59 protein-coding genes and 2 tRNA genes (1 of these 61 only partly in view) are annotated in these 54202 nt (G+C 69.8%); 31 read left to right on the forward strand and 30 right to left on the reverse strand.

The window, feature by feature from the left end:
- Positions 1-8: 8 nt before the first annotated feature.
- Together DVK07_RS09590 and DVK07_RS09595 are read right to left on the reverse strand one after the other, a co-directional pair.
- Positions 9-641: a hypothetical protein gene (locus DVK07_RS09590; RefSeq protein WP_121596845.1), complete on the reverse strand. Its 633-nt coding sequence runs from the start codon at positions 639-641 to the stop codon at positions 9-11.
- Positions 638-1309: a bifunctional 2-polyprenyl-6-hydroxyphenol methylase/3-demethylubiquinol 3-O-methyltransferase UbiG gene (locus DVK07_RS09595; RefSeq protein WP_121596846.1), complete on the reverse strand. Its 672-nt coding sequence runs from the start codon at positions 1307-1309 to the stop codon at positions 638-640. Before DVK07_RS09595 ends, DVK07_RS09590 begins: the two co-directional genes overlap by 4 nt.
- A gap of 60 nt (positions 1310-1369) precedes the next feature.
- Here DVK07_RS09595 and DVK07_RS09600 point away from each other — a divergent pair, with 60 nt between their 5' ends.
- Together DVK07_RS09600 and DVK07_RS09605 are read left to right on the forward strand one after the other, a co-directional pair.
- Positions 1370-1882 carry a CinA family protein gene (locus DVK07_RS09600; RefSeq protein WP_121596847.1) on the forward strand — a complete coding sequence of 171 codons (513 nt, stop codon included), beginning with the start codon at positions 1370-1372 and terminating at the stop codon, positions 1880-1882.
- 73 nt (positions 1883-1955) lie between these two features.
- Positions 1956-2375, forward strand: a complete 420-nt coding sequence (locus tag DVK07_RS09605; RefSeq protein ID WP_121596848.1) for a universal stress protein — start codon at positions 1956-1958, stop codon at positions 2373-2375.
- A 39-nt stretch (positions 2376-2414) separates the two neighbouring features.
- Here the strand turns inward: DVK07_RS09605 and DVK07_RS09610 are convergent, their stop codons facing one another.
- The 4 genes from DVK07_RS09610 to DVK07_RS09625 all read right to left on the reverse strand — a co-directional run bounded on the left by DVK07_RS09610 (position 2415) and on the right by DVK07_RS09625 (position 4168).
- Positions 2415-2618, reverse strand: a complete 204-nt coding sequence (locus DVK07_RS09610) for a hypothetical protein (RefSeq protein WP_121596849.1) — start codon at positions 2616-2618, stop codon at positions 2415-2417.
- A 62-nt stretch (positions 2619-2680) separates the two neighbouring features.
- Positions 2681-2754: transfer RNA gene (locus DVK07_RS09615), tRNA-Thr, on the reverse strand.
- Positions 2755-2815: 61 nt separating this feature from the next.
- Positions 2816-3376, reverse strand: a complete 561-nt coding sequence (locus DVK07_RS09620) for a GNAT family N-acetyltransferase (RefSeq protein WP_121596850.1) — start codon at positions 3374-3376, stop codon at positions 2816-2818.
- A gap of 66 nt (positions 3377-3442) precedes the next feature.
- The gene (locus DVK07_RS09625) at positions 3443-4168 is read right to left on the reverse strand and encodes a cyclic nucleotide-binding/CBS domain-containing protein (RefSeq protein ID WP_121596851.1); all 726 of its coding nucleotides are present in this window, start codon (positions 4166-4168) and stop codon (positions 3443-3445) included.
- Between the two features lie 181 nt (positions 4169-4349).
- Between DVK07_RS09625 and udk the strand changes: the two genes are divergently transcribed.
- Positions 4350-5048: a uridine kinase gene (gene udk, locus DVK07_RS09630; protein WP_121596852.1), complete on the forward strand. Its 699-nt coding sequence runs from the start codon at positions 4350-4352 to the stop codon at positions 5046-5048.
- 441 nt (positions 5049-5489) lie between these two features.
- Here udk and DVK07_RS09635 read toward each other — a convergent pair whose 3' ends face one another.
- A complete protein-coding gene (locus DVK07_RS09635) occupies positions 5490-6872 on the reverse strand; it encodes a DEAD/DEAH box helicase family protein (protein WP_121596853.1) in 1383 nt (460 codons plus the stop codon).
- A 49-nt stretch (positions 6873-6921) separates the two neighbouring features.
- On the opposite strand from DVK07_RS09635, the gene DVK07_RS09640 reads away from it, so the two are divergent.
- Positions 6922-7869 carry an alpha/beta hydrolase gene (locus DVK07_RS09640; protein ID WP_121596854.1) on the forward strand — a complete coding sequence of 316 codons (948 nt, stop codon included), beginning with the start codon at positions 6922-6924 and terminating at the stop codon, positions 7867-7869.
- A gap of 62 nt (positions 7870-7931) precedes the next feature.
- Here DVK07_RS09640 and DVK07_RS09645 read toward each other — a convergent pair whose 3' ends face one another.
- Positions 7932-8381, reverse strand: a complete 450-nt coding sequence (locus DVK07_RS09645; protein WP_121596855.1) for a universal stress protein — start codon at positions 8379-8381, stop codon at positions 7932-7934.
- Between the two features lie 81 nt (positions 8382-8462).
- On the opposite strand from DVK07_RS09645, the gene DVK07_RS09650 reads away from it, so the two are divergent.
- Both DVK07_RS09650 and DVK07_RS09655 read left to right on the forward strand, forming a co-directional pair.
- On the forward strand, positions 8463-10091 hold the full coding sequence (locus tag DVK07_RS09650; protein WP_121596856.1) for an amidohydrolase: 1629 nt from the start codon (positions 8463-8465) through the stop codon (positions 10089-10091).
- Positions 10092-10167: 76 nt separating this feature from the next.
- On the forward strand, positions 10168-10419 hold the full coding sequence (locus DVK07_RS09655; RefSeq protein ID WP_121596857.1) for a hypothetical protein: 252 nt from the start codon (positions 10168-10170) through the stop codon (positions 10417-10419).
- 12 nt (positions 10420-10431) lie between these two features.
- On the opposite strand, the gene speB is transcribed toward DVK07_RS09655, so the two are convergent.
- Complete coding sequence (speB, locus tag DVK07_RS09660) at positions 10432-11298, reverse strand: agmatinase (protein ID WP_121596858.1); 867 nt, start codon at positions 11296-11298, stop codon at positions 10432-10434.
- 5 nt (positions 11299-11303) lie between these two features.
- On the reverse strand, positions 11304-11681 hold the full coding sequence (locus tag DVK07_RS09665; RefSeq protein ID WP_017344606.1) for a translation initiation factor IF-5A: 378 nt from the start codon (positions 11679-11681) through the stop codon (positions 11304-11306).
- A gap of 155 nt (positions 11682-11836) precedes the next feature.
- On the opposite strand from DVK07_RS09665, the gene DVK07_RS09670 reads away from it, so the two are divergent.
- Complete coding sequence (locus DVK07_RS09670) at positions 11837-12559, forward strand: hypothetical protein (protein WP_233565399.1); 723 nt, start codon at positions 11837-11839, stop codon at positions 12557-12559.
- A gap of 16 nt (positions 12560-12575) precedes the next feature.
- Here the strand turns inward: DVK07_RS09670 and DVK07_RS09675 are convergent, their stop codons facing one another.
- Both DVK07_RS09675 and DVK07_RS09680 read right to left on the reverse strand, forming a co-directional pair.
- Entirely contained in the window at positions 12576-12860 is a 285-nt protein-coding gene (locus DVK07_RS09675; RefSeq protein ID WP_121596859.1) for a hypothetical protein, read from the reverse strand.
- Positions 12860-14014, reverse strand: coding sequence for an aminotransferase class I/II-fold pyridoxal phosphate-dependent enzyme (locus DVK07_RS09680; RefSeq protein WP_121596860.1), 1155 nt, complete (start codon positions 14012-14014; stop codon positions 12860-12862). Before DVK07_RS09680 ends, DVK07_RS09675 begins: the two co-directional genes overlap by 1 nt.
- 586 nt (positions 14015-14600) lie before the next feature.
- On the opposite strand from DVK07_RS09680, the gene DVK07_RS09690 reads away from it, so the two are divergent.
- Together DVK07_RS09690 and DVK07_RS09695 are read left to right on the forward strand one after the other, a co-directional pair.
- Positions 14601-15620 (forward strand): AI-2E family transporter, encoded by a 1020-nt coding sequence (locus DVK07_RS09690; RefSeq protein WP_121596862.1) that lies wholly within the window; start codon positions 14601-14603, stop codon positions 15618-15620.
- A gap of 63 nt (positions 15621-15683) precedes the next feature.
- Positions 15684-17330, forward strand: coding sequence for a succinic semialdehyde dehydrogenase (locus DVK07_RS09695; RefSeq protein ID WP_121596863.1), 1647 nt, complete (start codon positions 15684-15686; stop codon positions 17328-17330).
- 50 nt (positions 17331-17380) lie between these two features.
- On the opposite strand, the gene DVK07_RS09700 is transcribed toward DVK07_RS09695, so the two are convergent.
- Together DVK07_RS09700 and DVK07_RS09705 are read right to left on the reverse strand one after the other, a co-directional pair.
- Positions 17381-17968 (reverse strand): NAD(P)/FAD-dependent oxidoreductase, encoded by a 588-nt coding sequence (locus DVK07_RS09700; protein WP_121596864.1) that lies wholly within the window; start codon positions 17966-17968, stop codon positions 17381-17383.
- A gap of 91 nt (positions 17969-18059) precedes the next feature.
- Positions 18060-18962 carry a hypothetical protein gene (locus tag DVK07_RS09705; protein WP_121596865.1) on the reverse strand — a complete coding sequence of 301 codons (903 nt, stop codon included), beginning with the start codon at positions 18960-18962 and terminating at the stop codon, positions 18060-18062.
- A 162-nt stretch (positions 18963-19124) separates the two neighbouring features.
- On the opposite strand from DVK07_RS09705, the gene DVK07_RS09710 reads away from it, so the two are divergent.
- The 8 genes from DVK07_RS09710 to DVK07_RS09750 all read left to right on the forward strand — a co-directional run bounded on the left by DVK07_RS09710 (position 19125) and on the right by DVK07_RS09750 (position 24225).
- Positions 19125-19198: transfer RNA gene (locus DVK07_RS09710), tRNA-Tyr, on the forward strand.
- 223 nt (positions 19199-19421) lie between these two features.
- A complete protein-coding gene (locus tag DVK07_RS09715) occupies positions 19422-19640 on the forward strand; it encodes a hypothetical protein (protein ID WP_233565400.1) in 219 nt (72 codons plus the stop codon).
- 109 nt (positions 19641-19749) lie between these two features.
- Complete coding sequence (locus DVK07_RS09720; protein WP_158603134.1) at positions 19750-20313, forward strand: type II toxin-antitoxin system antitoxin SocA domain-containing protein; 564 nt, start codon at positions 19750-19752, stop codon at positions 20311-20313.
- On the forward strand, positions 20314-20898 hold the full coding sequence (locus DVK07_RS09725) for a hypothetical protein (RefSeq protein ID WP_121596867.1): 585 nt from the start codon (positions 20314-20316) through the stop codon (positions 20896-20898). It abuts the gene before it with no gap.
- Positions 20899-21193: 295 nt separating this feature from the next.
- Positions 21194-21418 carry a hypothetical protein gene (locus DVK07_RS09735; protein ID WP_233565401.1) on the forward strand — a complete coding sequence of 75 codons (225 nt, stop codon included), beginning with the start codon at positions 21194-21196 and terminating at the stop codon, positions 21416-21418.
- A gap of 467 nt (positions 21419-21885) precedes the next feature.
- Positions 21886-22467 (forward strand): hypothetical protein, encoded by a 582-nt coding sequence (locus DVK07_RS09740; protein WP_008368252.1) that lies wholly within the window; start codon positions 21886-21888, stop codon positions 22465-22467.
- A 141-nt stretch (positions 22468-22608) separates the two neighbouring features.
- Positions 22609-23442, forward strand: a complete 834-nt coding sequence (locus DVK07_RS09745) for a thermonuclease family protein (protein WP_121596868.1) — start codon at positions 22609-22611, stop codon at positions 23440-23442.
- Positions 23443-23475: 33 nt separating this feature from the next.
- On the forward strand, positions 23476-24225 hold the full coding sequence (locus DVK07_RS09750; protein WP_121596869.1) for a hypothetical protein: 750 nt from the start codon (positions 23476-23478) through the stop codon (positions 24223-24225).
- 481 nt (positions 24226-24706) lie between these two features.
- On the opposite strand, the gene DVK07_RS23290 is transcribed toward DVK07_RS09750, so the two are convergent.
- Positions 24707-24850: a hypothetical protein gene (locus DVK07_RS23290; protein ID WP_017344624.1), complete on the reverse strand. Its 144-nt coding sequence runs from the start codon at positions 24848-24850 to the stop codon at positions 24707-24709.
- Between the two features lie 112 nt (positions 24851-24962).
- Between DVK07_RS23290 and DVK07_RS09755 the strand changes: the two genes are divergently transcribed.
- Entirely contained in the window at positions 24963-26912 is a 1950-nt protein-coding gene (locus DVK07_RS09755) for a DEAD/DEAH box helicase (RefSeq protein WP_121596870.1), read from the forward strand.
- Positions 26913-26986: 74 nt separating this feature from the next.
- Here DVK07_RS09755 and DVK07_RS09760 read toward each other — a convergent pair whose 3' ends face one another.
- The gene (locus DVK07_RS09760) at positions 26987-27541 is read right to left on the reverse strand and encodes an adenylate kinase (RefSeq protein ID WP_121596871.1); all 555 of its coding nucleotides are present in this window, start codon (positions 27539-27541) and stop codon (positions 26987-26989) included.
- The gene (locus DVK07_RS09765; RefSeq protein WP_121596872.1) at positions 27541-27825 is read right to left on the reverse strand and encodes a DUF5789 family protein; all 285 of its coding nucleotides are present in this window, start codon (positions 27823-27825) and stop codon (positions 27541-27543) included. The genes DVK07_RS09760 and DVK07_RS09765 overlap by 1 nt, the downstream gene beginning before the upstream one ends.
- A gap of 163 nt (positions 27826-27988) precedes the next feature.
- Between DVK07_RS09765 and DVK07_RS09770 the strand changes: the two genes are divergently transcribed.
- The 6 genes from DVK07_RS09770 (at position 27989) to DVK07_RS09800 (ending at position 34158) form a co-directional block, all read left to right on the forward strand.
- On the forward strand, positions 27989-29719 hold the full coding sequence (locus DVK07_RS09770; RefSeq protein WP_121596873.1) for a thiamine pyrophosphate-binding protein: 1731 nt from the start codon (positions 27989-27991) through the stop codon (positions 29717-29719).
- A 72-nt stretch (positions 29720-29791) separates the two neighbouring features.
- Complete coding sequence (locus DVK07_RS09775; RefSeq protein ID WP_121596874.1) at positions 29792-30262, forward strand: hypothetical protein; 471 nt, start codon at positions 29792-29794, stop codon at positions 30260-30262.
- A 75-nt stretch (positions 30263-30337) separates the two neighbouring features.
- The gene (locus DVK07_RS09780; RefSeq protein ID WP_121596875.1) at positions 30338-31402 is read left to right on the forward strand and encodes a Gfo/Idh/MocA family protein; all 1065 of its coding nucleotides are present in this window, start codon (positions 30338-30340) and stop codon (positions 31400-31402) included.
- A gap of 483 nt (positions 31403-31885) precedes the next feature.
- Positions 31886-32476 (forward strand): hypothetical protein, encoded by a 591-nt coding sequence (locus tag DVK07_RS09790; protein ID WP_121596877.1) that lies wholly within the window; start codon positions 31886-31888, stop codon positions 32474-32476.
- A 154-nt stretch (positions 32477-32630) separates the two neighbouring features.
- On the forward strand, positions 32631-33833 hold the full coding sequence (locus DVK07_RS09795) for a DUF418 domain-containing protein (protein ID WP_121596878.1): 1203 nt from the start codon (positions 32631-32633) through the stop codon (positions 33831-33833).
- Between the two features lie 97 nt (positions 33834-33930).
- On the forward strand, positions 33931-34158 hold the full coding sequence (locus tag DVK07_RS09800) for a flagella cluster protein (RefSeq protein WP_121596879.1): 228 nt from the start codon (positions 33931-33933) through the stop codon (positions 34156-34158).
- A gap of 135 nt (positions 34159-34293) precedes the next feature.
- On the opposite strand, the gene DVK07_RS09805 is transcribed toward DVK07_RS09800, so the two are convergent.
- The 4 genes from DVK07_RS09805 to DVK07_RS09820 all read right to left on the reverse strand — a co-directional run bounded on the left by DVK07_RS09805 (position 34294) and on the right by DVK07_RS09820 (position 38109).
- The gene (locus DVK07_RS09805; protein ID WP_121596880.1) at positions 34294-34698 is read right to left on the reverse strand and encodes a transcriptional regulator; all 405 of its coding nucleotides are present in this window, start codon (positions 34696-34698) and stop codon (positions 34294-34296) included.
- A 33-nt stretch (positions 34699-34731) separates the two neighbouring features.
- Positions 34732-34974, reverse strand: a complete 243-nt coding sequence (locus DVK07_RS09810; RefSeq protein ID WP_121596881.1) for a hypothetical protein — start codon at positions 34972-34974, stop codon at positions 34732-34734.
- 430 nt (positions 34975-35404) lie between these two features.
- The gene (locus tag DVK07_RS09815; protein WP_017344634.1) at positions 35405-37033 is read right to left on the reverse strand and encodes an MATE family efflux transporter; all 1629 of its coding nucleotides are present in this window, start codon (positions 37031-37033) and stop codon (positions 35405-35407) included.
- Positions 37034-37077: 44 nt separating this feature from the next.
- A complete protein-coding gene (locus DVK07_RS09820; protein WP_121596882.1) occupies positions 37078-38109 on the reverse strand; it encodes a mechanosensitive ion channel family protein in 1032 nt (343 codons plus the stop codon).
- 139 nt (positions 38110-38248) lie between these two features.
- Here DVK07_RS09820 and DVK07_RS09825 point away from each other — a divergent pair, with 139 nt between their 5' ends.
- The 3 genes from DVK07_RS09825 to DVK07_RS09835 all read left to right on the forward strand — a co-directional run bounded on the left by DVK07_RS09825 (position 38249) and on the right by DVK07_RS09835 (position 40575).
- Positions 38249-38998: a proteasome assembly chaperone family protein gene (locus DVK07_RS09825; protein WP_121596883.1), complete on the forward strand. Its 750-nt coding sequence runs from the start codon at positions 38249-38251 to the stop codon at positions 38996-38998.
- Positions 38999-39095: 97 nt separating this feature from the next.
- Entirely contained in the window at positions 39096-40148 is a 1053-nt protein-coding gene (gene trmB / locus DVK07_RS09830) for an HTH-type sugar sensing transcriptional regulator TrmB (protein ID WP_121596884.1), read from the forward strand.
- Positions 40149-40206: 58 nt separating this feature from the next.
- The gene (locus DVK07_RS09835; RefSeq protein WP_199719463.1) at positions 40207-40575 is read left to right on the forward strand and encodes a hypothetical protein; all 369 of its coding nucleotides are present in this window, start codon (positions 40207-40209) and stop codon (positions 40573-40575) included.
- Positions 40576-40707: 132 nt separating this feature from the next.
- On the opposite strand, the gene DVK07_RS09840 is transcribed toward DVK07_RS09835, so the two are convergent.
- Complete coding sequence (locus DVK07_RS09840; RefSeq protein ID WP_121596886.1) at positions 40708-41142, reverse strand: hypothetical protein; 435 nt, start codon at positions 41140-41142, stop codon at positions 40708-40710.
- Between the two features lie 140 nt (positions 41143-41282).
- Here DVK07_RS09840 and DVK07_RS09845 point away from each other — a divergent pair, with 140 nt between their 5' ends.
- Positions 41283-41759 (forward strand): universal stress protein, encoded by a 477-nt coding sequence (locus tag DVK07_RS09845; protein ID WP_017344640.1) that lies wholly within the window; start codon positions 41283-41285, stop codon positions 41757-41759.
- A gap of 16 nt (positions 41760-41775) precedes the next feature.
- Here DVK07_RS09845 and DVK07_RS09850 read toward each other — a convergent pair whose 3' ends face one another.
- The 4 genes from DVK07_RS09850 to DVK07_RS09865 all read right to left on the reverse strand — a co-directional run bounded on the left by DVK07_RS09850 (position 41776) and on the right by DVK07_RS09865 (position 44800).
- Positions 41776-42420 (reverse strand): DJ-1/PfpI family protein, encoded by a 645-nt coding sequence (locus DVK07_RS09850; RefSeq protein ID WP_121596887.1) that lies wholly within the window; start codon positions 42418-42420, stop codon positions 41776-41778.
- A gap of 81 nt (positions 42421-42501) precedes the next feature.
- Positions 42502-43191, reverse strand: a complete 690-nt coding sequence (locus tag DVK07_RS09855) for an SCO family protein (RefSeq protein ID WP_121596888.1) — start codon at positions 43189-43191, stop codon at positions 42502-42504.
- 111 nt (positions 43192-43302) lie between these two features.
- Positions 43303-44160 carry a sulfite exporter TauE/SafE family protein gene (locus DVK07_RS09860; protein WP_121596889.1) on the reverse strand — a complete coding sequence of 286 codons (858 nt, stop codon included), beginning with the start codon at positions 44158-44160 and terminating at the stop codon, positions 43303-43305.
- A gap of 127 nt (positions 44161-44287) precedes the next feature.
- The gene (locus tag DVK07_RS09865; protein ID WP_121596890.1) at positions 44288-44800 is read right to left on the reverse strand and encodes a helix-turn-helix domain-containing protein; all 513 of its coding nucleotides are present in this window, start codon (positions 44798-44800) and stop codon (positions 44288-44290) included.
- Between the two features lie 111 nt (positions 44801-44911).
- Here DVK07_RS09865 and DVK07_RS09870 point away from each other — a divergent pair, with 111 nt between their 5' ends.
- Positions 44912-45265, forward strand: coding sequence for a hypothetical protein (locus tag DVK07_RS09870; RefSeq protein WP_017344645.1), 354 nt, complete (start codon positions 44912-44914; stop codon positions 45263-45265).
- 45 nt (positions 45266-45310) lie between these two features.
- Here DVK07_RS09870 and DVK07_RS09875 read toward each other — a convergent pair whose 3' ends face one another.
- Genes DVK07_RS09875 through DVK07_RS09885 form a run of 3 tightly spaced genes read right to left on the reverse strand, consistent with a single transcriptional unit; the run spans position 45311 to position 49028 of the window.
- A complete protein-coding gene (locus DVK07_RS09875; protein ID WP_121596891.1) occupies positions 45311-46174 on the reverse strand; it encodes a copper ABC transporter permease in 864 nt (287 codons plus the stop codon).
- Complete coding sequence (locus tag DVK07_RS09880) at positions 46171-46953, reverse strand: ABC transporter ATP-binding protein (RefSeq protein ID WP_121596892.1); 783 nt, start codon at positions 46951-46953, stop codon at positions 46171-46173. Before DVK07_RS09880 ends, DVK07_RS09875 begins: the two co-directional genes overlap by 4 nt.
- On the reverse strand, positions 46950-49028 hold the full coding sequence (locus DVK07_RS09885) for a NosD domain-containing protein (protein WP_121596893.1): 2079 nt from the start codon (positions 49026-49028) through the stop codon (positions 46950-46952). Before DVK07_RS09885 ends, DVK07_RS09880 begins: the two co-directional genes overlap by 4 nt.
- Positions 49029-49132: 104 nt before the next feature.
- On the opposite strand from DVK07_RS09885, the gene DVK07_RS09890 reads away from it, so the two are divergent.
- Positions 49133-49726 (forward strand): nitrous oxide reductase accessory protein NosL, encoded by a 594-nt coding sequence (locus tag DVK07_RS09890; protein WP_121596894.1) that lies wholly within the window; start codon positions 49133-49135, stop codon positions 49724-49726.
- A 101-nt stretch (positions 49727-49827) separates the two neighbouring features.
- On the opposite strand, the gene carB is transcribed toward DVK07_RS09890, so the two are convergent.
- Positions 49828-53055: a carbamoyl-phosphate synthase large subunit gene (gene carB / locus DVK07_RS09895; protein ID WP_121596895.1), complete on the reverse strand. Its 3228-nt coding sequence runs from the start codon at positions 53053-53055 to the stop codon at positions 49828-49830.
- Between the two features lie 196 nt (positions 53056-53251).
- Here carB and DVK07_RS09900 point away from each other — a divergent pair, with 196 nt between their 5' ends.
- On the forward strand, positions 53252-54202 hold the 5' portion of the coding sequence (locus DVK07_RS09900) for a hypothetical protein (RefSeq protein ID WP_121596896.1). The gene runs 60 nt beyond the window's last position; the window shows 951 of its 1011 coding nt (coding positions 1-951); the start codon lies at positions 53252-53254; the stop codon falls past the right edge of the window.

Consider the following 54202-nt stretch of genomic DNA (forward strand, 5'->3'; position numbering starts at 1 on the left):
TCCCCCGCTCACCCCTCGCTCACCGGTTCGGCGGCGGCGAGGTAGCGCCGACAGGTCGCGGCCGCCCACTCGCGGACGGCCGAGTCGCCCGTCCACAGCAGCGCGGCGACCCCGTCCCCGTCCACCAGTCCGACGAGGGCCCGGTCGTCCGCGAGGACCACCGCCACCGGCGACTCGCCGGCGTGGCGGTACGCGTCGACGCCGCGGTCGGCGAGCGCCCGTCGGACCACCGCCCCGGTCGCTCCGGTGAGGCGGTCGCTCGCGGCGTCGGTGAACACGACGCGGACCTCTCGCGGAGCTCCCGCCCCGGGTTCGGCGTCGCTCCCCTCGACTGCCCCGGATTCGGCGTCGCTCCCCTCGCCCGCCCGGTCCTCACCCGTCGCCAGCGACGCGCTCAGTCGCCGGGCGAGGTCGGCGTCGACCCGCGGGACGACGGCGACGACGCTCCCAGCCTCCCCGACGAGTTCGGCGAGTCGTCCGGCCGGAGTGGGGGAGTCGCTCCCGGCCTCGCCGTCGCCCGCCGACTCGCTCCCGCGTTCGACGACGTCGACGCGTCCGTCGAGGCTCGCGGGGGCGACGTCGACCGCGCGCGCCACGAGCGACCGGAGGACCGCCGCGGGCGACGCGTCGTCGTCGGTCACGCGTCCCGCTCGTCCGCCGCGGCGGATTCGCTCCCGACGCTCGGCCACCGGTCCGGCCCGTTTGGGCGTTCCGGGTACGACTGCCGACCGCCGGTCGACTTCTGCGCGAGCAGCCGGGCCGTGGCGCGCCGGCGGTCTCCGGGGCGCTCCGTCGTCGTCTCGTCGTAGTAGCGCACGCTGAGTCCGAGTCCGGCACGGAGCAGCTCGTTCGCCGCGAAGCGGTACCGGTCGTCGCTGGGGCCCGACGGCGACGGCTCCGCGGACCGGAGGTGGCCCTCCACGAACAGGTATCCGCCCGGCGCGAGCGACTCGACGAGGTCCGCGAACCGGTCGAGCGCGTGGAAGTAGCTCATCGTCACGAGATCGTACGTCTCCGCCGGGAAGGCGTACGTCGAGACGTCCCCCTGAACCGTCTCGATCCGGTCGGCGATCCCGCGTTCCGCGGCGCGCTCGCGGACGATCCGGAGCCCCTCCCGCGAGGCGTCGAGCGCGTCGACGTCGTAGCCGCGGTCCGCGAGGAACACCGCGTTGCGGCCGGTGCCGGCCGCGACGTCGAGCGCGCGGCCGCCCGGCAGCGACGGCTCGTAGGCGCGAAGCACGGGCGACGGCTCCGGCGCACGGGGGTACTCGCCCGACGCGAACCGCTCGTCCCAGTCGGTGTCGGTCACGGGCGCCCTTCGGCGCGCCGGGGCGTAAACCTCAGGGGCGCTTCGCCCGGAGTGACGGGTATGGAGGACGCGACGGACCCCGCGAAGCGGCTGAACGCACTGCTCGCGGACGGCGACGAGACGCTCGCGACCGCGGAGTCGCTCACGGGCGGGCTGGTCGGGTCGCGGGTGACGGACGTGCCCGGCGCGAGCGCCTACTTCGACCGCGGCTTCGTGACGTACACGTACGACGCCAAGCGCGAGCTGCTCGGTGTCTCCCGCGAGTCGCTCGACGCGCACGGCGCCGTGAGCGAGCCGGTGGTCCGCGAGATGGCGGCGGGCGCGCGCGACCGAGCGGACGCGGACTGGGCGGTCGCGACGACGGGGATCGCGGGCCCGACCGGCGGCACCGAGGAGAAGCCGGTGGGGCTCGTCTGGTTCGGCGTCGCGCACGCCGCGCCGTGGGGCACCGAGGAGTCGTTCGTGCGGGCGGAGCGGGCCGTCCTCGACGGCGACCGCGACGCGGTGAAGCGGGGCGCGGCCGAGCACGCGCTCGACGCGCTCGTCCGGACCGTCGAGGACGTCGACGGGTGAGGACGAGGGAGATCCGCCCGTTCGCCCCCCGAACACCACGTGCGTTTATCAGGTAACGGCGCGTGTTGCCGGTATGATAGAGCGCGTACTCGTGGCGATGGACGGCTCTGACCTCTCCGAGCGCGCGCTCCGGTACGCGCTCGACGGGCACCCCGACGCCGAGATCACCGTGTTACACGTCGTCGGCGGCGCGTCGCCGATGATGGGGCAGGCCGCGGGGATCGCCCTGTCGGAGGCCGGTGAGGACGGCATCCGCGAGGCCGCCGAACCGGTGCTCGAACGGGCACGCGAGATCGCCGCCGAGTACGACGCGGCGATCGAGGCGGTCGTCGAGGCCGGCCGGCCCGCGCGGCAGATCATCGACCACGCGGAGGCGTTCGACGTCGTCGTGTTAGGCACCCACAGCGGGTCGCTCGCGGACCGCCTGTTCGTGGGGAACGTGGCCAAGACGGTGTTCCAGCGGTCGCCGGTGCCGGTGACGGTCGTGCGGTGAGCGGGGTCCTTCTCGGAGGCGGCGCCCGCGTTACCGTGGTCAGTCGATGTAGGCGTTTCCGACGACCGCGACGACGAGCGCGGCGATCACGATCCACGTGAGCGGTTCGACCGCGAGGAGCCGGAGCGGCCGCGCGACCGATTCCTCGAAGCCGAAGAGGGCACCGCCGGCGACCGCGACTGCGATCACGAGCGCGCCGACGATTCCGGCGACGCCGAGCAGCGCGCGGTCCGACGAGTCCATACCCGACGTGAGCGTCGGGGCTACTTAAGAAATGTCCGGGGGACGGTCGCAAAAGGGTCTGAAGCCAGGGCAGGGATTTGAACCCCGGAAGTCTCGATTACAAGTCGAGTGCATGAACCACCCATGCTCCCCTGGCGCGTGCGGCCGTACTCGGTCCTCCTATGTGTGCGTGTCGCTTTCCGCGAACCCGGCCGGCGTCAGTCGCTTTCGTCGCCCGATCCGTCGTCGCTGCGTCCGTCGCCGTTGACGCCGCTCAACGACTTCGTCAGTTCGACGCGGTGCGGGCCGTAGCCGCGGTCAGCGTAAAATTTCCGGGCGCGGTCGTTGTCGGCCAGCGCCTCCAGTGCCACGCGGTCGGCGCCGCGCTCGGCGAGCGCGCGCTCGGCCGCGTCGAGCAGCGCCGCGCCGATCCCCTCCCCTCGTCGCTCCGGGACCACGAACAGGTTACTGACGGTCCCGCGGACGGCGTCGCGCTCGTAGTCGCCGCGTTCGAGCGAGAAGCCGACGAAGCCGACCGGGTCGGCGTCGCGGTCTCCCCCGCCGTCCGTCTCCGCCGCGCGGTCCGGATCGCGAGCGACGAGCAGCTCGCCCGTGACGACCGACTGCGCGACCCACTCGCGGACCGTCGCGCGGTTCGCCTCGGCGCGGAGCGTGGCGCCGTGCTCGCGCTGCCCGGCCGCGAGCGCCACCCACATGTCCGTGACGGCGTCGACGTCGTCGGCGGTCGCCGGCTCGATCCGCGCGTCCGTCTCGCCCATGCGGAGGGCTTCGGCTCGGGGCGTGTTGAGGCTGCCGGCCGGCGAATCGCTCGCTTCGAGGCCGACTCAGATCTCGCGGCAGTTCGGGCAGACGGCCTGCCCGTTCGCGGTGACGAGATCGGGGACGAGCGCGCCGCAGTTCTCGCAGACGCCCTGCGTCGAGGCCCCGCTCGGCGCGCCCGCAGTCGAGTCGGCGCCGCCGTCCGTACCGGCGGGTTCGTTGCGGGACGCGGCCGCGGCGCGCTCCGCCGCCTCCGGATCCATCGTCGCCTCGGCGCCGCGCTCCGCGTCGGAGTCCGCCGCGGCCGCCGTCGACAGGACCGTTTCGTTCGGTCGCGGCTCGCCGGCCGCGGCCTCCTCGCCGAACCCCTCGGCGCCGGCGCCCGTCCGCGGCGCGCCCGCGGCCAGCGCGTCGCCGTCGGTGACGACGCCGACCGCCTCGCCGTCGTCGACGGCGACGACGCGGTCCGCCCCCTCCGAGACGAGCCGCTCCTCGACGGCCGCCAGCGAGTCGTCGGGCGCCACCGCCGGCAGCGGCGGGCCCATCACGTCGCCGACGGTGAGGTCGGCGGGGTCGGGACCGTCGTCCGATCCGTCGCCGGTCGCGTCCAGCAGCGCGTCGAGCGCGTCGCGGGACTCCAGGCGACCGACCGGTTCGCCGCCGCGCACGACGACCAGGCAGTTCGTCTCCTCGTCGACCAGCAGCGCGGCCGCCTCCGGGAGCGAGTCCGACTCGCTGACGCCGAGGAACTCGCGGTGCATCACGTCACGAACCGTGGTGTCTGTTCGCATACGACTCGGATCCGCTCCGACCGGCTAAAAGCTGCCCCCGGTAGCGTTTTATCCGCGCCGATCGTAGGACTGCGATCGGTTGGCACGATCTTCGGTGCGGGGCGGGTGTGTAGCGCGGATCGAGGACCGCACGCGGCGAGGAAAAGGGAGCGTTCAAACCCTCCGGCGTTCGAACGGCGATATGGCCATTCCCTCGTTTGTGATCGGGATCGCGGGGGGGACGGGCGCCGGGAAGACGACCGTCTCCCGGCTCGTCACCCGCGACCTCGGCGACAGCGTCACCCGGATCCCGCTGGACAACTACTACGAGGACCTCTCGCACCTCGAGTTCGAGGAGCGTCAGGAGGTCAACTACGACCACCCCTCGGCGTTCGAGTGGGAACTGCTCCGGGAGCACTTGGAGGCGCTCTTGGAGGGGCAGTCCGTCGAGATGCCCCAGTACGACTTCGAGGTCCACAACCGCAAGGAGGAGCGCGTCACCGTCGAGCCGACGGACGTGATCGTGTTAGAGGGCATCCTCGCGCTGTACGACGAGGAGATAAACGACATGATGGACCTCCGGCTGTTCGTCGAGACGGACGCCGACGTGCGTATTCTCCGGCGAATTCGGCGGGACGTGATCGAGCGCGGCCGCGACCTCGAAGGCGTCATCGACCAGTACCTCTCGACCGTGAAGCCGATGCACGAGCAGTTCATCGAGCCCTCGAAGAAGCACGCCGACGTGATCATCCCGGAGGGCGCCAACAGCGTCGCGGTGAACCTCTTAGAGGAGAAGCTTCGGGCGGAAGTCGAGGGGGACGCCGTCCGGAGCTGGGAGCGCGGCAGCCTCGAAGCGGAGCTCGGCGAGAAGCGCTCGCTCGACATGGACGGCGACGATTAATCGGTTGGAAACGTCGGGCCTCTGAGTGTGGACATCGGAACGACGGCATCTGTCGCCGAATCCCCGGTCGTTTGCTTATAAACTGCTGCTCGCAGATCGACGGTGAACACCGCCAAAGCCCCAGCCGCGAGGGCGACGCACGCTCGCTGCGCTCCTCACTCAGTCGCTCCGCTCCCTCGCTGCGGTGCTTGTGTCGCCTGCGCCGCCCTCGCGGCTGCCCCTTTGAGTCCCACCCCGCACAGCACAGCCCCGCACCTCACGCCTCCCCAGCCTCGTCAGTCGCCCTCGCTTCGCTTCGGGCGACTGACTCCCTCGCGCGTGCGACTCGCGGCCTCCGCTTCGCTCCGGCCGCTCGCAGGCACGCGCCACCGCGTCGTCATTTATAAATAATCGTCGCAGTCGCTCATCCCTATTTAAAAATCACATCTCGACCGTTCCGGCTTATCGACGCCGGCTCGCCACCCGCTCCTCGGCGGTTTCGGCGCTGACGAGTTCGTACAGCGTCGCCCGACCGCCGTCCTCCTTCGGGCGAAGCACGCGGCCGAGCCGCTGGGTGAACTCGCGCTCGCTGCCCGACCCGGAGAGGAGGACCGCGACGTTGGCGTCGGGCACGTCCACCCCTTCGTCTAAGACGTTCGCGGCGACGACCCGCCTGTAGGTGCCGTCGCGGAAACGTTCGAGGATCTCGCGGCGCTCCTTCGCGCCCGTCTCGGCGGTGATCGCGGGCAGCAGGAAGCGCTCGGAGAGCCGGTAGACGAGGTCGGTGTGGGCCGTGAACACGATCACGCGGTCGTCGCGGTGGCGGTCGAGGATCTCCGCGAGCCGCTCGACCTTGCGGTCGGCGTTCATCATGATCTCGCGGGCGTCCTGCTTGGCGAGGAGCGCCTCCCGAGCGGCCGGGTCGTTGCCGGAGCGCTTGACCAGCTCCTGATAGTCGCTCCCGCTCGTGAACGTGATCCCCGCGTCGCGGACGTACTCGACGAACGTGCCCTGTTTCTCGTCGTATCGCTCGCGCTCCTCCTCGGTCAGGTCCACCTCGATACGCCGGATGTCGTAGGGCGCGAGGTGGTCGCCCGCCAGGTCGTCCACGTCGAGCGCGTAGACGCGGTCGCCGACCAGGTCCGCGACGACCTCGTGGGCGCCGTCGGGGCGCTCGAAGGTGGCCGTGAGCCCGAGCCGCGCGGGCGCCGCGAGCAATCGGGCGGCGTCGCGGTACCCCTCGCCGCCGAGGTGGTGGACCTCGTCGAAGACGACGAACTCGAAGGCGTCGCCGACGCCGTCGGCCTTCAGGTACGCCGAGTCGTACGTCGACACCGTGACCGCCTCTCGGCGCTGCTCGCCGCCGCCGAACCGCCCGATCGGGACGTCGAACTCGCGCTCCAGTTCGCGCTGCCACTGGTCGAGCAAGTCCACCGTGGGGACGACGACGAGCGTCGGCACGCCCAGCTCGACCATCGCGCGGATCGCGATCACGGTCTTGCCCGCGCCGGTCGGGAGTTCGATCACGCCGCGGTCGCCCGCCTCGTGCCACGCGTCGAGCGCCTCGCGCTGGTACTCGCGGAGGTCGTAGTCGGTGGCGAGCGCGTCCGGCAGGCCGGCTTCCTCGGCGGCGCGGTCGCTCGCGTCGAGGACCCGGTCGTCGACCGAGACGCCGGCCACCCGGAGCGCCCGTCGGAGTTCGGCGTAGCGGTGCGCGGGCGCGCGGCCGGTCCCGGTCCGGGGGTCGGTCTCGACGCCCGGCAGCGGCGGCAGCGCGTCCGGGCCGAGGTCGGGGTCGGCGTCGACGCGGATCGTCCCGTCCTCGTAGGTCAGCCGGACGTCCATCGCCCGGAGTTGCCGACCGACTTACAAAGGCCCACCGCCTCGCCACGGTATGCGCGCGGACGAACTCGACCCCGACCTCGCGGCGGCGATCGACGAGATCGAGTCGCTGGGGCTCCCCGCGTGGAGCGACCTCTCCGTCGCGGCCGCCCGCGACCTCGAAGACGACCTGTTCTCCGGGCCGCCCGAGCCGCCCGTGGCCGACGTGCGCGACCTCGCCTTCGACGGCCCGCACGGCGAGGTGCCCGTCCGGGTGTATCGGCCCGAGAGCGCCGTCGATGACTCGGCAGCATCTCGCGCCCTCGTCCACTTCCACGGCGGCGGGTGGACGCTCGGCACGCTCGACTCCGTCGACGGGATCTGCCGCGAGCTCGCGGTCCGCGCCGACGCGGTCGTCGTCTCCGTCGACTACCGGCTCGCGCCGGAACACCCGTTCCCGGTCGCGGTCGACGAGGCCGCCGCGGCGGTGTCGTGGGTCGCGGAGACGGCGGGCGCGCTCGGCGTCGATCCCGACCGAATCGGCGTCTCGGGTACCAGCGCGGGCGGCGCGCTCGCGGTCGCGGCGTCGCTCCGCGCCCGCGATGTCGGCGACCTCCCGGAGCCGGCCGGTCAGTTCCTCCTCTATCCGATCGCCGGCTACGACTTCGAGACGGACTCCTACCGCGAGAACGCCGACGGCCCGCTCCTGACGCGCGACGACATGCGATGGTTCTACGAGCGGTACCTCCGGAGCCCGGTGGACGCCGCGAACCCCTACGCGGTGCCGCTCCGGGCGGACCACCTCGGTGACCTGCCGCCCGCGACGGTCGTCACCGCCGGGTTCGACCCCCTGCGGGACGACGGCGTCGCGCTCGCGGAGCGCTTCGAGCGCGAGGGAACCCCGGTCGAACACCGCCACTACCCGGCGATGGCGCACGGGTTCTGTAGCCTCGCGGATCGCGTCGACGCCGCGGAGGCGGCGCTGTCGGCGGTCGGGGCGGACGTGCGAGACCGTTTATAAACGCCCGCGAGGCGCCGGCATCGGCATCGGCGTCGGCCGCGCGCCTCGGGCGTCGACTCCGGTCAGGCCTCGACGGTCGTCTTCACGATGCTCACCGGCGCGGGCGACTGCCGGGAGACGCGCTCGGTGACGGAGCCGAGCATGCGGCGGTAGTCGCCCGAGCGCGTCTTCGAGCCCATCACCGTGAGGTCGACGTCCTCCTCGTCGGCGTAGCGGAGGATCTCCTCGTGGGGGACGCCGTACCGCAGCGCGGTGACCGCCTCCACGCCGGCGTCACGGGCGTGCTCGGCGACGGCGTCGAGCGCCTCGCGGCCGGTCTCTTCGAGCGTCTCCTCGGCCCCCTCGGCGCCGTCGACGAACTCGTCGCCGGAGTAGGCGTTCACCACGTCGCTGTCGACGACGTAGAGGACGTGGAGCGTCGCGTCGTAGCGGTCGGCGGCGTCGATCGCGTGGTCGATCGCGCGGTCGACGCCGACGCTTCCGTCGGTGGGCAGGAGGACGTTGTCGTACATACGCGGCGATTCGTCGGGCGCCCGAATAAATCGGTCGCCGTTTCCCGAACGGTTAACACGCTGTGTGCCCCCCGAATTTCCATGACCGAGGCCGCGGACCGGATCTTCGTGAACGGAGAGGTACACACGCTCGCGGACCCGGGTTCGGGCGGCGACGCAGACGACGGCGGCGACGCGGTTCACGAGGCCGTAGCCGTGCGCGACGGCGAAATCGTCCGAACCGGCCGGACCCACGACGTGGAACTGCTCGCCGGCGTCGACACCGACGTGGTCGACCTCGACGGTCGCGTCCTCCTCCCCGGATTCGTCGACGCGCACACCCACCTCACCACCGTCGGCCGCTACCTCGTCCACGCGGACCTCTCCGCGGCCGACTCCCCGGACGCGGCCGTCGACCTGCTCGCCGAGCGCGCGGCGGAAGTGGAATCCGAGTCGAGCGGCGGCGAGGCACCGGACAGCGACGGGGAGGCGGAGGACTGGGTGCTGGGCTACGGCTACGACGAGTCGGCGTGGGACGAGTCGCGCTACCTGACCCGCGCGGACCTCGACCGCGTCTCGACCGAGCGCCCGGTGGCGGCGTTCCGCGAGGACATGCACGTCGCGGCCGTCAACGGCGTCGCGCTCGACCGGTTCGCGGACGCGCTCGCCGACGCCCCCGACGAGACGGTGCCGACCGACGGCGACGGCGAGCCGACCGGCGTCCTCCTCGAAGCCGCCATCGACCCGATCTACCGGGCGGTCGAGCCCGACCGCGAGGAGACGCGCGCTGTCGTCGAGGCCGCGCTGGAGCACTGCGCCGCCCGCGGGATCACCGGGTTCCACGACATGGTCCGCGACTCGCACGCGCCGCGGGTCTACCGCGACCTCGACGCGGCCGGCGAACTCACCGCCCGCGTCCGGATCAACTACTGGAGCGACCACCTCGACGCGGCCCGCGAGGTCGGCCTCGCCACGAACGCCGGGAGCGAGATGGTCGAAACCGGTGCGATCAAGTCGTACACCGACGGGAGCTTCGGCGGCCGGACGGCCCGGCTCTCCGAGCCGTACGCGGACGCCCCGGACGAGACCGGCCAGTGGGTCGTCGACCCCGACGAGCTGAACGAGACGGTTGCGGAAGCGACCGACGCGGGCTTCCAGTTCACCGCCCACGCCATCGGCGACGAGGCGGTCGACGCCGTACTGGACGCCTACGAGGACGCCTCGGCGACGGACCCGGGCGAGGCGCGCCACCGGATCGAACACGTCGAACTGGCCGACGACGAGGCGATCGAGCGGCTCGCCGACAGCGGCGTCGTCGCGAGCGTCCAGCCGAACTTCCTGAAGTGGGCGCGGGAGGGCGGGCTCTACGAGGAGCGGCTGGGCGAGGAGCGCACCGCCGCGACGAACCGCTACCGCGACATGCTCGACGCGGGCGTCGAACTCGCGTTCGGCTCCGACGGGATGCCGATGGACCCGCTGTTCGGCGTCCACCACGCCGTCAACGCCCCCGCGGAGGCGCAGCGGCTCACCGTCACCGAGGCGCTGCGGGCGTACGCGAGCGGCGCCGCCTACGCCGGCTTCGACGAGGACCGGCTCGGCACGATCGAGGCGGGGAAGCGGGCCGACCTCGTCGCGCTCGACGCCTCGCCGTGGGAGCGCGACGACGCGATCGACGAGATCGGCGTCGCGCTGACGGTCGTCGACGGCGAGGTCGTGTTTGACGGCCGATAGGAGACAGAGCGACCGGGAACCCGCAATCGCTGCCAGAAAACAGCAGTTATTAATCGTGTAAGTCTAACCCGACGGCATGGCAGAGATAGCTATCGAGTACGCCGCGGGGGACCGCCTCCGGTCGGAGGCGGAGACCGCCCGACGGCTCATCGACGCGTACCTCGGCGACCGCCCCGATGTCGACCGCGTCACGCTCTCTCCCTCCGGCGAGTCGGTCTTCTGCGTCAGCGTCGAGGGCGACCGCATCTGGTGTACCGACCCTCGCGAGTGGATCGACGCCATGAAGGCGGTGACCGCCGCGCGCCGCCGGCTCTCCGAGGTCTCGTAACGCTCTCGTCCGTCACTCGCCCGACCAGTCCTCGCCGGCCGCGTGCGCGTAGACGAACTCCCGCAGCAGTTTGCCCGCGAGCGCCGCCGCCTGCCCGTCGTCGCGGTCGTTCACCTCGACGACGTCGAAGCCGTCGGCGCGCGGCGCGACCGCGCGGACGAGATCGCGGACCTCCCGCGGTTCGAGCCCGAACGGCTCCATCGTCCCGGTTCCGGGCGCGTAGGCGGGGTCGAGGGCGTCGACGTCGATCGAACAGTAGACCGTGTCGTCGCCGTCGAACGGTCGGTCGTTGGCCTCGCCCGCCGAGCCGTCGCCGAGCGCGTCGATCCACTCGCGGGCGTCCTCGGGCGCGACGACCTCGACGTCGGCGTCGGCCGCGCGGTCCCACTCCGCCTCGGAGCCGGTCCGGGCGCCGACGATCACGGCGCGGTCGACGCCGAGGTCGTCGAGGCAGCGGCGCGTGACGCACGCGTGGTTCCACGGGTTCCCGTCGTACGCCTCGCGGAGGTCGAGGTGCGCGTCGGCGACGACGAGTACGTCGGGGTCGACCGCGTCGACGCCCGCGTACGTGACGGTGTGTTCGCCGCCGAGGAGAAGGGGGGTCGCGTCGTCGTAGACGGCGCTCCGCAGCTCGGCGGCGAGGTGGTCGAGGTACGCCGGCACGTCGTCCCAGGGACGCACGTCGCCGGCGTCGTGGACGCCCAGCGCGGAGAAGCGGCTGTCGGTGCGGCGGTCGTAGTCGTCGTACGTCTCGGCGAATCGCCGGACCCGGTCCGGTCCGAACCGGGCGCCCGGCTGAAAAGTGGTCGTGGCGTCGAGCGGAGCGCCGACGACCACGTGGGAAGCAGCTTCGCGGTCGGTCGTCGCCCCGGGGAACATGCCGATTACCCGATGATCTTCCGTTGGCCCTCGTAGTCGAGGTACTCGATGTTGTCGTCCGAGGTGAAGTCCTCGCCCTCGGGGATGCGCATCGTGAACGTGTCGTAGGTGTCGAGGTCCATCACCTGGACCTCGTCGCCGCTGACGTTGACGACCTGGCCCTGCTTGCGTTCGATGATCGGGACCCACACCTTCGCGTCGACCGGCTGCGAGAGCGAGCGCTTCTTGTCGTCGAAGACGCCCTTGCCCTCGACGCGTGCCTTCGCGCTGCCGTGTTTTCCGGGTTTGGCGGTGCTGTAATGGTTGATCTTACAGGGCGCGTCGTCCATCATCACGTAGCTGCCCTCCTGGAGTTCGCGAACCTGCTTCTGCTCTCGCGGCATAATCGCCAATTCCCGCGGGGCGGGTATAAACGGTTTGGAACCGCGGCGCTCCCGAAACCGGCGTGGCGGCCGAGGGCGTCCGCAACGCGCGGATCGGGCCGTCGGACCCCCGCGGAGGGAAAACACTCAACAGGAACCGAGTTGGATCGCCGGTCGTGTCCCCGATCGATTCCCTCTCCTCGGACGCATCGATCTCGACCGCCGCGATCGCCGACGCCGTAGCCGGCGCCGTCGCCCCCGCCGACCCGGGCGCGGTCCCCCTGAGCGGCGGCAGGCTCGTGGTCGCCGGCGCGGTGATGTCGGCCGGGCTCGCGCTCCTCGGCGGCATCGTCGCGTACGTCCTCCACTCGTCCGACGACCGGGTCGACCGCGTCGCCGACGCGCTCGGCGACGACCTCCCGGCGCCCACCGACGCGCCGGTCCGCGAGGGCACCGACGTGCCCTCGGCCGCGAACCTCCACGAGGTCGCCGAACACGACGACGGCGACCCGGTGTACGTCCCGGTGATCCGGATTCCGCTGGCGACCGCCGACCCCGGAAGAGACGGCGTCTACCGTCACGTCGCCCGCGCCGCCGCGGCGCTCCACGACGAGTTCGACGACGCCCACGTCCGCGGGTACGACGTGGAGTTCGGCCTCGACGACGGGTCACTGGGCGACGTCGGGCGAACCGTGAAACGCGTCGCCGTCACGCCGGAGCTCGCCGAACGCCTCCGCGACCCGGACTACGATCACCGCGACCTCCGGAGCGACGTGGCCGACGGCGACGACGGCGACCCCGGCGTCCCGCCCGTCGACTGGGGCGACGCGGTGAACTACGCGAGCGGGAGCGGGTCGGCCGCGGCAAGCGGCGCGGCGGCCGCGACCGCGGCGACGTAGCGGTCGAAAAAAGCGTCTACGGGTCGAGCTCGTCGACGTACTCTTCGGGCTCCTCGTCGTCGTCGACGTTTCCGTCCGGCGGGACCAGCTGGCCGGTGTACAGGTAGCTGACGAGGAACATGACGATGAAGCCGACGCCGACCGCGGCGGTCGTCCGGACGACGAACGGGAAGTCGATGGCGTAGAAGAAGCGGTCCGCGACCGCGATGGACAGCGCCGCGGTCACCAGGATCTTCTGCTCGTCGGTCGGGTCGCGGACGAACTCGACCACGTCGTCTTTGAGGTCGCCGAACAGCCCCATCAGGCGTCACCCCCGGTCGCCGCGGCCGAGTCGGACGCCGTCGCGTGCGCTTCGATCACGCGGCTCACTCGGTCGAGCCCGTCCTCTAACTCCTCCGTCGGGAGCCCGAATCCGATCCGGAACCGGTTCGGGAAGCCGAACAGGTTCCCGGGCGCGAGGACGACGCTCGCCTCCTCGACGACCGTCCGGCAGAACGCCTCGGCGTCGTCGAAGCCCTCGGGGACCGTCACGAACGCGTTGACGCCGACCGGGTCGAGCCAGTCGAGGTCGTGCTCGTCGACCCAGTCCGCGACCCGGTCGCGGTGCTCGCTCGCCAGCTCGCGGTTCTCCGAGAGGATGCGGTCCTCGCGCCGCCCGAGGGCCTGCTTCGCGACGTGTTGGCCGAACAGACTCGGCGAGATGGTCGTGTAGTCCTTCCACCGCCACGCGCGCTCGACGACCGGCTCCGGGCCCGCGATCCAGCCGAACCGCAGTCCGGCGAGCCCGTACGCCTTCGTGAGGCTCGTGGTCGAGATGCCGTGCGCGCCGTAGCTCGCGACCGGCGGCTGCGGCTCCTCGGCGAGCAGGCGGTACACCTCGTCGCAGAGCAGGTAGGCGTCGCGCTCGACCGCGACGTCGTAGACGGCCCGCATCGCCGCCTCGTCGTGGTACTTCCCGGTCGGGTTGTTCGGGTTGTTGACGACGATGACGGCGGTATCGTCTCGCGCGGCGTCGGCGATCGCGTCCGGGTCCAGTTCCCACTCCGGCGGCTCCAACTCGACGCGGGTCACGTCCCCGAACGCGTCGGGGACGGCGTGGAGCGCTTGGTACGTCGGGGTGACGACGACGGCGTGGGTGCCGGAGCCGACGCCAGCTGTCTCGCCGGTTCCGCCGACTGAGCCCTCGTCGCCGAGCAGCGAGAGGAACGTCAGGAAGTTCGCCTCCTGCGTGCCGCAGGTGAAGAGCACCTCGTCGGCGGACCGGTCGTAGCGGTCGCCCACGGACGCCCGGAACTCGGGGTCGCCGTTCGTCGGGATGACGTAGCCGAGCTTCCCGGGATCGAGGTCGAACCGACTCGCGTCGAGCGACCGGATGCCGCTTTCGGCCAGCATGATGTCGGCCTCGTGTTCGTGCTCCGCGAACCAGCGTTCGAGGCCGAACGGGTCGATGCGCATACTCGGTGTCGGGCCGGCGTGAGGTTAGGTGCTGTGGTTATCGGTGGCAGTCAGGAGCGGACAGATGCGTTCCGTGGTGGTGTTCCGGCGAGTCGACGGGGAACGCTTCCAGATCACAATTGATTGCTTATAAATAGCTGATCGCCGAGCGGCGGTGGACATCTCCAAAGCCCCAGTCGCTTGCTTATAAATAGCTGATCGCGGATCGGCGGTGAACTCCTCCAAAGCCCCAGTCGCGAGGCGGGCGCACGCTCGCTGCGCGCTTCACTCGGTCGCTCACTCCGTTCGCTCCCTCGTTCCAGTGCTTGCGTCGCCTGCGCCCGCCTCGCGACTGCCCCTTTGAGTCCCACCCGACCGCACAGCGACCGCACCTCACGCCTCCCCAGCCTCGTCAGTCGCCTCCGCTTCGCTCCGGCGACTGACTCCCTCGCGCGTGCGACTCGCGGCCTTCGGCCGCTCGTCGGCACGCGCCGACCGCATTGTTCTTTATAAGCAATTGTCGCCACCGGCCGCGAACATTTAAAAGCTAACTCGCGGTCGCCGCGGCCACCGCAACGACTTTCGTCGGTGATTGCGACTCGGACACATGGTTCTCACCCGGCAGCGGCTGTTGGCCGCGCTGCTCGTCTCTCTGGCGGCGCTCGCGGCGGTCGTGCTGGCGAACGTGTTGCGGACCGTCGTGTTCGCGGTCACCGTCGCGTACGTCCTCTATCCCCTCCGGCAGCGGCTCGTCAGCCACGGACTCTCACGGCGGATCGCGTGCGCGGTCGCCACCGCGGTCGCGTTCGTCGGCGCCACGCTCCTCGTGGCGCCGCTGCTGTACGCGCTGTACCGGCGCCGCTCTCAGCTGATCGCGATCCTCGAGGGGATCCCGGACGTCGTCCCGATCAGCGTCGGCGGCTTCGAGACGGTCGTCGAGATCGCGCCGTTCGTCGCGGCGGCCGAGACGTGGATCCGGGGGGTCGCGATCGCGGTCGCGGGCGCGGCGCCGGTGCTCGTCCTGGAACTCGTCGTGTTCACGTTCCTCGTGTACGGCATCCTCTATCGCCCCGGCGCGGTCGGAACGGCCGTCTTCGGCGTGGTCCCCGCGGAGTACCACGACATCCCGATCCGGCTCCACGAGCGGACGCGGGAGACGCTGTACTCGATCTACGTGCTCCAGGCCGCGACCGCGGCGGGCACGTTCGTCCTCGCGCTCGCGGTGTTCCGGCTCCTCGGCTACGGCTCGCCCGTCCTGCTCGCCGTCATCGCGGGGGTCCTCCAGTTCGTCCCCGTCGTCGGGCCGAGCGTGCTGATCGTCGCGCTCGGGGCCGGCGACTTCCTCGTCGGCGAGACCGCCCGGGCGGTCGCCGTTATCGTGATCGGGCTCGTCGTCGTCGCGTTCGTGCCCGACGCGGTGATCCGGACCCGTCTCGCGGGCTGGGCCGGGAAGATCTCTCCCGGGCTCTACTTCGTCGGGTTCGTCGGCGGTATCCTCACGCTCGGCGCCGTCGGCGTCATCGTCGGCCCGCTGGTCGTGTCGCTGCTGCTCGAGGTGATCGACATGCTCTCGGAGGACGGTGCCTCGCCGGAGCCGGCCGACGGGACCGCGGACGCGGCCGAGTAGCACGCCCGCCCGCCTCCGCCGCCGGTACGGCTTTCCCTCCGCCGACCGTCCGTTCGGTATCTGATGTCCTCGACGGATACTCCCACCGCGGTCGGCGACGCGCCGACGCTCGCGGCGCGACGGCTCGACGGCCTCGCCGACCGCGTGGCGCGCTCGCGGCCGGCGGACGACGGCGACGGCCCGAGCGGTGACCCCGACGTGATCGACGTGTTCGCCCCGGCGACCGACGAGCGGATCGGCCGCGTGCCGGCCTGCGACGCCGACGACGTCGAGGCCGCGGTCGAGCGCGCCCGGGACGCGCAGGCGGCGTGGGCCGAGACGCCCGCGACGGAGCGCGCCCGGGTCGTCGACCGGTTCGGCGACCTCGTCGCGGAGCGCCGCGAGGAGCTACTGGACGTGCTTCAGGTCGAGACCGGGAAGTCCCGCCGCACCGCGGTCGAGGAGCTGTTCGACGTGCCGACCGGCTGTTCGTACGTCGCGAGCGAGGCCCCGGACGCGCTCGCCGAGGAGCGACGCCGGGGCGTCGCGCCCGGGATCACGACGGCGACGGTCACCCGCGAGCCGGTCGGCGTCGTCGGCGTGATCTCGCCGTGGAACTACCCGCTCACGCTGTCGATGGCCGACGCGATCCCCGCGCTCGTCGCGGGCAACGCGGTCGTGCTCAAACCCGACGAGAAGACGCCGTACGGGGCCCTGCTGCTCTCAGAGCTGCTGGAGGTCGCCGGCCTCCCCGACGACCTCTTCCAGGTCGTCACCGGCGAGGGCCCCGAGGTCGGCCCGCCGCTGATCGACGCGGTCGACTACGTCGCGTTCACCGGCAGCACGGCGACCGGGCGGACCATCGCGGAGCGCGCGGGCCGGAACCTGATCGGCTGCTCGCTGGAGCTCGGCGGCAACAACCCGCTGGTCGTACTCGGGGACGCCGACGTCGAGGAGGTCGCCCGCGGCGCGGTCCAGGCCTGCTTCTCGAACGCCGGCCAGCTCTGCCTCTCCGCCGAGCGGGTCTACGTCGTCGAGTCCGCGTACGACGCCTTCCTCGACGCGTTCGTCCGCGAGACCGAGGCGCTGACGCTCGGGACGGGGTACGACTACGACGCCGACCTCGGCTCGCTCGTCGACGCCGACCAGCTGGCGCGCGTCGAGTCGCACGTCGCGGACGCCCGCGAGCGCGGCGCGACCGTCGAGACCGGCGGCCGGGCGCGCCCCGACGTCGGGCCGTACTGCTACGAACCCACCGTCCTGACTGGCGTCGACCCGGACGCGACGCTCGCCTGCGAGGAGACGTTCGGCCCCGTCGCCGCGGTGACGCCGGTCCCCGACGCGGCGGCCGCGGTCGACGCGGCCAACGACTCGCCGTACGGACTCAACGCGAGCGTCTGGACCGCGGACCGCGAGCGCGGCGCAGAGATCGCCCGCGAGATCGACTGCGGCACGGTGAACGTCAACGACGCGTTCCTCGCGACCTGGGGCGCCGTCGACGCGCCGATGGGCGGGTTCGGCGACTCCGGGCTCGGCCGCCGGCACGGGCGAGAGGGGATTCAGCGGTACACGGAGACGCGGACCGTCGGCGTCTCGCGAGTCGGGCCGCTGACGTTCCCCGAGCGGATCCCGACGGACTGGTTCGTTCGCGGCGCCTTCGCCGCGATGGGAGTCGGGCGGCGCGTCGGCCGCTCGCTCGACGCGGTGCGGCGGCGCCTGTCGCGTCGCTGATCGGGTATCTGGTCGCCGGAGAAAAATGACGGAAATACGGAAGCGGGGAGCTACTCGTCGTCGATCAGGTCGCCGAACACGGACGCCGCGGTGTCGGGGACGTCGAAGTCGTGGTAGTGCTCGCCCTTCTCGTTCGAGAGGATGTTGAGCGCGGCGGCGGCGCCGTCGCCCGCGGAGATGACCGCCTGCCACTCCTCGGCGCGGGCCATCGCGCCGGTCGCGTAGGCGCCCTCGACGCTGGTCTCCATCGAGACGCCGACGCTGACGGTGTCGTCGTCGTCGAACTCGCAGCCCAGCTCCTCCGCGAGGTCGCGGTTCGCGCCCGTCGCGAGGACGACGTAGTCGGCGTCGTACTCGCCCTCCTCGGTCGAGACCGTGAAGCCGTCACCGGCCGACTCGACGCCGGTTACCTCCTCGCCCTGATGGCGGTCGACGCCGAAGTCGTCGACCTGCTGGCGCGCGGTCGCCATGAACTCGCTGCCGCCGACCGAGCCCACGCCGAGATAGTTGAACAGGTGCGCCTTGTGCATCCACGTCTCGTCCGTGTCGAAGAGGACGGTGTCGAGGCCGTTCTTGCTCGCGAACAGTCCCGCGCTCAGTCCGGCCGGTCCACCGCCGACGATTGCGACATCTGTCATGCGCGACACAACGGTGTCCGACGCATAAGAGTTGGCGGAAGCGGGGATCGACGGGCCTCGCGCGCGCGACCCCGACCGTGACCCGGCGCCGCTACTCCGCGAAGTCCTCGAGCGATCCGGCGCCGTTGCCTCCGACGTCGTCATCCCCGGAGGTGTCCACGTCGGGGATGTCGCCCTCCGAGCCGCTCGTGTCGGAAGCGCCCGATCCCTCGCCGTCCGACTCCTCGGGGTCGGACGCCTCCCACGGGTCGTCGGGATCGACCGGCTCGACGGCGCGGTCGAGCTCGTCGGCGTCGTACTCGGTCTCCTCGTCGAGTATCATCGCGAGCCGCTGCCAGCGCGCGCTCCGCTCGTCTTCGCCCTCCGGGCCGACGCGGGCGCCGTGGGTCTTGAAGAATCGGGTGCCCCGCCCGCGCTTCGACCCCTCGCCGGTGTGGCCGTCGAAGACCGCGTCGAACTTGCCCTCCGGTTCGAGGTCGCCGATCGGGAAGTCGTGGGCGGGCTCCTCGCCGCGCTCGCCGGCCTCCGCCCGGACCTCGGCGACGGCGGAGAAGTAGGCGTCCGCGTTCGACGCCTCCCGGGTCGAGCGCGCGCGGGCCGCAGCGAGCGCGGCGTGGACCGCACAGAGCCGGCCCTTCCATTCGTCCGGCTCCCAGCGCTCGGTGGCGAGCTCCTCGTAGCGCTCGATCAGGAGCGCGACCTCGTCGCCCGCGCGGAGGTCCTCGACGACGTAGAGGTTGAGCCGGTCCCAGAGGTTCCAGGCGTAGCCGGAGCGCGCGAGCTCCCACGCCGCCCACGCCGCGACCTCCTCGTCGGAGCGTCGGACCGCCTTCTGGAGGAGGCTGGAGACGACGTAGCGGCTGTACCCGCCGTCCGTCTCGTTGGGCTCCTTCTCCTCGCCGAAGTCGTTCTCGCCCGTCGCGTCCGGCGTCGTCTCGGTTTCGAGGCTCCCGTCCGACCCGAACGTCGCCTGTCTGTCGTCGCCGTCGGCCATGTCCCCGCTCCCGCCGCGAGCGACTTAACTGCCGCGCGGCGAGCGCGCTCCGGACGCGACGAGAGCGGCGTTCGAGTCCCGCGATCGGGGCCGCGGTACGGCGGATCACACCTGCTCTGAAAGGGAACCCTTAAGTCGAATCCGGCGGCTATGTTTCGGTAACCGCCCTTAGCTCAGCCTGGTAGAGCAGTCGACTGTAGATCGACTTGTCCCCCGTTCAATTCGGGGAGGGCGGACTGAACCTCAGCAACCGTGAGCGACAGCGAGCGGTTGCTGACCGAGAGGGACGACCGACCCGAATTGAGCAGACGAGTCACAGCCCGGAACGGCGAGCGAAGCGAGCCGCACGCCCGGACTGTCTCGGCGAGTTCAATTCGGGGAGGGCGGACTGAATTTCTACACTTGTGAGCGACAGCGAGCGGCTGACGGCTTTACTCCTGGCGAGAGATTAACTCCGATGTGCCGGCGCCGCACCACTTCTACGTAGGCGTGGCGCTGTCGCTGTTCGGCTTCACGTCGACCTGGCCGTACTACCCGGCGACCGCCTCGGGCTTCGCGTTCATCGGTCTGCTGGTCGCGCTTGACGACGTGATCGAGCATATGACGCCGTATTCGACGCCGCTCGATCAACTATGGAAGCGTGTCGTACACCCATTTGTTAGAATATTGGGGATTTGATCGGCTAATAGGCCCTATTACGTTTTTAGAGCGTTTATTCCGGTCGATGTTTCATAGGCCAGTTACACCAAGTTTATGCCCCATCCGGGCTGAATGGGTGTTGTACGACATGGCTCCCAGTAACCCCTCTGACGATCCTCAGGTGAGTCTAGATGAGGACGATCAGGAGGAGCTAAAGGAGATAATCGTGGAGTTCCTTTCGCGGTATGAGGGACTCTATGAGAAACGGATACAGAAGTTAATCTTCTACGGGGAGATATACACTGCTCAGAAAACGGGCCAGCGATTGACGGATGCTACTTTCATCCCGTATATGTATGGTCCGTTCTCTGAGGTAGTGCGGCAGGCTTTGGATGATCTAAAGTCCGAGGGCAGAGTCCAGATCCGGGAGGACGGGCAGTATGCCACTAGTCTGGATGGGGGAGATCTCTCGCCGAAGAAAGAATATCTCATCAGCCGCATCCATGAGGAGACTCGTCGGATGTCCACTGATGAGCTTGTCAAACACGCCAAGGACTCTTGGCTTTGGCAGAACTTTGACCAGGAGGAGGAGATGGACTTCGCAGAGTATATTGACGAGGTCATCATGCCTCCTGAGATGCGTAATCGTATCGGCGAGCCCGATCGCGACCCGGTTGATGACCCTGATTTAGAGAATCTCCTTAGCTCTTAGATGTCGGAATTGCCGACTGACACCCCGTGGGATGTCAATTGGGACAAAAAATTCGAAGAGCAAGTTGACAAATTGAAAAGTGGTGGGTCCTTTGACAGCTATCGAAAGCAGATTATAAAGATAATCGAGAATCCAGTCCGTGAGGGTAAGTACAAGAGTAAGAATCTGAAAGGTTTGAAAACGTGCCACGTGTCTGGCAGTACGCAGGATATTATCTGTTTTGAACTTACTCCGGGTATTAACGATCAGGGACAGAGGTCCAATATTGATGAGTTGTACTTCCATTTTATAGATCACTGGGACAACTACGATTCAGCTCTTTGTGGTCGGGATCCCGCAAGTAGGGACCTAAAATTCGAGATTCAGATTCCCTACTTGGCTCAGGGATTCGAAATAGAACGTGTGAAAAGCTCAGTGTATAATCTCGTCGGTGACGTAGACGGATGTGCTGTCACTAACGAAGATTGGGGCGACGAGTACCTTCTACTTGAAGGAAACATCCCTAGATCAATGGAAGAAGACCTGAACGAACTGATGCCCGAAGACGCTAAGACGGAGATCGTGGACGACGGACTATTTGATTAGACGAACGCCTGCGTCCGCTCTTCAGTATGCTCGCTGACGACCTCGTCAACGCCGTCCCGGTCAACCATCGCCGCGTGTAGGGCCTCGCCCGTCATCATCAGCTCGCTCATATCGTCGGCCTGCTCGATCCCCTAGTCCCACGCTTCACGTTCACCGGGACGGAAGATCCCGTGGTCGTCGATCGCGGCGACCAATTCACGCAGATCCTCGCGATAGGCGGATTGGAGAGACATGTTTCACTTTTACTCATCGGACATGGCTTATGTCTTTATTTAAACACCGGCTCGTTCGAGGTGTGCCGCCAAGGAGGACGCAGCAGATGATGGTGGAGCAGCGCGCGAAGGAACTGGAGGATTTCCAGCGGATGCTCCGGCCGGAGGCAGAGATGTCGTTCGGCGAGGTGCTGGGGATGATGGGCGCCAACGCTGGCGCTGCTGATTACCTGGAGCCGGCGTCACCGCGGCGGGGGATGGACCTCTCGCTGTACATCGAGGCCGAACTGGAGCAACAGGCGCTCTAAAGAGAAATTGAAGAATTATAGCAAGAAATTGAGCAATTAAAGAACTATCTGATCTCAAGTGAGTGAATAAATAGAGTTTGAATGTGGTGTATGCTGTCCAGTATTATTTTGCGTTGACGTAAACAGCGACACCAGCGATTGAAGCCGACAGGAATGCTACGAGGTTCGCTTGTGCCGAAAATCCTGTCGGAGACATACCACGGAAGTAAATCCATAGCACGCTGAAGAGGACGAATACCAGACACCCCAGCAGTGCTTCAGCACTAATTGTCATCACTAATCACCTTTCGTCTGCTCATGTTGATGCTGTTGGAATGCATCAACACCTACAACGGCGTAAGAGCCGTTATAACAGGCTGAAACTCCTTAGTTCGACAAACGAAGAATCCGGTTCTACAATTCGGGAACCTACTTCGACGAATGTAGAATGGGAGGAAAGTTTTGACCTCCCGTGCTGTTTTTGCTCTATGGAGAGTGAACAGGATGAATTACCAGATTGGATCTCCTCCAGAATTGAGGAACCAAATTACAATAAAGACCTGACACAGAAACGAGTTGCTGAGGAGTTTGAATTTGGTGACCGACCGTTCTATAATGTTTCTCAGATGCACGCTGCCCTCGGAGGATCGGTTAGTGATGACACTGTACGGACTCGACTAAAAGAACTGAATGAGAGGGACGTACTACAGCTTCAAGAGGTCAACAACGGGAAGATTTACTGGCTCGATCGTCCTGAGTCAAGCTGGCCTATTCCACCAGATGTTGAGGTTGAACCGAAGTCGTCTGAGATGACGCTTTCCGAATGGCGAAGTCAGACACATGTCCAAACAGCAGCTGTATCCATACTTGCCGCAATATTAGGGACCGCTGTGACGCTCGTCGGTGTTTTTCAGACTGGTGGCTACTATCAACTCCCAATTTCTGGTGGTGAACTCATCACATACGGGCTAAGCGCTGCGCTGATGAGTTATGTGGGACTGTTTGCTTCAGGAGCTATGTGGATATTTACTCAATCAGAACCCGACGAGACATCATTAGGGATTGAATGAACTGTAACTCTAGAAGTGGTTCACAACAGAACCGAGAATATTAGGCGCTGAAAAGTAACAGCGAAACCGCTCGATCGCGGCCGAGCGTGAGGGTAAGGCCGCCACCACCCGACTTTTCACGGCTCCCGGCGACGGGTGGGTATGAGCGTTCGCTGGCGGCCGATCGCCGTCGTCCTCTTCGTCGCGCTGGCCGGCTGCGCCGGCGCGCCGGTCCCGGACGTCGGCTCCGACTCGCCACCTGCCGACCTCGAATCACCGCCCGAGAACCCCGACGGCGTCGACCCCAGTGACCCGGACGACACGGCCTGGACGGGCACCGTCGTCCGCGTCGTCGACGGCGACACGATGGAGGTCGAGTTCCCGAACGGCGAGGTCGACACCGTCAGGCTGCTCGGCGTCGACACGCCCGAGACGAGCGCGGATTCGACCTCGCCCGGCGAGTTCGAGGGGATCCCGGACACCGATGCCGGCCGGGCGCACCTCCGGGCGTGGGGCGTCGAGGCGTCGGCGTTCGCGGAGTCGGAGCTCGCCGGCGAGGAGGTCACGGTCGTCACGGGCGGCGACCGCCGGGGGAGCTACGGGCGCCTCCTCGCGGTGATCTACGTCGACGGCGAGGACTTCAACGAGCGGCTGCTGACGGAGGGGTACGCGCGGCTGTACGACACCGAGTTCGCGCTGCGCGACGCGTACGCCGCGGCCGAGGCGGACGCGATGGAGCGCGGGGTCGGCCTCTGGAGCTTCGACGAGTCCGACTACCCGACCGACGCGAGCGAGGTCGACGACGCCGACCTCCCGCCGCTCCCGCCCGACGGCGACTACGACTGTAGCGACTTCGACACGCGGGCGGAGGCGAACACGGTCCTCGACCGGACCGCTGGCGACCCGCACAGCCTCGACGCGGACGGCGACGGCGAGGCCTGCGAGTCGCTCCCCCGGTTCGGGGTCGACGCGGCCGCTCCCCCTGTGGCGGCGTAACACACTTAAGAGCGCGCTCGGTACGGTGTCGTAGTGGCATCCCGACAGGGCGGGTCGGGGGACGCGGAGCCCCTCGGGCCCGGATCGACGGAGCGTCGGACCGCTTCCACGACCGCCGCCGCGAGCCGAGAGGACGACGTACGGCCTCGGTCGCCGCCGGAGTCGCCCGCGCGTCGCCGCGCTCGCGCCGGCCGATCCGACCGATCCGCGGACTATCGATCGATCGACTCGCACCGCGGCGGGGAGTCCGCCGCCCGAACGCCGGAGGATCCCCCGGTGCGCGACCCTTCCCTGTACGCGCTCACCGACCACTTCCGCGAGCGGCTCGAACAGCCCGGTCGGTACGTCTCGACGCGCACCGTGAGCGACGCGATCCGCGAGGGACAGCTCCGGTGGAACAGCACCGACGGCTGGCGGTTCGCCCTCGTCGAGGGCGGCGTCCGCTTCGTCGTGGTCGTGGGTGACACGGAGACGAACTCCCCGGTCGTCGTCACCGGTTGGACCGAGGTGGCGGACCGCGAGGCCGCCCTCGAAGCGTCGCGGTGGGACGGCGTCGACGTCGACACCATCGCGGTTCGGGCCGCGCTGAGCGAGGCCGCCTCGACCCCGATCCCCGATCGGATCCGCCCCCGAACGGTCACCCGCCCGTTCGAGGTCGGCGAGCATCGCCTCGAAACCGAACCGGGCGAGCCGTTCGTGCGCTGTACCGACTGCGGCTGCCGGTTCCGCTCGAAGGAGGGGATCACCTCGCGGCGGTGTCGGCAGCGGTCACCGGGTCGGTAGCAGCCAAGCTTCGTATATCTATTTATAAACGACTGCCGAGCAACGACGACCACTCAGCCGCGGATCTGCGGTGCGGTGGCGCGTGCCTCCGAGCGCCCAGCGGGCGCGAGGAGCACGCGCGAGGGAGTCGCTGGCCCCGGAGCGAAGCGGAGGGTGCCAGCGACGAGGCTGGGGAGGTGTGAGGTTGCGGTGCTGTGCGGGGCGGGACTCAAAGGGGCAGCCGTGAGGGCGGCGTAGGCGACGTAAGCACTGGAACGAGGGAGCGAACGCAGTGAGCGACCGAGTGAAGCGCGCAGCGAGCGTACGCCGCCCTCACGGCTGGGGCTTTGGCGGTGTTCACCGCAGAGTCGTCGATCGCGTATCGCCGATCGATAGGGGCTTCGGCGGGCATGTCCGGGTCGACGATAGCAGCTATTTATAAATGGCTGACCGGGCCGCCGTCTCGGACACGCCATCGACTCGCCCGAAAGCCTCTCGGGAGCTATAACCCGATGATGTCGTCGAGTTCGACGTCGCTCACGCGGCCGCCGCACACCGCGCACTCCGATACGTCACGGGGGCCCGCCCCGCCTTCCATGTGGAGGTTGCCGCACTCGGTACACACTTCGAATTCAGCGTCGAGCATGGGGCCGAACGTTTTTCGAATCCGCCGTATATGTTTTGTGCCGAGCACCGGCCGCCCGGACCGCCCACCCGGTGACGCTACCCCTTTCCGCCTCGCGGCCGAAGCGGCGGTGATGACCGACGACACCGGCGACGACGCCGGCGAAGACTCCGGATGCGACGCTCTCACCGACGACGCGACTCCCGACCCCGACAGCTCTGCCGACGACCTCTCCCTCGACCGCTTCCACGAGGCGCTCGAAGCCGAGGAGCGCCCGGTCGCGACCGCGAGCGAGGTGGCCCGCCGACTCGGCACGACGCAGGCCGCGGCCCGCGACGCCCTCGCCGCGCTGGTCGACCGCGGCGACGTGGACCGGCTCGACGTCGAGGCAGACCCCGTCGTCTTCTACCCGCGCGACTGGGGCGCGTTGGCGAGCCGCGAGCGCGTCGTCGCCTTCCCGAAGCGCCGCGAGTTCGTCGTCGACCGGCCGACCCAGTACACCCGCGCGCGCCTCTCGCAGTTCGCGAACCTCGTCGACACCACCGGTACCGAGCCCGGCACGCGCGGCTACCTCTACCGGATCCGGCAGGAGGACGTGTGGGCCGCGCCGTTCGACGACGCGGACGCGCTCGTCGACGCGCTGCGCTCCGTCCTCCCGCGCCGGTTCGAACACCTCGAAGAGTGGGTGCGCGACCAGTGGCGCCGCGCGCACCGCTTCCGGCTCTCGACCCACGAGGACGGCTACGTCGTCCTGACGGCCGCCTCGGAGAGTCTGATGGGGAACGTCGCCGACCAGCACCTCGACGACGACCACCTCCGCGCGCCCATCTCCGACACGGAGGCGTGGGTGAACGAGGGCGCGGTCGCCGAGATCAAGCGCGCGCTGTACGACGCGGGCTACCCGGTCGAGGACGACCGCGACCTCGAGACCGGCGAGCCCGTCTCGATCGAGCTCACGACCGACCTCCGGGACTACCAGGAGACGTGGGTGGAGACGTTCCTCGACCGCAAATCGGGGGTGTACGTCGGCCCGCCCGGCTCCGGCAAGACCGTCGCCGCCATCGCGACGATCGCGGCCGTGGGCGGCGAGACCCTCATCCTCGTCCCCTCGCGCGAACTTGCCGACCAGTGGCGCGAGGAGCTGCTCGACCACTCCACGGTCGACCCCGCCGATGTCGGGCTCTATCACGGGGGAACCAAAGAGATCCGCCCGGTGACGATCGCCACCTACCAGATCGCGGGGATGGACCGCCACCGGAGCCTCTTCGACTCCCGGAAGTGGGGGCTGATCTGCTTCGACGAGGCCCACCACATCACCGCCCCCGTCTACTCCCGGACCGCCGAGCTCCAGAGCAAACACCGGCTCGGGCTCTCGGCGACGCCCGTCAGCGAGACCGGCAGCGAGGAGGATATCTACACCCTGATCGGCGGGCCGATCGGCGCCGACTGGGACGCGCTGTTCGAGGCCGGCTTCGTCCAAGAGCCCGAAGTCGAGATCCGCTACGTGCCGTGGCGCGACGAGCTGGCCCAGAGCGAGTACGCCGCCGCGGACGGCCGCGAGCGCAGACGCCTCGCGGCCGAGAACCCCGCGAAGATAGAGGAGATCCGCTACCTGTTGGCCGCCCACCGCGAGAAGAAGGCGCTCGTCTTCGTCGAGTACCTCGACCAGGGCGCGGCGATCGCCGACGCGCTCGGCGCCCCGTTCGTCAGCGGCGAGACGCCGCACCACGAGCGCGCGGAGCTGTTCCGGCGGTTCCGCGCCGAGGACGGTGGCGACGGCGACGCCGCGGGCACCGACGACGGCCCCCGCGACGCCGACTCGCTCGACGTCCTCGTCGTCTCGCGGGTCGGCGACGAGGGGATCGACCTCCCGAACGCCGAGCTCGCGGTCGTCGCGAGCGGCCTCGGCGGCTCCCGACGACAGGGGTCACAGCGCGCCGGCCGGACGATGCGCCCGACCGGCTCCGCGCTCGTCTACGTCCTCGCGACGCGCGGGTCGAGCGAGGAGGAGTTCGCCCAGCGGCAGATGCGGCACCTCGGCCGGAAGGGCGTCCGCGTCCGCGAGACGAACGTCGCGGAGTGACCGGGGACGCGGTCCCCCTCTGCCCGGGAGGCGACCTCCTCGACCCGCGGTGCGGGTCGACCCGAGTCGCCCGGTCAGAGCGAGTCTGCCAGGCGCTCGGCCGCCGTTTCGATCTCCCCCTCGTTCTCGACGAACCGAACGGGCGCGTTCTGGTCTCTCGCGTACTGGAGCGCCGCCGACCGGTTGAGGTCCTGCTCGAAGTCGATCCGGCGTTCGGTGACCCCGTCGAGGTCGCGGTCGCTCTCCCGCCTTCGTTCGAGGATCGTCGCCGGCTCCGCCTCCACGAGGACGAACGCGTCCGGCGAGACGTCCCGAAGGACTTCGACCGGGAGCCCCTGGACGTAGCCGGTCTGCGTTTCGACCGCGAGGTGCGTCGAGAGGATCACGTTCGTCGTCGCCGCCTCCTCGGCGACGAACTCGCCCGCGCGGCGCTGGAGGCGACGCGTCTCTGTCTGCGAGAGCGTGCCGAGCTGGGCCCGCTCGGTCGTGATGCCCATCGCGGCCGCCTGTTCGAGCATCGCGTCGCCGAAGTTGATCAGCTTGTACCCGTCTCCGAGTCCGCGTCGGACCGCCTGACAGACGCTGGAGAGGCCGACGCCGTTGACCCCCGACACGAGCGTGACCGACATCAGAAGCTCACCTCGTTCTCCTCGTCGCCCGGCATTCCGCCGCGGTCGTCGTAGTACCGGCGCCCGATGAACTGGGCGCCGACGAGCATCATCAGCGTGTCGTAGAGGTCGTCCGCCGAGTCGAACGTCTCGACGTCCGACCGATCGACGACCGCCCGGATCGTCGTGGACTCCCCGTCCGGCGGCGACAGCTCCGTGTCACCGACCGTCTCCAGCACCTCGCTTCGGGGTGCCGGAAACTCCAGCTTTCTCGCGAACAGGTCCCGCGTCTCTGGTAAGCGCATTCATACCATATGACAACGCACGTGAGTATAAGTGTGTATGTACCGCGGGGGGTCGTCGCGTCTCCCGGCCGTTTCCCTTCGCGCGCGCCCGCCGGCAGCACGGACCCGACCGCGGACCGTCGTCGGGCGAAGCTTTCAACACACACTCCGGTGACTTCGCGACATGGACGCTGACGAGCCCTCGCCCGCGGCCGATCCGGCCGCGACCGACGACCTGCCCCCGACCGTCGCCGAGGCGGTCGTCGACGCCATGCTCGACCGCGGCGTCGAGACCGTCTTCGGCATCCCCGGGAAGCAGACCCTCCCGCTGAACCGGGCGCTCGCGGACCGCGACGCGCGGTTCGTCGTCGCCCGCCACGAGACCGCCGTCTCCCATCAGGCGTGGGGGTACGCCGAGACGAGCGAGCCGGGCGAAATGGCCGCCACCTGCGTCGTCCCCGGCCCGGGCGACACGAACGCGATGAACGGGCTGAAGAACGCCCTGAACGACTGCGTCCCCCTGCTTCACCTCGCCGTCGAGACGGAGCGATCGGTCCGGGGCGGCGACGGTATCCACGAGACGCCGCCCGAGACGTACGACACCGTCGTCAAGGAGAACGTCCTCGTGGACTCGCCCGCGGGCGCGGTCCCCGCGGTCGCCGAGGCGATCCGGACCGCGCGCGAACACCCGCAGGGGCCGGTCCGCGTCGGGATCCCGAAGGACGTCCTCGCGGGCCGAACCCCACAGCCGGCGGTGGGCGACCGCGAGCCCTCGCCGCCGGCGGCTCCGCCCGCGGACGCGGTCGCGGAGGCCGCGGATCTGCTCGACGCGGCCGACGCTCCGGTGATCCTCGCCGGTGGGGGCGTCAGGCGCTCGGCCGCGAGCGACGCGCTCCGCTCGGCCGCGGAGGGGCTGGACGCCCCGGTCGTGACGACGTACAAGGGGAAGGGGACGCTCCCCGAGTCGCACCCGCTGTCGGCCGGCGTCCTCTGTGGCGGCGCGAGCGCGGAGCTCCGCGAACTTCTCGCCGACGCAGACGTCGGCCTCGTCGTCGGCTCCGACCTCGACGCGGTCGCGACCGCCTCGTGGTCCGTCTCGATGCCGGAGACGCTGGTTCACGTCACGCTCGACGGCGACGACGTGGGGTTCGGCTACGAGGCCGACCTCGGCGTCGTCGCCGACGCCGACCGCTTCCTGCGCGCGCTCGACGACCACACGGACGACGGGCGAGCGGCGTCTCGCGACCGTTCCGGCGCCGAACGCGCCGAGTCCGTCCGCGCGGCCGACCGCGAGCGGTTCGACGCGCTCTCCGAGGACCGCGGCCCCGACGACCCGCTCCGCTCCGTCGAGGTCCTCTCGGCGGTGCGCGACGCGGTCCCGGAAGAGGCGGTCGTGACCGCCGACGCGGGCGGGTTCCGGCTGTGGACGCTCGTCTCGTTCCCCGCGTCCGGGCCGCGGTCGTACGTCAACCCCGGCTCGTGGGCGACGATGGGCACCGGGCTCCCGTCGGCGATCGGCGCCAAGCTGGCGAACCCGGACCGCGACGTGGTCGCGCTCACCGGCGACGGCGGGCTCATGATGTGCGTCCACGAGCTTCACACACTGGCGAGCGAGGGTATAGACGTCACGGTCGTCGCGCTCAACAACGACGACTACGCGATCATCAGCGAGGAGGCGGAGCGCTCGTACGAGTTCCCCGAGGGCGCCTACGGCTGGGCGGAGACCGGGCTCGACCTCGTCGCGGTCGCGTCCGGGATGGGGCTGCCCGCGGAGCGCGTCCGCGACCGCGACGCGGTCGGCGACGCCGTCGAGCGCGCTCGGGGCCGAGACGGCCCCGCGCTCGTCGAGGTCGTCACCGACCCGGCCGAACCGCAGGCCAGCGAGTGGATGACGGGGGCGCGACCGGGTGAGTAGCGGCTCGGTTTCACACCGAGCGTTTCCGAGATCTGAAGCGATCTATATGGGCGCCGGCTCCCGAGTCGGCGTATGCGAAACCCGTGGGTCCACGACGACGTCCCGGACGACGCCGGGAGGGGGTACGACGGGCCGGTCCGCCTCTTGGCGGCGTTCATGTGGGGCTCGCTGGCGCTCCTCGTCGGCGGGTTCGTCCTGCTCTCCGGCGCGGGCGTCGTCGACCTCGCAGACGGCGGATCCCTCGGCGAGGTCGTCACCGGTGTCGTCGCCGCCCTCGCGCTCGCGCTCTCCCTTCCGATCCTGTTGAAACTGCTCGCGATCTCGCGAGCGCTCGCCCTCCTCGCGTTTCTCGGGACCGGCGCGTCCGTCGGTCGCTTCGTGATCGCCCGCGAGCCGGAGCGGTTCCGGGCGCTCTTGGACGCGCGGGACGGACTCGTCGAGAACGCGGAGTCGCTCGGCGGCCTCTTCGATTTCGTCGACTCGATGTCGCCCGCGGCGGTCGACGCCGCGGTGTCGGTGGTCGGCGCCGTCCCGGTCGTCTGACGCGGAGACCGGCGCCTCGACTCACCGCGTTCTGCCGGACGTGAGTGTTAAAAACACCCGTTGTGAATCCCGCCCATGACGCATCCGAACGACGTCGCCGTCGGCATCGTCGGCCTCGGCGGCATCGGGTCCCACCACGCGACGAAGTTGGTCGAGCGCGGCGCGAACCTCGTCGGCGGGATGGACATCGACGCGGACGCCCGGGCACGGTTCCACGAGGAGTTCGACCTCCCCGCACACGAGGACGAGTCGACCCTCTACGACGCCTGCGACGCCGTGCTGATCACCACCCCGAACCGCTTCCACGAGGAGTACGCGACCTCGGCGCTGGAAGCGGGCCTCGACGTGCTCTTGGAGAAGCCGCTGGCGCACACGCTCGAGAGCGCCGAGCGCATCGCCGAGGCCGCCCGCGCCGCCGAGGGGTTCTGTATGGTCGGGTTCAACAACCGGTTCGCGGAGCCGGTCCGGGTGATCAAACACTACCAGGACGAGGGGCGGTTCGGCGAGACCACCCACGTCGAGGCGAACTACGTGCGCCGACGGGGCGTCCCCGGCCGAGGGTCGTGGTTCACGTCAAGCGAGGTCGCCGGCGGCGGCGCGCTCATCGACATCGGCGTCCACGCGATCGACCTCGCCCTCTACTTCCTCGACCACCCCGAGGTCGTGGAGGTCTCGGGGGAGACGCGCTCGGAGTTCGGCGGCCGCGACGACTACGCGTACGTCCACATGTGGGGCGACGACGCCGGGCCCGAGGGGTTCGACGTCGACGACTCCGCGTCCGCGTTCATCCGCGGCGCCGACGGCGCCACGGTGTCGCTGGAGGTCGCGTGGGCGACGAACCGGCCGGCGACCGACGAGTTCGTCGTCCGCGGCACCGAGGCGGGCGCGACGTTCGACCGCGGCAGCGACGACCTCACCGTCCACGAGGCGGGCGTCGGCGGCGGCCACCACCTCACGGACGCGACCGTCGAGACGCGCGAGGGCGACGCCCACGCCGCCGAGCAGGCGACGTTCCTCGAATCGGTTGCCGCGGGCGAGGCGCCAACACTCAACACCGTCGAGGAGGGACTGCGCGTTCAGCGCGTCATCGACGCGATCTACCGCTCCTCCGAGACCGGCGCGGCGGTTCGGCTGGACTGAGCGAGGCTGTCGAAATCCGCTCCAAGAGATACATTCGGCCCCAGTCCCGTTCAAGATAGGGAACTCACGAATCACTCCATAAAGTTAGTTCGCTGAGTCTCGGTTCCCGTTCGGTCGAAGTACCGTATAAAAAAGAAGCCCAAGTTCTGTAAGTACGACTACGCCCCCGATCGAGCGAGCAGCAGTCGATATCCCTGTCGTGTAACCGCGTACCGCAACAGCGATATCACCGAGTGCCGCGACTCCAAGCCCGAGCAAAAATACAATTACGAAGAGCAGATACCGAATCGATTTAAGTAGTCCATCTGTTTTGGAGGGCATCAAAACTAGTTCAAGTGGAGTTTGTGATAACTTTTCTGAAATGGCAAACGACTGGCCAGTTCGCACTCTTCGGCGACTGGCTGTTTCAGGAAATAATATGCCTGACGAATATGGTTTCAACGGAGCCAAAATTTATTATTACGATTGGGAATCACACTATGTATGCGTCGCCGCGCCCTCCTCGCGTCCGCCCTGACCGCCGCCTCCGCTGTCACTGCGGGCTGTAGTGCCGTTGAATCGCGCACGGAACACACGAATCCGGTCGTACAAACCAGTGACAACCCCCGAGATGACGAGCGGTATCTCGAATTCCAGCAGGACAGCACTGAGTTCGCCACTGTGGGCGTTGACCCGAGGTTTGCCCCCTTCCCAGAACATTTCCACACGTGGATTTCGCACACCGAGGACACCGAACTACAATCGCTCACACAGCGGTTCGTGGCACTAGGCGGTGACGGCACTCCGCCACAGCTCTCGCTCCAAGGCCCGTTTATGGGGGACTCTAAACCCCACCCGTCCGTGTCGCTATTCCGCGACGGGAGGGCCGCGGTCGTCGAAGTCCATCGGTTCGGTGAACTTGCCAACGAGACCGTATTTATCGACCTTCCGGTTATTCAATGGCCGGAGTCGGCCCCACGACTCGTCGTCGAAAGCACCGTCGAACTCGCTCAACCGGGGCTGCCCGACCGAACACACGTCCTCGACGGACAACTGGAATTCGAGTTCAACGCCGAGACTGAAGGCAGCGAATGAACCGCGAAATGTGTCTGAAGAATAGGGTTTCAACAGCGGCGGAGCCGATCGAAGTCGGCGGGCCCGACAAGCGACGACGCCCGCCCGGGCCGCTGCCGACCCCGTCCGCGATGGGAACCTATTCGGTGCTGGGGGCCGTCCTCGCGGACAACTCGTGACCCGCGATCCCGGCCCCACGCCGCCCTCCGAACGGATCACAAGCCTCGACGCGCTCCGGGGGTTCGCGCTGCTCGGCATCCTCGTCATCAACATCCGCGTCTTCTCGATGCCGGAGCAGACCCTGCTCAACCCCAACGTGTACGGCGACTTCACGGGACTCAACTACTGGACGTGGTTCGTCGGCCACGTGTTCGCGCAGTCGAAGTTCATCACGATCTTCTCGGCGCTGTTCGGCGCGGGCGTCCTCATGTTCATCGAGAGCAAGGAGGAGAAGGGCCAAGACGCCGTCCGCCTCCACCTCCGGCGGACCGCGGTGCTGATCGCGGTCGGACTCCTCCACGCGTACCTGCTTTGGTACGGTGACATCCTCGTCGCGTACGGGTTCACCGGGATCTTCCTGCTGTTCGTCCGCGACCTCGGCGCGCGCCGGCTCGCCGGGCTCGCCGGGATCTTCCTGCTATTCATCCCCGCGATCGAGCTGTTCGCCGCGGTCTCGATCGGCGGCGAGGCGCTCGCCGGGCAGTGGCTGCCCTCGGAGGCCGCGATCCGACAGGAGGTGGCCGCCTACCGCGGCGGCTGGCTCGATCAGATGAGCCACCGCGTCGACTCCTCGTTCCAGCGGCAGACGTCCGGCTTCATCGGATCGAGCTTCTGGCGCGTCGGCGGCGTCATGCTGCTCGGTATGGCGCTGTACAAGCGCGGCGTGCTGACCGGGGAGCGGTCGACGGCGTTCTACCGTCGGCTCGTCGCAGGCGGCGTCATCGGCGTCGGGATCGTTGTCGCGGGCGTGGCCTACATCGAGGCGAACGACTGGAGCGCGGGCGCCGCGCTGTACTGGCGGCAGTTCAACTACGTCGGGAGCCTCCTCGTCGCCGGCGGGTACGTCGGACTGGTCACCCTGTTCGTCCGGTGGCGCGGCGAGGGCGTCGTGACGCGCGCGCTCGCCGCGGTCGGCCGGACCGCGTTCACGAACTACCTGCTCCAGACGGTGATCGCGACGACGATCTTCTACGGGCACGGGCTCGGGCTGTTCGGCTCCGTCAGCCGAGTCGAGGCGATGGGGATCGTGGTCGGGATCTGGGCGGTCCAGATCGTCCTCTCGGTAGTCTGGCTGCGGTACTTCCGGTTCGGTCCCGTCGAGTGGGTGTGGCGGACGCTCACCTACGGCGAGGCGCAGCCGATGCGGCTCGGGAACTGACCGACGCCGCCCGCGCCGGCGGCGGTCCCGCCGCGCCCGTTCTCCGAACTGAGACTCGCGAGGACACGTTCAACACCCTCCCGCCGAACTCCCGACTATGACCGGCTTCGACGTCCACGACCACCGCCACGAGCTGAAACAGCTCCGCGATTCGGGCGCGACGAGCCTCTGGGAGAACCGCGAGGAGATGACGTGCCCCGTCTGCGACGACGTCTTCTCGCGGCTGTTCGTCACTCGGCAGACGGGAACGACGTTCCCTGAGAACGACGGCGCGCGGTTCTGCCTGCTCCGCGACGGCGACGCCGTCTACCTGTTCAGACACTGAGCGCACAGGCGATCGGGTATACGGAGCGTCGGCTCCGTTGAAATCCCTTCTTCAGACGTACATTCGCCTGAAACGGCTGGTCGCTGAGGAGTGCGAATTGATCGCTGAGAACCCTCCCAGCTTGAGACGAACCGACTACGCACTCGCGGGGGCGCTGTCGGCATCGCCGTCATCGACGAGCGGGTAGTCGATGTGGACTTCGATGCGGTCGAACGGGACGACCGGTTGTATCGCGCCGCCGGGGCCGCCCTCTTCGAGCGTAAGGATACCCAGGACTTCCAGCTGCTTCAGGTCAGAGTGGACGTCGGATACGTCCCTCTCGACGAGCCGCGCCGCTTCGCGCATGCTTTCGGGAGCTTCCTCGGCGATCGCTCGGATGAGATTCAGGCGGAGCGGGGTGAGACTGTCGACGAAGTCGTCGTAGGTTCCGAACTGGAGCGTCGCCGTTCCGTCCTGGTCGTCCTCGACGTTCTGGACGAACTGGAGTGCGTCCTCACGGAGCTGTTCTCGGTCGCCGACGGTGATGTGGAGTGTGGTCATGGTCGGGGTGGCGGTGGCTCGGGTGGTGTTCGATCAGTGCGGTCGGGGTGGGTCGCCGCCGACAGCGTCCCAGTACTCGTCCGCACTCGCCCAGAACTCGACGAGGCCGGCTTCGACATGTGTGTACTGGAAGAACGGCTCTGAGGGCATCCTGTACGTGTTGAGATACCACCCAACAGCATAAGCGTTGGGCAGAAGTCCAACACCGAACGGGAACAATGCGAGCGCGGTGGACAGTTCCGAAGTCCAAGCAGCGAGGTTGTACAATGCTGTCATTACTTATAAACCGACGATCGTCACGAACCCCACCGAAGCCCTAGTCGCTCATTTATAAGACGTTGAGGCAGGCCAGCGAGGAACACCACCGAAGCCCCAGCCGCGAGGCGGGCGCACGCTCGCTGCGCTCCTCGTCGCTCGTTTCACTCGCTCCTGCGGTGCTTGCGTCGCCTGCGCCCGCCTCGCGGCTGCCCCTTCGAGTCCCGCCCCGCACTGCTCCGCACAGCGCCTCACGCCTCCCCAGCCTCGTCGGTCGCCTCCGCGTTGCTCCGGCGACCGACTCCCTCGCACGCGCTCCTCGCGGCCGCCTTCGGCGGCCACTCGGAGGCGCGCGCCACCGCACCGCAGATCGGTCCTTGCTCTCCCTGTATTGAGCGCGATTGGGCCGGAATATCTCACTTATTACGGATCTCAGCGGATCCAGGGCGGCTCAGTCGTCGCCCACGGGGTCGACGCCGGGGTCGGGGTCGTCAATGTAGCGCTCGGTCCACGTGCCGCGGGAGAACCACGCGACGCCGACGACCGCGCCGAGGACGTTGCCGAGCGCCATCCCGACCCAGACGCCGGTCTCGCCCCAGCCGGCGACGAACACGAGGTACGCCACGCTCGCGACCCGGCCCACCCAGAGGGTGAGGATGGAGATGACCATCGCGGTCTTCGTGTTGCCGGCGCCGCGGAACGCGCCTAAGATCACCTGCGAGACGCCGATGAAGGCGAACTCGACCGACCGGATACGGACGTACTCGACCGCGTACGAGATCGTCGCGGGCGCGTCCGGCACGTCGCCGAGGAACGCCCCCACGATCGGCTCGGTGAACGCGACGGCGACGACCGCGACGAGGAACATCACCCCCGCGCCTGTCGTGGCGGCGAACTTCACCGCCTTGGCGGCGCGGTCGGCCCGGTCCGCGCCGAGGTTCTGCCCGACCATCGTGTCGATAGCGCGGCCGAGCCCCATCGCGGGGAGGAAGACGAGCGAGATGAGGCGGTTGCCGAGGCCGTACGCCGCGACGACGGGCGGCGAGAAGGTGACGATCATCGCGGTGAGGGTGATCATCGCGAGCGCGCTCGTCGTCTGCTCGACGCTGGAGGGGAGCCCGAGCCGGAAGATGTCCCGGATGAAATCGAGGTCCGGGACGAGGTGGCCGAAGGTCACGTCGGGACCGTAGCCGGTCCCGAACAGGATCCAGAGCCCGATAGCGGTCGCGACGCCGCGCGAGAGGATCGTCGCGAGCGCGGCGCCCTGAATGCCGATCCCGGTGATCCCCGTCGCCGAGAGCAGGGTCGCCTCCAGCGCGACCGGGTCGAGCGCGGCGACGCCGGGCACCGCGGCGAGCCACCCGAACAGGGGGTTCCCCTCGAACCCGAAGATGAAGAACGGGTCGAGCAGGACGTTCAGGAGGACGGAAATGAACATGACCGCCATCGGCGTCCGCGTGTCGCCGTAGCCGCGCATCAGCGCCGAGAAGACGAAGAAGCCGAACATCAGGGGGATCCCGGCGAAGATGACCTCCATGTAGTCGGCCGCGAGGGGGATCACGGTCGCCGCGGTGTCCGCGTCGCTCGGCAGGATCTCGAGCGCCGGACGGGTGTAGAAGTAGCCGCCGATCCCGATGAACACGGACAGCACCGAGACGGTGAAGATGGTCTGTCCCGCCACGAGCCCGGCGGACCCCTCGCCGTCCGCGCCGGTGTACTGCGCGACGAGGATCGCGCCCGCGGTCGTGAACCCGCCGGCGACCGCGATCAGCAGGAAGATGAGGGGGAACGCGAGGCTGATCGCGCCGACGGCCTCCGCGGAGAGCCGGCCGAGGTAGAGGGTGTCGACGATGTTGTACGTCACCTGCAGCAGCTGGATGACGACGATCGGCCACGCGAGGCGGAACAGCGGTCGGAGGAGGCTCCCCTCGGTGATCGACTCGTCGTCGAGCGGGCCGTCGTCGTCGCCGGGGCCACCGGACGGACCGGCGACGGGGCCGTCCGGCGGGTTGCCGGATGGGCCGTCGGGCGAACCGTCGTCGGATGGGCCGTCCGGATCGGCAGCGGGCTCGTCGCTCACTGCCGTACAAACGCCGGGGGCGCTCTATCAGGCTTCCGATCCGGTCACTGTCCCGCCCCGCCGCCGCTCAAGTCGTCGCGGTCGCTCTCGGCGTCGTCGCTGAGGTCCGGGGTGGCGGCAGCGGGCGCGTCGGGGCCGACGCCCTTCGGCGTCCCGGATCCGGCGTCGACGCGGGCGACCCCGGAGGTGTCGTCGAAGACGAGGTGCCGGTGCGGGTACGCCATCGTGACGTTCGCGTCCGGGTCCCCGAGCCGCTGGCGGATCTTCGTGTTCACGTCCGACTGGACCTTCGCCAGCTTGTACGGCTTCTTCACCCAGTAGCGGAGCCGCAGGAGGATCCCGTTGTCGCCGAACTCGTGGAGCCGGCAGTCGGGGCCCGCCATGTACCGCGCCACGCCGATGCGGATGTCGGGCCCGCCGTCGATGACGGCGTCGCAGTCGCGCGCCGCGCGCTCGATGCGGCGGCGCGCCTCCGGGACGTCGCTCTCGTAGGTGACGAGGACGTCGATCGACCGCCGGGTGCGCTCGTCCTCGGCCGAGAGGTTCGTGACGTCGCGCTCGCGCATCGTTCCGTTCGGCACCACGAGGAAGGTGTTATCGAGGGTGAATATCTTCGTGTACCGGATCGTGATGTCCTCGACGAACCCCGTCGTCCCGTCCTCCAACTCGATCATGTCGCCGATCTCGAACGGCTGGTCGGCGAGGACGAACACGCCGTTGATGAAGTTCCCCACCAGCGGGGCGAGGACGATACCGATGACGGCCGAGAACACCGCCGTCCCGAGGAGGAGGTCCGAGAACTGGAATCCGACCGCGCCGAGCCCGACGAGCAGCGCGGCGCCGATCGTCCCCACCCGGACGCCGCGAACGATCGTCTGCGCGACGCTCTGTCGCGACACGCGGCGCGCCACCGGCCGGCCGATCAGTCGGACGAGGAAGTTGGCGACGACGACGCCGACCGCGACCGACGCGAGGACCGTCAGCACGCTCGTTCCCGGTAGATCCGCGAGCCGAGAGCCGAGGCCGGCGAGCCGCGAGACGACCCCCGCGATCGGCGTCTCCTCCGGGAAGACCATGGGAATCCGCGGTCGGCCATCCGAAAAAGCGTTTCTCCCCGTGGCGATCGGGGGGCGAGAGTGCGGGCACAGCGATCGACGGCCCCCCGAACGCGAGCCTCGGGGCAACCACTATGGCCCGGCTGAGCGAAGGGGAAGTATGTCTCGACCGCCCGCGGACCCGACGACACCGAGGTTCAGCGTCGAACACGACACCGAGCCGGGCGAAACCCTGATAGCCGGCTTCTCCTCGTTCGGGCTCGCCGGCCTGACCGCCGTCGACTACCTCGTCGACGACCTCGACTTCGAGGAGACCGGCCACGTCCGGATCGACGGCGCCCCGTCGATCACGCCGTTCACGAGGGGGACGCCGCGGCACCCGATCCGGCTGTACACCGACGCGGACCGCGAGATCACGGTCCTGGTCGCCGAGCAGTTCGTCCCGCCGTTCCTCGGCGAACTGCTCGCGGACGCCCTCCTCGACTGGACGGAGGCGAACGGGGTCGACGAGATCGCGGTGTTAGCGGGCGTTCCCGTGGCACACGGTCCCGACGCGCACCGCACCTTCCACGTCGCCACCGAGGACTACCGCGACGCGCGCCTCGGCGACGGGGTCGACGTCCCCGCGATGGAGTCCGGGTTCCTCGACGGGGCGAACGCCGGCCTGCTCGAACGCGGCATCGACTCGCCGCTCGGCGTCGGGGTGCTCGTCACGCCGGTCCACGCGCAGGCGCCCGACGTCGACGCCGCGGTGCGGCTCGTCGACACGGTCGACGCGATCTACGACCTCGGCGTGGACGCGGCCCCGCTGGAGGCGTTCGCCGAGGCGATCCGCCGCCGCTACGAGGACCTCGCCGAGCGGATGGAAGAGCGGGAGCCCGAGGGGAGCTACGACCGAATGTACATGTAGCCGGTCGCCGGTCGCCGGGCCGAGGACCACGCTCCGAAAACGCGTACAACTCGACTCATAGTAAAAAGCTATAATCCCCGCCCCCGTTCGTCGGATTATGACAGACGATCTCCGCGACACCCTCGACCGCGTCGGGGACCGGTTCAACCTCGGCGAGTACGAGATCGACGCGTACCTCGCGGTGTTGGAACACGGGGAACTGACGGCGAGCGACATCGCCGACCGGACCGACATCCCGCAGCCGCGCGTGTACGACACCGTGCGGAGCCTCTCGGACCGCGGGCTCGTCGAACTGCGCGAGTCGCGGCCGATGAAGATCGTCGCGGTCGACCCCGACGACGCCTTCGGCGACCTGCGCTCGTCGTTCGCGGAGATGGTCGACGAACTGGAGGCGCGCTACACCGCGCCGACCCGCGAGACCGAGGCGGTGTCGCTCGTGAAGTCGCGCTCGACGATCCTCCGGTACCTCGAGGAGGTGATCGCGAACGCGGAGTACGAGCTCGCGCTGTCGCTCACCCCCGGCCTCCTCCGGCGGTTCCGCGACGAACTCGCCGCGAAGGTGGCCGAGGGGGTCAGCGTCGAACTGCTCGTCACGCCCGCGTCGAACGCGCCCGACCCGGCGGAGTTCGACTACCTGGAGGTCGCGACCATCGCGCGCGCCCGACGCGGGATCACCACGCCGGTCCTCGCGGTCGGCGACGGCGAGTACTCCGTCTACGCCACGCAGGACGCCTTACGCGACGACCGCGAGCGCTACGGCGTCATCTTCAACCGCTCCGCGCTCGGCTTCCTCGTCTCCGGCTTCTTCGGGACGGTCCTGTGGACGACCGCCGAGACGCTCGCCGCCGACGGCGAGGAGCGGCCCTTCCCGCGCCGCTACGCCTCCATCCGCCGCGCCGTGAAGGACGTCCGCGAGTTCGACGGCGAGGAGTTCTACGCGACCGTCGAGGGGCGCGACATCGAGACCGGCGAGGAGGTGACGGTCCGCGGGAAGGTGGTCGACGTCGCGTTCGTCGACACGGAGGAGGTGGCCTCGCTCGTCGTCGAGACCGAGAGCGGCCGCGTCGAGATCGGCGGCCGCGTCGCCGCCTTAGAGGACGTCGAGGGCCAGGAGATAGTCATCGGCCGCGACGAGCCGCCGGCGCTTTGAGGCGGGGTCCGGACTCCCGGAGGTCGCCGTTCAAGTGTGCGCGGCCCGAAGCGACCCCGTGACCGACGACCCGTTTTCCGACGACGCGTTCTCCGACGACGACCGAGAGGTGCCGACCGTCTCGTGCGAGCGGTGCGACCGCGAGTGGGTTCTCGACCGCGAGGTCGACGACCTCGACCCGGGGAGCCACGCGATCGAGCAGTTCGCGCTCGACCACGAGCGTCACACCGGCCACTACCCGGACGGGGTGACCCCGTGGATCGCTCGGTGCGACCGCTGTCCCGACGGCGAGCGGTTCCTCGCGGAGCGACCCGCGCGGCGCTGGGCGCGGACCCACGCTCGACACACGCGACACACCGTCCGCCTCGAACCGCCGACGGGCGCGGGCGAAACCGTCTCCGCCGAGGGGACCGGAGACCGGTCGTAGGAGCGTCACCCTCGTCGGCGCCTCGCTCCCGTCGACGCCTCGCTCCCGCGCGCTCTCTCTCCCGTCGACATCTCGTTCCCATCTCCACCTCGCCCTCGCCGACGGCTGACGGCGACGGCGGATCGCCTCCGACTACACCCGTTTTGCGCGCTCTCTGTGGCGGTAGGTGGCTTCGTACAGCTCCTCCCACGCGTCCTCGTCGAATCCGTCGGCTCGGATCGCTTCGAACCGCGTGAGTTCAGTCAGTACGTGACACGCTCGGCACTGCGCGATTCCGTGGTACCTGCGCACCTCGACGCCGATGTCGGGGTGTTCCGCCTCCACCTCGACCTGTCCGTCTCGGGCTCGGAACTCGGCTTCGCTCCCGCAGCCCGGGCACCGGTACTCGGTCCGCCCCACCGCGTCGCCGGAGTACGGAGCGGTGATCTCCCTGTGGTAAGCGAGCGCGGACGCCAGTACCTCCCGCTCGTCCGCGGAGAGTTCGATCTCGATGGGCCCGTTCTCTCCGTCCGCGAGCACCTCGTTGAACACCCGACAGAGCGTCTCGTACCGTTCGTCGTCGTTCATCGTCGTTCCGAACCCGTGGCGTTCCAGAGAGACGAGTCCTCCGGTTCCGAGCGTCTTCGCCGGCCGCCGTCACCGCACGGGGATCGCGATGGCCCGCCACACCGACAGCGTATTTACGTCGGGGGTCCCACCGGTCTGACATGACGCTCGTCGTGGTTCCGGTCCGATTTCCTCCCTCGTCGCACTCGGCGGCGACGCTCCGAGAGGCGGCTCGCATCGCCGAGGAGCGCGGCGCCGACCTCACGATCCTCCACGTCGACTTATATCAGCGCTCGGGAGGCGTCTCGCGCAGCGACCTCAAGCGCGCGGTCGAAGAGCGGATCGGCCGGGTCGACCGCGCGCGCTACGTCGTCCGCCGCGGCTTCCTCGTCGAGGAGACGATCCTCGAAGAGATCGTCGCCGAGGGCGCAGACGTCGTCGTCATCGGCTCCAAGCAGGCCGGCCGGTGGCGGCGGATGGTCCAGAAGCTGCTCTCCGACCCGGACATCGACTCGTTCCTCCGCGGCGAGCTCGACTGCACCGTGATCACCGTCGGCGCCGACGGCGAGACCACGGGCGAGGAGGCGGACGGCGGCGACGAGGGCGACGTTCCCCTCCCGAACGACGGCGACGACTGAGCGCGTCCCGCTCGGATCACTCCGCGACCTCGTACCGCCGCTCGTACTCGATGACGGTCGCCACCCGGCCGGCGACCCCCTCGCCGAACTCGCGCTCGACGAGATACAACGCGAGGTCGATCCCGGAGGTGACCCCGCCCGCGGAGAGGAGGTCGCCGTCGTCGACGACGCGCGCGTCGACGACCTCGGCGCCCGACTCACGGAGCTCCTCGATCGCCGAGGCGTGCGTGACCGCCCGGCGGCCGTCGGTGATCCCCGCCTCCGCGAGCAGCATCGACCCGGTACACACCGAGGCGATCCGCGTGCCGGCCTCGTGGTGCGCCGCGAGCGCGCGCGGCACGTCCCCCTTCCGCGCCTCGGCCCACGCGCTCGCGTCCTCGTCGCGCGCGCTCCAGCCGCCGCCGGGGACGACCAGCAGGTCGGGCGCGTCGTCGGCGTCCGGATCGGGAAGGATCCCGTCCACGCCCACGCGAGTCCCGTGGCTCGCGGTCACCCGATCGCGCTCGTCGAGCGTGACGTACCGGACGCGCCCCGCCCTCGTCGGCTCTCCCCGGTCGTCGTCCCGCTCGGCCGCGTAGCCGAACGCGTAGTCGAACACCTCGTACGGGCCGATACCGTCGAGCTCGTCGAACCCGTCGTACACCAGAATATCGACGTCCATACCGCTCGGGAGGGTGGCGGACGGCTTGTGCGTTCCCCTCCCGCCGACCCCGCGCCGTCGCGCGGCCGACGCGGCGACGAGTCAGTCGTCGGCGAACGCGGCCGCGACTCGCTCGATGTCGCTCGCGACCCGCTCCGGGTCGAGCCGCTCGCCGCGGTACGCGCGCTCGACCACCCCGTCGGGATTGACGAGCATGGTCACGACGATGTGGGTGAAGTCGTACCCCGGAAGCCGGTCGCTGTCGGTCGTCTGCTCGAAGCCGATCCCCAGTTTGTCCTCGACCACGGCCTTCGCGCGCTCGGGCGTCTCTGGACGGAGGTAGAGCCAGTTGCCGGCGTCGAGGTCCGCGCCGATCGACGCGGCGTTGTCGCGCAGCGCGGCCGCGTCGTCGCGCTCCGGATCGAACGTTATCGGGACGAAGTACACGTCGTCGGTCAGTCCCGCCTCCGCGACGCGGCGCTGGACCGTCGCCCACTGGCGGAGCAGGATCGAACACTCCGCGGGACAGAAGGTGAACACGCCGGTCACGAGGGCGGTCCGGTCGAGTTCGTCGCTGTCGAACGTCTCGTCCGCGAGCGGGGCCGGGAGTTCGAACGACGGGAGCGATTGCCCGTACGCGGGGTACGCGAGGTCCTCGCTGTCCGCGATCTGGTCCTCCTGCGGGTCGAGCGCGACGCCGTCCGGGCTCTCGCCGAACAGGCGAGAGGTACAGCCCGCGACCGAGCCGGCGGCGGCCGTTCCGACGCCGGCGAGCAGCGTTCGTCGCTTCATGCGCGAGTGAAGGGGCGAGCGGCGCATAACGCGTCTGGTGCGATCGACGAACGGACGCGACGCGGCCCGGCGAGAGCGAGCGGGCGGCGGCGCGGCCCGGCGGGTCGTCCCTCAAAGCGGCGCGTAGTACGGGATCGGCGGATGCGGCAGCGGGACGCCGAGCGTCGCGAGCCCGTGCTGGAGGGGGACGTACCCGAGCGCGACGAACGCGACCCCGAGGACGCGGTGGAACCGGAGCCGCGTTTCGAGGCGCATCGACTGGAATGCCGTCCCGAACAGTAGCATCGCCGGCACCGTCCCGAGGCCGAGGACGCCGAGCGAAACGGCGCCCCCGAGCGCGCTCCCCTGAACGAACGCGTAGAGGAACGCGGGGTACAAGAGCGGACACGGGAGGAATCCGTGGGCCGCACCCAGTCCGAGGATGCGCCAGTCGCGGACCCACGCGTCGACGCGGGCGACGATCCGCTCGCTCACCGCGGCCGCGACCCGGTCGAACCCCGGGATCGGGACGGACTCGAACTCGAGTCGGAGCGCGTAACGAACGCCGACGGCGACGATCATCCCGCCGACGGCGATTCCGGTGAGCGCGTGGACGTCGTCGGCGACGGTCGTCACCGTCCGTCCCGTGACGAACGCGACGCTCCCGGCGAGCCCGAAGAGGCCCCCGAGGACCGCGTAGCTCGTCGCCCGGCCGAGGTTGAACAGCGCGTGCTGGCGGACCTGCCGCACGGTGAGGTCGTCGTCCCGCCCGCGCCCGCCGGCGGCCTCCCCGGACCGCATCCGGTCGGCGTAGGTGGTGACGAGCGGCCCGCACATGCCGAGACAGTGGGCGCCCCCGAGCAGCCCGACGAGGAGGAAGACGCCGAGGCCCAGCGAGTCGGTCGCGTAGAGGGAGCCGCTCGGCTCGCAGGTCGCCGGGTCGGCGGCGGCGAGGAGCGGACGGAGCGCCGCGGCGCTGACAGCGTACATATCGGCGAAACGGCCCGGAGGCCGCTAACCGATCTGGTGCGATCGGCGAACGGACGAGACCGACCCCGGACGGGGCCAGCCCGTGAGGGAGCCGAGGCGGCCCGCCCCCCGGGCGGCGTCGACGCCGTCACTCCTCGGCGTCGAAGAGCGAGTCGACCGTGCGGACGAAGCGGTCGACGAGCCGGTCGGGCAGCGACGGCGACACCTCGTCGAGGAGCGCGGCCGTCCGCCCGGGACGCGCCAGCGAGACGGTCATCGGTCTGTCGGGCGACTTCTCGACGATCCCGTGGTCGGCGAGCGTCGAGACGTGCCACGACACCGTGCTCTTCGCGAGGTCGAGGTCGTCCGCGAGCGCCCCCGGGCGAGTCGGGCCGTCCACGTGGAGGCGGACGACGATCTCGCGCGCCGTCTCGCGCCTGAGGAACGCGAGGGTCCGGCGGTCCCACGCGTCGACGTCCGGATCGAAGTAGTGGGCGCGCCCGCCGATCCGCTCGACCGCCAGCTCGCCGTCGCGGACGAGTCGCCGGAGGTGGTACTGCGCCTGCCCGGTCGCGATGTCGAGGTCGCGGCCGATCCGGTTGAAGTGGACGCCGGGAGTCTCGCGGACGTGGCGTCGGATCCGGGATCTGGTGTCCGACATTCGTGGCTGTCCGTCCTACCCTCGCGCCGAATAAAAGGCGCCCGCGCGGTCTCCCCGTCTGGGAACGTCGCGGGGGAACGGCTTCTTATCGGTCGCGTCCCAAGGACCGCCGTGGCGCAGTCGCTCTCGGGGTCGGTACCGGCGCTCGCCGGGTGGTCCGTAGAGGGGTCGCTCCCCATCTTGGCGGTCGTGATCGCCGCCGGGCTCGGAACGACTCTCCTCTTCGCCGTCAGCCTCGCCGCGTACCGTCGGCGGCGGCGGGCGCAGTACCGACTGATCGCCCTCGCGGTCGGCGCGCTCCTCGCCCGGTCGGTCGTGGGCGCCGGCACGGTCCTCGGCGTCGTGCCGATGCCGGTCCACCACCTCGTCGCGCACAGTCTGGACTTCCTGATCGCCGCGCTCGTCCTCTACGCCGTGTACGCCCACGCGCCCGGGGCCGTCGGCGACGACGCCGCCTCGGACTGAGTCGGGCGTCGCCTCGGACCGAGCGCCGGCGTCGCCGCGACGCGCCTACCGACGGAGCCGCTCGCGGAGCCTCTCCGCCGCGACGTCGACGCGCGGCCCGAAGGCGACCGCGGCGACCGCCGCGACGGCCCCGAGGACGCTCCAGCCGACGAGCGAGGCGGCCGCGAGACCGGTGTCCACGAAGCCGCCCTCCGGCGCGAAGGCGACCCCGATCACGTGTTCGAAGACGAGCCCCCTGAACGCCCCGTTGGGGGTGAACGCGATGGATTCCGCGATCCCCCCCGCCGGCGCCCCGGCCGACAGCGACCGGAGCACCGCGAGGTCGCCGCCGAGGACCCCGGCGAGCAGCGCGAGCACGCCGAGCGCGACCGCGCTCCGCCGGCTCGTCGCGATCGTGGACACCGCCGCCGACAGCGAGAGGTACGCCGCGCCGAACGGGACGACGAGCGCGACGAAGCGGACGAAGAGGACCGGCGAGTCGACGCCGGCGTGCGTCGCGAAGATGCCCGTGTCCGGGGCGGCGGTGAGCCAGACGTACGCGCCGACGAGCGCGAACGGTCCGCCGACGAGCGCGACGAGCGCGACCGTCCGCGCCAGCAGCACGCCGAGGACGTACGCGGCCGCGCTCACGGGATAGGTCCGGATCACGGCGAGTTCGCCGCTCGCGGCGTCGGCGAACAGCGCGCGGTACCCCAGCACGACCGCGAGCAGCGGGACCAACACCTCCGTCGGTAAGAGCAGGTCGACGACCGCGGGCACGAACCCGGTCGCGCCGCCGCCGCCGACCGCGACGAGCCCGCCGAGGACGACGAGCAGCCCGAGCGCGAGGACGGCGTAGCCGGGAGTCCGCCGCACCGTGACCAGCTCGCGACGGAACACGAGCCAGACGCCGTCGAACGGGGTACTCATCGGTCGGACACCCCCGCGACGTGGACCGACTCGTCGCCGTCGCGCTCCGCCTCGCCGCCGTCGTCTCCCCGTGCGAGGGCGTCGGCGTCGCCGGCGACGGCGCGGTACAGTCCGTCCACGTCGTCGACCTCGTGCTCGTCGAGGAGCCGTTCGCGGGGCCCCGCCGCGGCGATCCGTCCGCGGCGGAGGACCACGACGGCGTCCGCGTGCGCGTCGACGAGGTCGAGGTCGTGCGAGCTGACGACGACCGCTGCGTCGTCGCCGGCGCGGGCCGCGGCGCGGAAGGCCCGCTCCCGCATCTCCGGATCGAGCCCGCTGGTCGGCTCGTCGAGGACGACGACGGCCGGGTCGCCGAGCGTCGCCTGCGCGATCCCGAGCAGCCGCCGCATCCCGCCGGAGAGCGCCTCGACGCGCTTGTCGGCGGCGTCGGCGAGCCCGACCGCCGCCAGCGCGGCGTCCGGGTCCCCGTCGACGAGCGCCGCGTAGAAACCGAGCGTCTCGCGCGCGGTGAACCCGTCGCGGAACGGGACCCGCTGCGGGAGGTAGCCGACGCGCTTCTCGGAGCCGGAGCGCGGGCCGCCCTCGGGGTACCGGACGGCCCCGTCGGTGGGCTCGACCGCGCCCGCGAGCACCCCGAGGAGCGTGGACTTGCCAGAGCCGTTGGGGCCGACCACGGCGGTGACGCCCGCCTCGACCGACAGCGAGACGCCTTCGAGGACCGGGACGCCGCCGTAGGCCCGCGTGACGCCGTCGACCGCGGCGAGCGCGCGCTCGCTCATTCCGCCCCCTCCGCGGTCGCCGTCGGTCGTACCGAAGGCGTCACGCTCGCGTTTCCGGCGGCCCCGTGCGCGGACCGCCAGTCGCCCCGAACCGGCCCGTCGTCGGCGTTCGCCCCCGTGACCGCGTCGATCCGGTCGGGGTGGTACGGCGCCGCCGCGGGGACGGGGTCCATGATGCTCCCGGAGCGCGCGCCGGGGACGGTCCCGCGGAGCCGGTCGAGCAGCCGCGCCGCGGGCGACTCGCGGACCGCGACCGCGCTCGGATGGCGGTGGAGCGCGCCGTCGACGGGCGAGGTCGGTCGGTACGCCCGGTCGCCGGCCGCGCGCGGGCCGACGTTCGCGCCCTCCCAGTAGTTCCCGCGGTCCCCGTCGGCCCACACGCGCAGGGCGCCGGCCCCGGCGTCGGCGTGGTCGTCGTTCCCGACGAAGTCGTTCGCGACGATCCGGCTCGACGGCACGACGGTCGTCGCGCGCGCCCCGAGTCCGTTGTCGACGACGACGTTGTGTTCGTACAGCGACCCGCGGGCGCTCGTGGAGAACCCGAGGTCGTTGCCGACCACCGTGTTGTAGCCGATATAGGTCCGGGTCCCCGAGGCCTGGATCCCGGCGCTGGAGTTGCGGACGTCGTTACCGACGATCGCGTTGCCGGCCGGCCGCGTCATCACGGTGATCCCGGCGAACAGCTCGTTCCGGAAGGCGTTGTCCGCGACCAGCGCGTCGCCGGTGTACATGAGGTGCGTCCCGTACCGGTTGTCGACGAACGTCGAGTTCCGGACGACCGAGCCGTCCGCGCGGTGGAGGTAGATCCCGTCGCGGCCGCCCTCGAACCGGCTGTCGGTGACGGTGACGCGCGACTCCATCCCGGTGACCCCCATGAATCCCTCCTGCCACTCGTCGGTCCCGTCGACGAGGAGCCCCGTCGCGGTCGCGTGCGAGCCCTCCCGGAGCAGGAGCCCGCTCGCGTCCGTGTCGACGGCGACGTCGTCGACGACGAGCCCCGGCGCGCCGACCGCCTTGACCCCGGCGTCGCCGTGGCCGTAGCCGAGCTGGATGTTCGTGTCCCACGTTCCGCCCTCCGGGTCGCGGGACTCGCGGGCCGCGTCCGGGTCGCGGGTGCGGTTCCCCGTGCCCGCGATTCGCATCCCCGTGAGCGCCACGTCGGGCGCGCGGACGGTGATCACCGACCCGGTCCCGTTGCCGACGACGCGGGTCGTCTCGGTCCCGTTCCCCGGGCCGCGGTTCGTCTCCGCCCCGCCGCGTCCGCTGCCCGCGCCGGCGATCGTCACGGACCGGTTCACCGTCACGGTCTCGTCGTACGTCCCGGGCGGGACGCGGACCGTCGTGTTCGGCGGTGCGGCCGCGACCGCGGCGTCGATGGTGGGGGCGTCCTCGCCGACGACGACGGAGACGGGACGGTCCGCGCGCCGCTCCGCCGCCGCGAGCCGCTCGTTCGCCGCCCGCCAGCGCTCCGGCGCGAGCGACCGCACGGTCGCCGCGGAGTCGACGTCGAACGACCGGGTCCGGACCGCCTCCCAGCCGACGACCGACCCGCCGTGGTCGTCCGCGAACGCCGCCGCCGCCTCGCCGTCCCGGAAGGGGACGACGACCTCGCCGGACGGGCCCTCGGCGTCGCTCCCGACGACGTACCGGGCCTCACCGACCGGCGTCCACCCGCCCGCGCCGGTCGCGGAGAACAGCCCCGACTCGGTCGTGCCCGGGTCCCTGTGGTCGAACGTCTCGACGTACGCGACGAGCGGGTAGCCGAACTGCCGCTCCGTCCGGCCGTCCCGCCGCGAGTCGACGAACGAGGCGACCCCGTTGTAGCCGACGACGTACTGGAGCTGCGAGTAGAACACCTGGACCCGCGGGAGGGTCGCGTCCCCGGCCATCAGCGCGTCCGTCTCCGAGGAGAGCCCCAGCTCGACCGCGTCGTCGAACCGCACCGGCTCGGGGACCGACTCGCTCGGGTCCGCGGCGAACGCGCCGGCGGTCGCGACCGCGGCGAGCGCGACGACCGCGACGACCGCGAGGCGGAGGCGACGCGACCGGGCGGTAGCGGGGTCGAAAACTGCCACGCGAACCTTTCGATCGGCGGCGACTTAGGGCGTTTGGTTCGTTCCTCGAACGCGGCTTTGAACGCGTCCAGAGGTGCTAAGAGGCCGGTACTCCAACTACGATTATGACGAAAGGCGACCCGTCGACCCCTACACCCGCCAGCTCGGAGAGCGTCCCGCGGCGACGCCTGCTCGCCGGAATCGCCGCCGCCGGGATCGGTTCCGTCGCCGGCTGCGCCGGCGGCGGGTCGAACTCGATCGCCCCCGTCTCCATCGACGACGATCAGGCCTGCGACCAGTGCGGGATGATCGTCGCCGACCATCCCGGGACGGTCGGGCAGGTCCACTTCGAGGACGACGAGCCGGAGGGCGGTCGCCCGGCGCAGTTCTGTAGCGCCACCTGTACGTACACCTACCGGTTCGACGCCGAGGGCGAGGGACGGACGCCGCTGGCGACGTTCCTCACCGACTACTCGGCGGTCGAACAGGAGGTCTTCGAGCAGGGCGGCGACACGATGTTCTCCTCGCACGTCGAGAGCGAGGCGTTCGCCCGAGAGTCGGCCCTCACGGTCGTCGCGCGCAGCGAGGTGATCGGCGCGATGGGGCCGGACCTGATCCCGTTCAGCGACGACGGAGACGTCGACGAGTTCGTCGCGGAGTACGGCGGCGAGGCGATGCCCGCGACCGAGGTGGAGCGGTCGACGCTGGAAGCCTTATAAAAGACGGAGGTCGACGGAAGCGATTTATAAAAGCGTGAGCGGACGGAGAGAAGGGTATATAAACAGACCGCGGAAGGCGGCCGCGCTCGGGCTCGGTCCGCCTACTCCGCGGCGCCCCACTTCTCGACGCGCTTCGGGCGGTCCGAGACCGCCATCACGTCGAGGTCGTCGCCCGCGCGGTCGAGGGCTTCGAGCGCCGCTTTCGCCGACGCGTGCGTCGAGAAGTAGGTGATCTCCTCCTCGACGGCGACCTCCAGCAGGTCGCGCTGGCGCGAGACGATGAGGTCGAGCTCGCCGCGCCGCGCCGCCTCGATGAGGTCCGTCGCCTCGCTCAGCTCGAAGTGCTCGGCGTACCCGTCGACGAGCGCCTCGCCGGCCTCTGTTCCCGGGTCCGGGAACTCCTCGGCCGAGAGGTCGACGACGGCGGTACCGGACTCCGGGATCGGCTTCCCGGTGGAGTCCTGCGCCTTGTCGTACGCCTTGCCGAAGGAGGTCGCCGTGCCCATCACCTCACCGGTCGACTTCATCTCGGGACCGAGCCGCGGGTCCGAGCCCGGCAGGCGGTCGAACGGCAGGACGACCTCCTTCACGGAGCGGTGTTCGGGGATCTGCTCGTCGACGTCGAGGTCGGCGAGCGTCAGGTCGTCCGTCATCACCTTCGCCGCGAGCTTCGCGATGGGGACGCCCGTCGCCTTCGAGACGAACGGGACGGTGCGCGAGGAGCGCGGGTTCGCCTCCAACACGTACACCTCGCTGTCGGCGTCGCTCTCGACGTCCGTCACCGCGAGCTGGACGTTGAGCAGGCCGACCGTGTCGAGCGCGCGGGCGATGTCCTCGGTGACCTCGCGGACCCGGCCGAGCGTCTCGTCGCCGAGCGAGCGCGGCGGGATCATGCACGCGGAGTCGCCCGAGTGGACGCCCGCGCTCTCGACGTGTTCCATCACGCCGCCGAGGAGGACGTCCTCCCCGTCGGCGACGGCGTCGACGTCCAGCTCGACCGCGTCGTCGAGGAACTGGTCGACGAGGATGGGCTTGTCCGGCGAGACGCGGACCGCCTCCTCGATGTACTCCTCGAGCTCCGCGTCGTCCTCGACGACCCGCATCGCGCGGCCGCCGAGCACGTAGGAGGGGCGCACGAGGACCGGGTAGCCGATCTCGTGGGCGAGTTCGAGCGCCTCGGCCTCGCTCGTCGCGGTGCCGCCCTCGGGCTGGGCGACGCCCATCTCGTCCATCAGGACGTTGAAGCGGTCGCGGTCCTCCGCGAGGTCCATCGCCTCGACGCTCGTGCCCAGAATCTCGCAGTCCAGCCCGCGGCGCTCGATCTCCTCGGCGAGCGGTTCGCCCACGTTGACGGAGGTCTGCCCGCCGAACTGGACCATCACGCCGTCGGCGCCGGTCGTCTCGATCACGTCGGCGACCTCCTCCGCGGAGATGGGCTCGAAGAAGAGTCCGTCGGAGGTGTCGTAGTCCGTCGACACCGTCTCCGGGTTGTTGTTGATCACGTGCGCGTCGATGCCCAGCTCGCGGAGCGCGCGCACCGCGTGGACCGCGCAGTAGTCGAACTCGACGCCCTGCCCGATGCGGATCGGGCCGCCGCCGACGACCACGACGCTCTCGACGTCGGGGTCGACGCGGACCTCGTTCGCCGCGCCCGCGGTGTCGGCGCCCTGGAGGAACTCCGGCAGCCGCGCGGAGTAGTAGTAGGGCGTGGACGCCTCGAACTCGCCCGCGCAGGTGTCGACCTGCTTGTACGTGCGGTCGGGGACGCTCGCCTCGATTTCGCCGACGTCGGCGTCGACGCCGCCGGCGGCCGCGACCGAGGCGATCTCCGCGTCTGTGCGGCCGACCATCGCGGCCTCGGTGAAGTCGCCCTCGGCGGCCGCGGCGGTACCGTCGGCGACCTTCTCGAAGCGCTCGACGTACCAGCGGTGGATGCCGGTGAGGTCGATCACGTCGTCGACGGAGTAGCCGCGGTCGAACGCCTCGAACATCGCGTACGGGCGGTCCGGGCTCGGGCGTTCGAGGTACTCGGACTCGAGCTCGTCGTCGCCGACCTCGTCGAAGTCGACGGCGGGGTCGTACTCGGAGGAGCGCAGCGCCTTCACCATGCTCTCCTCGAACGTCCGGCCGATCGACATCGCCTCGCCGGTGGACTTCATCGCCGTGCCGAGCTCGAAGTCCACGTCGTCGAACTTGTCGATGGGCCAGCGCGGCACCTTCGTCACCACGTAGTCGATGGCGGGCTCGAAGGCGGCGGTCGTCTCGCCGGTGATCTCGTTGTCGATCTCGTGGAGCCGCTTGCCGAGCGCGACCTTCGCCGTGACGCGGGCGATCGGGTAGCCGGTCGCCTTCGACGCGAGCGCGGAGGAGCGGGAGACGCGCGGGTTCACCTCGACGACGCGGTACTCGCCGCCCGGCGTGCCGTCGTCGTGCCACGCGAACTGGATGTTACAGCCGCCCTGGATGCCGAGGTCCCGAATGACTTCGAGCGCCGCGTCGCGCATCTCTTGGTGGCCGTCGTCGGGGATCACCTGCGAGGGAGTGACGACCGTCGACTCGCCGGTGTGGATCCCCATCGGGTCGATGTTTTCCATGTTGCAGATGATGATACAGGAGTCGTCGGCGTCCCGCATCACCTCGTACTCCAGCTCGACCCAGCCCGAGATGGACTCGGTGATCAGCACCTCGCTGTTGCGCGAGAGGCGGAGCCCCTTGCGGACGCGCTCGACGAGCTCCTCGAAGTCGTCGACGACGCCCGAGCCGGAGCCGCCGAGGGTGTAGGTCGTGCGCGCGATGACCGGGAGCCCGCCGACCGCGTCGACCGCGTCCTGAACGCGCTCGCGGAAGTACTCCTCGTCGAAGTCGGTGACCGACTCGTCGTCGTCGAGGGAGATGGTGGTCGACTTCGGCACCGGCTGGCCGAGGCCCTCCATCCGCTGGCGGAACAGGTCGCGGTCCTCCGTCGCGTAGATGGTGTCGAGCGGCGTCCCCATCACCTCGACGTCGTGCTCCTCTAAGATCCCCTCCTCGGCGAGCTCGGCGGTGACGTTGAGCCCGGTCTGGCCGCCGAGCCCCGCGATGACGCCGTCCGGCTCCTCGATGCGGATGACCTCCGCGATGGCCTCGGGCGTGATCGGCTCGATGTACACCCGGTCGGCCGTCTCGGGGTCGGTCATGATCGTCGCGGGGTTCGAGTTCACCAAGACGACGCGAGCGCCCTCCTCCTGGAGGGCGCGACACGCCTGCGCGCCGGAGTAGTCGAACTCGGCCGCCTGTCCGATCTGAATCGGTCCGCTGCCGATAAGTAGAATCGTCCGGTCCTCGCTCATTACGCGGACGAAATACGCTCATCGTAATAAGGCCGGCGGTAGAGTACGAATCTCGCAGCGAGTTTGCGATTTTCGCAAGACACGACATGCCACGGTGGTCGGTACGACACCACATGATTCTCCCGCCGCTCCGTATCGGTGAGCTGAGAGGCCCACCACAAGGGATTTATCGATATGTCAGAAATCCGGGACCGACATGCGCTGTTCCCGCCGCCGTGCCCTCCGACTGCTCGGCGCCGCCGGCGCGACCGCCGCGACGGCCGGGTGCCTGAGCCCCGGCGACCTCGATTCGTACGCGCTCATCGCCGACGAACTGGACCTGTCGTCGATCGGCCGACCCTACCTGTGGCCCGACCCAACGGTCATCGACGCCACGACCCGCGTCGATTTTGCGACCGAGGCCAAGACCGCGTCCCTCTCCGAGCTGTTCGAGACCGGAGAAGTGACCGTCGAGCAGTGGCCCCTCGTCGGCCCCGACGAGTGGGGAACCGAGACCCGCCCGCGACCGACGTTCCTCGAACGCGACGGGATCTTCTACGAGGTCCGGATCGTGGAGGAGCGCGTCCTCGAACGCGATCGGTGGCACTTCGCGCTTGACCGGACCGACGAGACGCCGCCCGACGGCGCGGCGGTCGCGGAACCGCCCTTCGACCTCTCCGAGCAGGACGAGCGCGTGTTCGACGCCGCGCTCGACGCCGTGTACGCGGGCAACGACGGCTTCCTCGGCGACCCCCAGTTCGACGAGCTCCAGACCGTCGAGTTCCACCACGGGCTCGACGCCGACGCCAGCGCGCTCGTCCCGTCGCCGCCGTTCGAGTTCGTGGAGTACAGCGACGAATTCTTCCGAGCCGTCACGGAGCGGCGGACCGTCGACGTTCCGGAGTGGACGTACGCGACCACCGAGATCAGCGACTCCCGGAGCGAGTTCACGTCGTACGCGCGGGACGCGATCGTCGAACGCGACCTGAGCGAGGTCGGACTCTCGGACTCGGCCGCCGGCGTGTTAGACGACGCCATCGCCGAGGAGCCGCGCCGCTACGAGGAGGGCGCGCCCCCGTCCGAGAAGCTCGACGAGGCTCTCGGCGCGCTCGGCATCGCCGGCGACCTCGAACCGATCGAGGGCTACGACGAGCGGGTCGACTTCCGG

Source organism: Halorubrum sp. Atlit-26R, assembly GCF_003666015.1.
Lineage (GTDB): Archaea > Halobacteriota > Halobacteria > Halobacteriales > Haloferacaceae > Halorubrum.

What these genes read in the sequence shown, in the direction of transcription:
- DVK07_RS09875 (WP_121596891.1), bottom strand. Translation starts at nt 46,174, where the DNA reads ATGAGTACCCCGTTCGACGGCGTCTGGCTCGTGTTCCGTCGCGAGCTG.
- DVK07_RS09780 (WP_121596875.1), top strand. Translation starts at nt 30,338, where the DNA reads ATGACGCATCCGAACGACGTCGCCGTCGGCATCGTCGGCCTCGGCGGC.
- speB (WP_121596858.1), bottom strand. Translation starts at nt 11,298, where the DNA reads ATGTTCCCCGGGGCGACGACCGACCGCGAAGCTGCTTCCCACGTGGTC.
- DVK07_RS09800 (WP_121596879.1), top strand. Translation starts at nt 33,931, where the DNA reads ATGACCGGCTTCGACGTCCACGACCACCGCCACGAGCTGAAACAGCTC.
- DVK07_RS09755 (WP_121596870.1), top strand. Translation starts at nt 24,963, where the DNA reads ATGACCGACGACACCGGCGACGACGCCGGCGAAGACTCCGGATGCGAC.
- DVK07_RS09695 (WP_121596863.1), top strand. Translation starts at nt 15,684, where the DNA reads ATGTCCTCGACGGATACTCCCACCGCGGTCGGCGACGCGCCGACGCTC.
- DVK07_RS09610 (WP_121596849.1), bottom strand. Translation starts at nt 2,618, where the DNA reads ATGGACTCGTCGGACCGCGCGCTGCTCGGCGTCGCCGGAATCGTCGGC.
- DVK07_RS09720 (WP_158603134.1), top strand. Translation starts at nt 19,750, where the DNA reads ATGGCTCCCAGTAACCCCTCTGACGATCCTCAGGTGAGTCTAGATGAG.
- DVK07_RS23290 (WP_017344624.1), bottom strand. Translation starts at nt 24,850, where the DNA reads ATGCTCGACGCTGAATTCGAAGTGTGTACCGAGTGCGGCAACCTCCAC.
- DVK07_RS09740 (WP_008368252.1), top strand. Translation starts at nt 21,886, where the DNA reads ATGGAGAGTGAACAGGATGAATTACCAGATTGGATCTCCTCCAGAATT.
- DVK07_RS09675 (WP_121596859.1), bottom strand. Translation starts at nt 12,860, where the DNA reads ATGGGGCTGTTCGGCGACCTCAAAGACGACGTGGTCGAGTTCGTCCGC.
- DVK07_RS09650 (WP_121596856.1), top strand. Translation starts at nt 8,463, where the DNA reads ATGACCGAGGCCGCGGACCGGATCTTCGTGAACGGAGAGGTACACACG.
- DVK07_RS09820 (WP_121596882.1), bottom strand. Translation starts at nt 38,109, where the DNA reads ATGGTCTTCCCGGAGGAGACGCCGATCGCGGGGGTCGTCTCGCGGCTC.
- DVK07_RS09790 (WP_121596877.1), top strand. Translation starts at nt 31,886, where the DNA reads ATGCGTCGCCGCGCCCTCCTCGCGTCCGCCCTGACCGCCGCCTCCGCT.
- DVK07_RS09745 (WP_121596868.1), top strand. Translation starts at nt 22,609, where the DNA reads ATGAGCGTTCGCTGGCGGCCGATCGCCGTCGTCCTCTTCGTCGCGCTG.
- DVK07_RS09725 (WP_121596867.1), top strand. Translation starts at nt 20,314, where the DNA reads ATGTCGGAATTGCCGACTGACACCCCGTGGGATGTCAATTGGGACAAA.
- DVK07_RS09625 (WP_121596851.1), bottom strand. Translation starts at nt 4,168, where the DNA reads ATGCGAACAGACACCACGGTTCGTGACGTGATGCACCGCGAGTTCCTC.
- DVK07_RS09705 (WP_121596865.1), bottom strand. Translation starts at nt 18,962, where the DNA reads ATGGCCGACGGCGACGACAGACAGGCGACGTTCGGGTCGGACGGGAGC.
- DVK07_RS09665 (WP_017344606.1), bottom strand. Translation starts at nt 11,681, where the DNA reads ATGCCGCGAGAGCAGAAGCAGGTTCGCGAACTCCAGGAGGGCAGCTAC.
- DVK07_RS09880 (WP_121596892.1), bottom strand. Translation starts at nt 46,953, where the DNA reads ATGAGCGAGCGCGCGCTCGCCGCGGTCGACGGCGTCACGCGGGCCTAC.
- DVK07_RS09810 (WP_121596881.1), bottom strand. Translation starts at nt 34,974, where the DNA reads ATGACAGCATTGTACAACCTCGCTGCTTGGACTTCGGAACTGTCCACC.
- DVK07_RS09690 (WP_121596862.1), top strand. Translation starts at nt 14,601, where the DNA reads ATGGTTCTCACCCGGCAGCGGCTGTTGGCCGCGCTGCTCGTCTCTCTG.
- DVK07_RS09600 (WP_121596847.1), top strand. Translation starts at nt 1,370, where the DNA reads ATGGAGGACGCGACGGACCCCGCGAAGCGGCTGAACGCACTGCTCGCG.
- DVK07_RS09890 (WP_121596894.1), top strand. Translation starts at nt 49,133, where the DNA reads ATGACGAAAGGCGACCCGTCGACCCCTACACCCGCCAGCTCGGAGAGC.
- DVK07_RS09865 (WP_121596890.1), bottom strand. Translation starts at nt 44,800, where the DNA reads ATGTCGGACACCAGATCCCGGATCCGACGCCACGTCCGCGAGACTCCC.
- DVK07_RS09775 (WP_121596874.1), top strand. Translation starts at nt 29,792, where the DNA reads ATGCGAAACCCGTGGGTCCACGACGACGTCCCGGACGACGCCGGGAGG.
- DVK07_RS09655 (WP_121596857.1), top strand. Translation starts at nt 10,168, where the DNA reads ATGGCAGAGATAGCTATCGAGTACGCCGCGGGGGACCGCCTCCGGTCG.
- DVK07_RS09645 (WP_121596855.1), bottom strand. Translation starts at nt 8,381, where the DNA reads ATGTACGACAACGTCCTCCTGCCCACCGACGGAAGCGTCGGCGTCGAC.
- udk (WP_121596852.1), top strand. Translation starts at nt 4,350, where the DNA reads ATGGCCATTCCCTCGTTTGTGATCGGGATCGCGGGGGGGACGGGCGCC.
- DVK07_RS09855 (WP_121596888.1), bottom strand. Translation starts at nt 43,191, where the DNA reads ATGAAGCGACGAACGCTGCTCGCCGGCGTCGGAACGGCCGCCGCCGGC.
- DVK07_RS09760 (WP_121596871.1), bottom strand. Translation starts at nt 27,541, where the DNA reads ATGTCGGTCACGCTCGTGTCGGGGGTCAACGGCGTCGGCCTCTCCAGC.
- DVK07_RS09825 (WP_121596883.1), top strand. Translation starts at nt 38,249, where the DNA reads ATGTCTCGACCGCCCGCGGACCCGACGACACCGAGGTTCAGCGTCGAA.
- DVK07_RS09840 (WP_121596886.1), bottom strand. Translation starts at nt 41,142, where the DNA reads ATGAACGACGACGAACGGTACGAGACGCTCTGTCGGGTGTTCAACGAG.
- carB (WP_121596895.1), bottom strand. Translation starts at nt 53,055, where the DNA reads ATGAGCGAGGACCGGACGATTCTACTTATCGGCAGCGGACCGATTCAG.
- DVK07_RS09845 (WP_017344640.1), top strand. Translation starts at nt 41,283, where the DNA reads ATGACGCTCGTCGTGGTTCCGGTCCGATTTCCTCCCTCGTCGCACTCG.
- DVK07_RS09700 (WP_121596864.1), bottom strand. Translation starts at nt 17,968, where the DNA reads ATGACAGATGTCGCAATCGTCGGCGGTGGACCGGCCGGACTGAGCGCG.
- DVK07_RS09850 (WP_121596887.1), bottom strand. Translation starts at nt 42,420, where the DNA reads ATGGACGTCGATATTCTGGTGTACGACGGGTTCGACGAGCTCGACGGT.
- DVK07_RS09860 (WP_121596889.1), bottom strand. Translation starts at nt 44,160, where the DNA reads ATGTACGCTGTCAGCGCCGCGGCGCTCCGTCCGCTCCTCGCCGCCGCC.
- DVK07_RS09805 (WP_121596880.1), bottom strand. Translation starts at nt 34,698, where the DNA reads ATGACCACACTCCACATCACCGTCGGCGACCGAGAACAGCTCCGTGAG.
- DVK07_RS09770 (WP_121596873.1), top strand. Translation starts at nt 27,989, where the DNA reads ATGGACGCTGACGAGCCCTCGCCCGCGGCCGATCCGGCCGCGACCGAC.
- trmB (WP_121596884.1), top strand. Translation starts at nt 39,096, where the DNA reads ATGACAGACGATCTCCGCGACACCCTCGACCGCGTCGGGGACCGGTTC.
- DVK07_RS09620 (WP_121596850.1), bottom strand. Translation starts at nt 3,376, where the DNA reads ATGGGCGAGACGGACGCGCGGATCGAGCCGGCGACCGCCGACGACGTC.
- DVK07_RS09635 (WP_121596853.1), bottom strand. Translation starts at nt 6,872, where the DNA reads ATGGACGTCCGGCTGACCTACGAGGACGGGACGATCCGCGTCGACGCC.
- DVK07_RS09640 (WP_121596854.1), top strand. Translation starts at nt 6,922, where the DNA reads ATGCGCGCGGACGAACTCGACCCCGACCTCGCGGCGGCGATCGACGAG.
- DVK07_RS09765 (WP_121596872.1), bottom strand. Translation starts at nt 27,825, where the DNA reads ATGCGCTTACCAGAGACGCGGGACCTGTTCGCGAGAAAGCTGGAGTTT.
- DVK07_RS09680 (WP_121596860.1), bottom strand. Translation starts at nt 14,014, where the DNA reads ATGCGCATCGACCCGTTCGGCCTCGAACGCTGGTTCGCGGAGCACGAA.
- DVK07_RS09605 (WP_121596848.1), top strand. Translation starts at nt 1,956, where the DNA reads ATGATAGAGCGCGTACTCGTGGCGATGGACGGCTCTGACCTCTCCGAG.